Genomic DNA, 56,350 nt, shown 5'->3' with positions numbered 1-56,350 from the left:
GGGGCGGCGAACAGCAGGCCGTACCCGATGTGCTTGTGCAGGGAGACGCTGGTCTGGAGGTGGATCTGGTACGCGGGCGCGAGCAGCGCGGTGCCGGTGAGGACGGCACCCAGGACCAGGCGCCACCGCGTCCCCGGACCCGCCGGGGCCCGCCGGCCCGGCACCTCGCCGAGCCGCTCGCGGCGCGTGTAGAGCACGGTGCCGAGGCAGGCCAGGGCGAAGAGCAGGCCGCCCCAGCGGAAGCAGTCCCAGGCCATGGCCGGCACCGACGTGGTGCCGTGCGCCCGGTCGGTGGTGGTGCTGCGGATCGCCTGCAGGTAGTCGGTGGTGGCCAGGCCGATGCCGAGCAGGACCACCACACCGCCGGTGAACACCGCACCGAGCCGCAGCGCCTGACGCCCGCCCAGGCGCCGGTGGGCGGCCAGCACCAGCAGGATGGTGACGGTCGGGAGGTACAGCGCGGAGGCGTACTTCACCCCCACCGCGAGGGCCGCCACCGGCGCCGCGGCCAGCGGCAGCGCCCAGTGGCCGCGGGCGAGCCGGATGCCCCGGGTGACCTTGGCGCCCTGGACGCCCTGGACGCCCTGGACGACTCGGATGACCCGGACGACCCGGACGAGGATCCAGGCGCTCAGCGCGAGCAGCAGGATCGCCAGGGCGTCGTAGGTCGCGAAGTTGCCGAGGAACAGCGTCGACTGGCTGACGGCGAAGATCCCCGCGGCGCACAGCGCGGTCCGCTCGTTGAAGAGCATGCGGGTGAAGGAGTAGAGCAGCCCGGTGGCGGCCAGCATGAAGCCGAGGCTCATCAGCCGCACCGCGGTCAGTCCGCCGACGGAGTCCACCCACGCCGCGAGCACGGGGTAGAGGACGGGCGAGCCGGAGAAGTAGGTGCCGAAGCCGCCGTAGTCGGGGGTGCCGTGGAACAGGTGGTCGATCATGGCGTGCCCGGCGTAGACGTACAGCGCCTCGTCCTCGAAGGCGGTGTTGTGCAGGCGCAGGGACAGCATCGCCTGGACGAGCAGCAGACAGGCCAGCAGGGCACGGCTGACCCAGGTCCGGCGGGCACCGGGCGCCGCGGACCAGCCCGTGTCGGGGACCGGCCCGAGCGCCCAGTCGGCCCGGGTGATCTCGTCGAAGGTGTAACCGGGCGCGGGCTCGGGGCGGCCCCGGGCGGGCAGCACCCGCAGCCGCAGCGTCGACTCGGGGTCGTAGGGCCCGTCACCGCGGTACGCCCGCCCCCCGAAGCCGGCCACCGCACCCTCGGTACCCGGTCCCGGACCCTCGGCACCCGGTCCCGGACCCTCGGCGACCGCGCCCAGGCCCTCCGCGACCGGAACCAGTCCCTCGGCGGCCGTCACCGGACCATGGCCGCTCGTCATCGGACCCTCCGCGGTCGTCACGGATGCCTCACGTCGAAGCCGAAGTGCGGGTCGGCGACACCGCGGCGGAAGGCGGCCAGCGCCTCGGGGCTGCTGTCGATCCGCCAGTCCGTCTCCTTGTCGAGGTCGGACCAGACGAAACCGACGACATCCCGGCGGGTGGTCACCGCGCGCAGCAGGTCCCTGATCTCCGCGGGCTTGCGGGCCCCGGACGCCGCGGCGGTCCCGGCGACGAGCACCGGGTTCCGGGTGAAGGCCCTGGCCTTCCTGATGACGGGGGCGAAGAGGGTGTCGAACGTGTGCGGACCGGTCCCGGTGTAGTAGCCGACGAGACCCAGCCAGTCCACGTAGGCGTCACCCGGGTAGTACGACCGCAACCGCGCCGACGCGGCCGGGCCGGCCACCGTGGGGCTCCAGACCCAGATGACGTTCGACACCCCGGTGTCCTGGAAGAGGTCGTGGACGCGCCGCCACGCGCCGACGAACTCCTCCGGCGCCGTCTTGCGGACGCCCCACGGGTACCAGTCGCCGTTCATCTCCTGGGCGAAACTCACGGCGAGCGGCACATTGAGGTCGCGGACGGTCAGCGCGGTACGCCGGACGTAGGCGTCGGCACGGCCCTCGGCGATCGCCCGGAGCGTCGGCTTCCAGGGATCCCAGACGAGGTACGGCAGCATCCGCCGGCGCCACACCGCCAGGGTCTCCCCGGCCGGGAACCCGTCGCCCCAGGAGAGCCGGTAGGACAGCAGGTTGGGCGCCTTGCCGGCCTTCCCGGCCCAGGCGTCGAGGACGCCCGGTGTCACGCGCACCCCGGGAAGGGCGGCTCCCAGGTACTTCCGGCCGTGCGCGGGCCGGATCATCCAGGTGACGTCGAACGGCACGTACGGCGCGGTCCTGACGGAGGGCCCCTGCCCGCCGGCCCCGATCGGCGCCGTACGGCTCGGGGTGCAGCCCGCCGCCGACGTGGCCGCGGCGGCGAGCGCCCAGCCCAGCGCGGCCCTGCGCCCGACGCCGCTCATACGGCGGCCCGCCCGGCCGTGACGACGTCCGGCACGGCGGGACCGGGCTCGCCCGAGGGCTCCGCGGCCCGGGGCAGGACGAGGACCCGCACCACGGCCGCCGCGTAGAACAGCCCGGAGCCGAGCGGGAGGGCGAAGTCCTCCGGCACCATCGTGTCCATCCGCCACAGCGCGGCACCGATCCAGAGCGCGGTGACGGGTACGGTCCACCCCCAGATCCCGATCCACAGGCGCCGGACGTTGTTCCTCCGCGCGCCTCCGGAACCGGTGGGCTGCCAGCCCATGGCGCGGCGGCGCAGCACGTCCCAGACGGCGAAGACGTGCGACCAGCTGTACAGGACCCGCGTCGCCCACGCCTCCAGGCGGTACGGACTGCGGTGCCACAGCGGGTACACGACGACCAGGTAGGCCACACCGGGCAGCAGCAGCCACATGTCGGTGACCTTGACCTGTTCGGGGAAGAACAGCAGCAGCACCGACACGATCAGCGGGCCGGTGAAGATCATCAGGGCCGACTCGATGTAGTAGACGAACCCGGAGACGTAGCAGAGCCGGCTGACGAAGCGCATCCGCACCCGCCAGAAGTTCTCCAGGCTGCCCAGCATGCTCATGGAGGCCATGCACCAGCGGTACTGCTGGCTGTAGTAGGCGCCGACGGTGTCCGGGCACAGACCCGTGGCGAGCGCGAGCGGTACGTACCGCAGGTCCCAGCCGCGCGCCCGCAGGTCGAAGCCGGTGTGCATGTCCTCGGAGTGCTCGATCAGGCTGGTGCCGCCGACCTCGGCGAGGGCGGTGCGCCGGTAGACGGCGCAGGAGCCGACACAGATGGACCCGTCGCTGCGCTGCCGGGAGACCTGGACCGAGCGGTAGAACAACTCCTGTACGGCACCGGCGCCGCGCTCGATCCAGTTCTGCTGGTCGAGGACGCGGAAGAACTGCGGGGACTGCACGATCCCGGTGTCCGGGTCGGCGTCCATGTACGGCAGCAGTTCGTCGAGCAGATCGGCCCGGGGAGCGAAGTCGGCGTCCAGGATGAGGATGAACTCGCTGTCGGAGTGCGCGAAGCCGTAGCGCAGGTTGCCCGCCTTCTTGAACCAGCCGCGGTCGGGCCGCACCAGGTAGCGGAACCCGAAGTCGTCCGCCATGGCGGCGACCTCCGGACTGTCGGAGTCGTCCAGGACGAGCGGCGTGACCCGCCCGGGATAGGCCTCGACCAGCCGCTGCAGGTGCGTCCAGGTGTTGTGCAGCACCGCGATCGGCTCCCCGCACACCGGGAGGAAGACGTCGACCGACGGATACTCCCTCGGCGACCAGGACCGCACCAGCTCACGATGGGCCCGCACGTCGAAGTCAGGGGTGAACAGGTCCAGCCTGAGCGAGATCAGAAAGCCCAGCGCGGACAGCAGCAGCACGGGGGAGAAGAGCCAGATCCACGGCCCGTGCCGCGCCGAGTCGACCTGGCTGTAGAAGACGCAGACGAACCCGAGGAACGACGTGAGGCTCAGCAGCCAGGTGCGGCGCACGACGTAGGAGTACTTCTCGTGGTCGTCGGGAGGCGTGGGAAGCAGCCCCTCCGGCCGCGCCGCGGACAGCCGCGCGGACCCGGCGGACACAAGAACACGGTGGGCAGCCATGACGTCGGCTCCAGGGGCGGCTGGCGAGGATCAGGATGCTGTCCGGACGATCCGGGCCGGGCGACCGGCGCCGCTCGCCCGACAGCACGACGGCCAGGCTAGGAAGCCGTACGCGCGGACACCCTCCTGCGACCGGAAGAGGGGCTGTTGGGGCACGACTCCTGCACCAAGGAACGGAGCGAGGGGGATCGGAGGGCGGTACCCCCAGTAACAAGATCATCATCTCCTGGAGGCCACCGGCCACCACATCCCAGGCGCCCGCTCGGCACAGCAGCACACCCTCAGGCACTGGCTCGGCACCGCCCCACCCCCAGGAGCTCCACCCATGCAGTCAAGCAGCCACCCCACCCCCGCCGCCGCCCCCTCCCTGGACCAGGCCCGCGAGGACTACGAGACCCACCGCCGCTACTGCCGCCAGTGCGCGCTGAACGCCTCCCCGTGCCCGGCGGCGAAACACCTGAGACGCCTCTACAACAACGCGACGAGATCGGCGACCCGATGACCCGATGACCCGATGACGCCGTGCCCCGATGACGCTGCCCCGACGACCTGAGGCGCGAGCACCGGGTTCAGCCCTCCGGCCGCCTCACATTGCTGCCCGCGCCGCCGGGACGAAAGCTTGCAGCCGGACCGACCGATGGTCCGCTCACCCAGTCGGACAGGAGACTCTTCCATGGTGGACGACCCGATTCTGGTGCTGGCGGCGACGGGCGGGCAGGGCAGGGCCGTGACGGACGCGCTGCTGACCCGCGGAGCCCGGGTCCGGGCCCTGGTCCGCGACCCGGCCCGGCCGGCCGCACAGGAGCTGGCGGAACAAGGCGTCGACGTGGTGGCGGGCTCGCTGAACGACCGCGAGTCCCTCACCACGGCGATGCGCGGAGCGACCGCTGTCTTCGCGTTCACCACACCCTTCGAGGCCGGTGTGGAGGCCGAGGTCGAACAGGGCCGCGCGATCCTCGCCGCGGCGACCGGGGCACGCGTCCCGCACCTGGTCCTCAGCTCCGTGGCCGGCGCCGACCAGCACACCGGCGTACCCCACTTCGACAGCAAGGCGCGCATCGAGGCGGAGCTGACCTCGGGGGACGTGCCGTACACGATCCTGGGGCCGACCTACTTCTACGACAACGCGCTGGGCGGAGCGGACCGCATCCTCGCCGGCACCCTGGACCTCCCCCTGCCCCCCGACCGCCCACTCCAACAACTCGCCCGCCAGGACCTGGCCGCCTTCGCGGCGAAGATCCTGCTCGACCCCACCCCTCACACCGGCCACCGCATCGAACTGGCCAGCGACGCCCCCACCCCCACCCAGATGGCAACCGCCCTGACCGAGACCCTGGGCCACGAGGTCCACCACACCCAGGTCCCCCTGGAAACGATCACCAACCCCGACATGCACGCCATGTGGACCTTCCTGAACACCCGCGGCTACCAGGTCGACATCCCCACCCTCCACGCCACCCACCCGGACATCCCCTGGACCCCGTTCACGACGTGGGCCCGCCACACATGGGAAGACCGACGCCCGGGAACGCGCCCGTGAGCGATCCGCCGCTAGCGTCCCGCCCACCGCCACAACTCCCCGATGACCTGGTCCTTGTGGAGGCGAGTTGCCGAGACCTCGCCCGGGCTCGTCATGAACGCCGCGACAGGGGTCCATCGCTGGCCCCCGTTGCGAGCCGTCCATCTGACGGCGGGGAAGTCGGTGATCTCTGTGATGGACTCTCGCGCAATCACACGCGTACGCAGGTAGCCACGGACCGAGAGCCTCCCGCGCTCACACGTCACACCGAGCCGGTATCCCCGCACGGCGAGGACCACGAACCCGATCACAGCGCAACAGGCCACGAGCCGCGAGAAGCCGGAGCCGGCTTGCACCGCGTAGGCACCGGCACCGCCCGCGGGGACAACTCCGAGGCCGCTGTTCGCAAGACGGTTCACCATCGTCGGCGCTAGCTCCACGACGCTCCCCTTCCACGCGGCTGCCTGCCGACGGCAGCGTACTGGGACGCCCATTCCTGCAGTGTGGGTCACGCGCGGGCGGTTACTGGACTGACCGGCGGCGGAGCGGACGGGGGCCCTGAAGAATCGGCCGGCTGAGCAAGCCCGGCTCGTACCGATCCCGCCTCAGCTAGTCGGCATCCTTCGGCAACACCTCGACACGTTCTGCACCGCCGAGGACGGGCGGCTGTTCACCAATGAGCGTGGGGAGTGGTCGGCTCGTCCACGTATTACCGCGTCTGGCAGGAGGCCCGTGCGCTGGCGCTCCCGCCAGCCGCGGTCGCCTCCCTGCTCGCTGCGCGCTGTACGACCTCCGGCACCCGGCGCTGTCGACCTGGCTCAACTCAGGAGTCGACCCGACCGAAGTCGCCGAGCGCGCGGGCAACAGCGTCGAGATGGTGCTGAGCCGTTACGCCAAGTGCATTGACGGACGGCAGGAGATCGCCATCCGCAAGATTGAAGAGTTGCTGCGTACGAGTACGAGTGATCACGTACGGCATCTAGCTCAGGTCCCCGGCTCTGTCTGCGGGCTGAGCCATTGGTGCAGCTGATCTAGGAGAGATCCGAAGATTCCGTTTGGCCCCGCACTTCGCTCCGTGGGCACTACAGTCACTTGTGTGCGGCGTGTCACACTGCGTCGCTTGTCACGGCGACTGGGACCTGAACAACTTTGTGCCCGGTTTGCGTTGATTGGGGGGCATTGTGCAGGAAATGGTCAAGGGTTCGAATGTGACGCTGTCAGCCCTGAGTGACAACGTCGGTTCGGTGATCGTCAGTTTGGGCTGGGGGAGCGCGACCGGTGAAGGGGACGCAGACGTCTCGGTTCTGCTGCTGGACCTGAATGGCAAGGTTCGTAGCGACACCGACTTCTACTTCTACAACAATCCGGTTGCCGCCGACGGGAGCGTGCAGCTTCTGGGTAAAACGCCGACGGTAGACGGAAACGAGGACCGGATCAGCTTCGACCTGACTGCGGTACCCGCTCACGTCGACCGCATAGTTGTAGCTGCTAGCCGTTATAACGGCGCGCGTTTCGGTGAGCTTGAGGACGTGCGGCTGTCGCTGGCGGACGGAGCCGGTGAGGACCTTCTTCGCTTTGTCGTCGACGACGTTGACTCGATGAGTGCGATCATCTTCGGTGAGCTGTATCGGCGCGGAGACGAGTGGAAGTTCCGCGCTGTCGGTCAAGGCTACGACACCGGTCTCGCCGGTCTTGCAACGGACTTCGGCGTCGATATCGAGGACGACGCGGAAGCAGTAGAAGCGCAGGGCGATGAGGCAAGCGAAGATCAAGAGGGCATGACGGCCTCGGCTTCGGTTGATGAGCCGAGTCCACAACGAGCGCCCGCGGTCGTTCCGTCTCCTCGCCAGCCCGAAGGCAGCGAGTCACGGAAGCCGACGACTGCTCGACCTCGTACCGCGAAGAAGAAGGTCATCCTGCCCAAGGTGACCAAGAAGACCTTGGCGGAGAACGAGTCGTGGAGAGAGGCCCGGCTCTTTCCAGTGTCGGCGTTGAAGAGCGACCGGGACCGTGAAGTGCGGGCCACCTCGGTGCTGCTGTCGGTGATGGCGCAGGTGCCGGAGTTCGGCAGGAGGCTGACCGCGGCGTTTGGAGCGCCGGCAGGTCGGATGGAGACCTTCGCTGAGGTCACCCTGCCGCACGGCGACACACCGCGGCGCCCCGACGGGGTGATTCGCGTCGAGCGGGCCGGCAAGCTGTGGACGGCCCTGGTGGAGACGAAGACCAACGGCAACGCCCTCAAGGCTGATCAGGTACAGGCGTACATGGACATCGCCGCGCGCCGTGGCTACGAGGCCGTGATCACGCTGTCGAACGACGTAGCGTTGGAAGGCAGCCCGCTCGTCGATGTCAAGATCGACGGACGGCGCAAGCACAAGGTCGCCCTATGGCACCTGTCTTGGGCAGAAGTGACGCACCAGGCACAGATGCTGATCCGCCACGAGGGTGTTGGCAATGCGGCGCACGCCTGGCTGCTGCAGGAGCTGCTGTACTACCTGCAGCACGACAACTCCGGCTGCCACGGCTTCCAGAACATGGGACCGGCCTGGGTCCCCGTACGCAACGGAATCGACGACGAAACCCTGTGCCAGGGAGACTCGCGCGCACTGGAAGTCGTCGAGAGCTGGGAGCGGCTCATCCGGCAGGTATGTCTCGGTCTGGGCGGCGAACTGGGGCAGAGGGTACTGCCTGTTCAGCGCACAAGGCGGGGAGCGGATCCAGGGGTACGCCGGAGCGGCTTCGCCGATCAGCTCTGCCTCGATGGAAAACTGCAGGCGGAACTGCGCATCGAGGGAACGCCCGGCATTCTGGCGGTCAGCGCGGACCTCCGCACAGGCAAGCTGCGCACCTCTATCGAGATCCCTGCGCCAGAGCAGGGTTACCCCCTGTCCTGGGTGAAACGGCTCATCCGGAACTTGGAAGAAGCACCAGCGACTCTCCACATCGAAACCCTCGTCGACGGGGAGCAAGGTGGCCCGCGGGGTACCTTGGAACGGCTCCGCCCCGAGCCGGCCGACATGCTCCCGAAGGGCAGCGGCACCCGCATCACCGGCTTCCGCCTGTCTTTGGTCAAGAGCATGGGAAGCAGCCGCGGCAACGCTGAGTCCGGCTTCATCCGCAGCGTCGACGACGCGGTGCACCGCTTCTACTCCACCGTGGTGGTCCATTTGGATCGTGCGACACCCCGCCGAGCATCGTCCAAGGGAGGGGCGGCGACGGGCTGAGCCGCAGCAATCACGTTGGCCGGCAGGCTGCGTGTAGCTGCCGTTGGCAGTCGCGGGCTCCTGTCGGCGAAGGGCTACGATCATTGAGTCCGGTGCTGCCGCCTCTGACGCCGGCCGACGACCTGGCCATCAACCCTCCCGGGAAGTCCATACGTGATCTGCTCGATGAATCCGGCCCGGGGCTAATGGAGCGAGTCGTCTCACGGCTTCTGCGGCGGCCCTCGGAATGGGACCCCTGGCGAAAGGGACTGGCGGGGGAACGGCGAGTGGGAGCGGAGCTGAACCGCTTAGGGCGCCACGGTTGGCGCGCCCTGCACTCCATCCCCTTGGCCAACAAAGTGGATATCGATCACTTACTGATCGGGCCTGGTGGTGGTGTTCAGCATCAATACTAAGCACCACCACAGGCGGGCCGTATGGGTCGGGGACGATTCCGTGAAAGTCGATCACGGGAAGCCGGCGCCCTACGCACGCAAGAGCCGGGCAGAGGCCAAGCGGGTCGCCCGAGTGCTTGAGCGCTATTGCGACTTCCCGGTACCGGTGGAGCCGGTGCTCGTCTTCGTCGGTGTCACCGAGCTGAAGGTGGTCGCTACGCAGCTCGATGTCAGGGTGTACCAGGAGCGCCAGGTGTCGGCACTCGCTCCGCTCTCAGGCGTTCTCACGGCCGACCAGGTGGAGCAGGTTTACAGCGTTGCTCGCCACCGTCAGGCGTGGGCTCAGGCTTGAGTTGGTGGCCGCAGTGTGGTGTCGGCAGTCGTCCGGGGCGGCCGTCGGTAGCCCCTGCGGCCTGACGTTTCCATGCCCCACCTGCGGCGATGCTCCAAAACCCCGCCCCCGCCTCGCCCACAGACCCCGACATACACCCACTCCGAGCGGCACACGCCTGCACATACGCGAAGACTCCGGCCTCAGCGTTTCCGCTGTTGACGGGGTCTTTGGGCGCCTCAGCTGGGTGCCCCGGCAGCATTCGAACCTGCGCACACGGGCTCCGGAGTGATTGTGCCGATCACACCTGACAACCGTTTGACCTGCGGCGGGGCAGATTAGGTGGTGGTAGCGACGCAGGCTGTGTCGCAGGTATGGCGCATGCGCCTGGGGAGCGCGGCCAAGGTCTCTTGAGCTATGCACCTACGATGCGCCCACGTCCACCCTTCAACTCTGAGCGCGCATCGACTGACGTACCTGGAACCCATCACCGCCGATCTCATGACGCCGGCCCCAGCTGGACGGGAAGATGAGCCATGGAGACAGTCGTCAGGGTCATCGTGGGGTTGAAGGTCGCCGGCCTGGCGCTTTTCGCCGTCGTGTTGGTCACCAGCATTGCCTACACCATCGCCGTCGGTCCTGAGGAGCCCGAGTCGACCCACGGCTCTACGGCCGTCTGCGAGGACGGAACGGTCTTTCAACCGCCATGGAATGTCTGTGGCGAATCACATGGCTACCTTGATCACTGGACGACCGTGCCCCTGCTGCCCTCGGCAAACCACGTCTTCCCACCGAGTCACCAGCGGTCGCTCCGCTCGATACAGATGAGGACGACTGGCTCACGGCCTATCCCAACGGTTGCTCTGCTGGGGCACCGGTTGCCTCTCCCTGGAATCCTTGCGACTAGCGCTAAGCACCCGTACCCGCCGATAGGTGCATGCGTTAAGTGGACCAGTAACCCGGCTCCGGTGGCGGGCGGTGAGGTTCAACAGGCGTAGATGGGCGTAGCTGTAAAACGTCGCTGGTGCGCTCGGCGAGGGTTCGACCATGCCGGGGTGTATGGGCACTGTCTCCCCCATCGGTGCGATCTTCCCTCTATATGAGCCTGGGGGGCACATGAAGCGAGCTGGCCTTCTATCTGCGGGGGCGTTGGCGGCGCTGCTCGGTGCTGTCGCGTGCAGCGCTTCGTCGCCGCAAGACACCTACTGGGATGGGTACGCACAGGGCGAAATCACCGATACCGCCCTGGACCCGGACCCGGATTACGGCAAGGGAATCGATCCGAAGGATGTCGCGGAATACATAAACGCGTGTGCGTCATGACCAAAGGACTCCGATGCTGAGTACGGCGCGATGCTGCCCGATGACGTTGACTCGGTCCTGTGGATGGCCGGTTGTAACGACGGAGCTCAAGGCACGCCAAACCATTCGGTTCAGGCGCGGCGGCGCCGGTGTCGGCGACCGCCGTGCGGTGCGAGGTCTTGTAGGCGTCAGCGACGGCGTCGAACCCCATCGAGGTTGCCGACCGCGCCGGCAACAGCGTTGAGGTCTTGCTGACCCGATACGCGAAGCGCGCTTCCGTAAAACAGCTCACCGAGCGGGGAAGGTGAGTCGCAGAACGATCTCTCCGTCGTCGATCTCCCCGGTGGGCTCGAACCCGAACTTCTGGTAGAAGGGCCACGGCTCGCCGTCGCCGGGCTCGTAACTGGTCAGCAGCTCGGTGGCGCCGTCCGCGCGCACCAGGGTGGCGACCTGTGTGAGCGCCTCTCGGCCGATCCCTCGCCCCTGGTACTGCTTGTCGACGAGGAGGCGCCAGAGGAAGTGTCGCCCTTTGTAAGGACCGGCCGACGGTTTCCACGACAGCATCACGAAGCCGACTGGCTCATCGCCGTGGTACACGGCGCGGTACCAGGGATTGGCCTCCGGTTTCTTCGTCGCCTCCTTGAGGGAGTGGGACACGGAGGCGACGAATTGCTTCTGGTCGTGTCGGACGCGGAGGGCACGGACGGCATCCCGGTTGTCGTCGGTGATCTCCCGTAGGTGCACGCTCGGGGATCTCATGCCACACCCCTTCCGCATCCGGCAGCTGCGCCGTCCCGGCCCACGTGAAGAGCCGCTACCGGGCGGCATTCCCGCGCATCCGCGTTGTCGAGGCCGCCAGGTCGGACATCTTCGCAGCGTATTCGACCCGGGCGATCTGGAGCGGGACTGGCACGCCGGGCTGTGACCGCGCCCAAGGCAGCTCCTAGGAGAGCGACCTGGCTTGACGCGGTGATGCGCATGCGCAGGCTTCTTCGTCAGTTGGATGGGCTGACCTGGGTAATCGCTCGGCTGCGACCGGCCCCCGTCGACCCGCGGACGAGCCGGATGCCGCAGTCCAAGGTGATCGCGGAAGGTTTCCTTCGAAACTTATCGAAAAGCTATTGACTTATGACACCTGGCGCGCATCGTGATTAGTAGGCCATAACACCGAAAGAGTTGCTAAGTCGATCAGGACGTCTAGTCGGCGTAGTGACCTGGACAGGATGTGGTCCAGGCCCCCGGCAAGCCGGCGCGATACCGAGGCGACAGTGACGACTGAAGTTTCAGGACACGAGCAGTACTACCGGGGACTGTTTTTTTTGCCCTCAGGGCGCGGCCACTGCACTGTGCTCTACCGCGACGGTCAGCCGACCGAGATGAACCGACCCTCAGGGCCCTGGACTTGTCTGGGGGCCTTGCCGTCTGCCGGAGCTGACCTGGGCAGACGCCTCAAGATTCCGTCCACGCCTCGTCCACAGACCCCGGCATACGCCCGCTTCGGGCCGCACACGCCCGCACAAACGCGAAGACCCCGGCCTCAGCGTTTCCGCTGTTGACGGGGTCTTTAGGCACTTCCTGCGAAGTGCCCCCGGCAGGATTCGAACCTGCGCACACGGCTCCGGAGGCCGTTGCTCTATCCCCTGAGCTACGGGGGCGTTGTCGGCTGCGGAGCTTCTCGCTCGCGGCGACGTGTAGAACACTAGCAGGTCCGGAGGGGTGATCAAGAATCCGTTTCCCCGGACGGCGCGGGCGGGTCCCCTGTAGGGGGTGGAAGTGGGGAAAACCCGGACGCGGTGGCCGGTCCGGACCTACTCTCGACGTGTGCCAGGCGCTCCGGGCCGGGTGCTTGTTGTGGACGACAACAAGGTCATCCGGCAGCTGATCAGGGTCAACCTCGAACTGGAAGGGCTAGAGGTCGTGACCGCGGCCGATGGTGCCGAGTGTCTGGACGTGGTGCACCAGGTGCAGCCCGACGTCGTGACGCTCGACGTGGTCATGCCTCGGCTGGACGGGCTCCGCACCGCCGCCCGGCTCCGGGCCGATCCCCGTACGCGCCACCTGCCCCTCGCCATCATCAGTGCCTGCACCCAGTACGAGGTCGAGACCGGCCTCGATGTCGGTGTGGACGCCTTCCTCGCCAAGCCCTTCGAGCCCGCCGAGCTGGTACGGCTGGTGAAGCATCTCATCGAGCGGCGAACCGGGCCTGAGGGCCATGCGGGAGCGGCACTTGGGGCAGCGGCGCGTGGGGGAGATCTCGGTGGTGGAGACCGCGGAGAGGGAGATCACGGCAGAGGAGAGCGGAGCGGGGGAGACCCCGACCGCAGCGGGGGAGACCTGGGCGGGAGCGGAAGCGGCAATGGGGGCGGCAGTAGGGGCGGGGAGATCGACGGGGACGGTGAGTCCGCCGGCCCCAGCGCCCCCCACGACGACGGCGTCCCCGGCGGCATGCCCTTCAGCGGCTAAGCCGGCCTCCCCGGCGGCATGCCCTTCAGCGCCTTAAGCCGGCCTCCCCCTTCGCTGCCACCCCGGTGGCACACCAGCCTCCCCCGTCGCTCCACCTCGGTGGCGCACCAGCCTCCCCCGTCGCCCCACCCCGGTCGCACGCCGGCCCCATCCCAGCCGCCTCCCTGCCGGGCACACCGCACCGCCCCACCTCGCCCCCCCCGACAGCCACCCCACCCCCACCAACCCAAAACCGGCTGGCACCCCCACCCCACCCCCCAACCCATAACCGCCTACCACCCCCACCCCCCTCCTCCCCTACGCTTGTCCCGTGACCCCCGTCGAGCTGTCCCGCGCCGTGCTGCACGCGGTGCGTTGTGCTGTCGATGACGGGGAGCTGAGTGTGGCCGTGCCCGAGCGGGCCGTGGTGAGGGAGCCGGGGCCCGGGGGGTGTGGGGACTTCGCCACCACCATCGCCCTGCAGCTGGCCCGGCCGGCCGGGCAGCCGCCGCGGCGGGTCGCCGAGATCCTTCGGGGCCGTCTTGCCGGTGCCGAGGGGATCCGGGACGTCGTCGTCACGGGGGCGGGGTTCCTCAACATCAGTCTTGAGGAGCAGGTCGATCCCGTCGCGGGGCTGGTGCGGGAGGTCCGGGGGAAGGGCGTCCGGTACGGGCACGGGGACGCGCTCGCCGGGCAGGTCGTCGCGCTGCGGGTGCCGTACGAGGTGCGGGCCGAGGTGGTCGCCGACGCCGTCGTACGCCTGGTGGCGGTCCAGGGCGGGCGCGCCACCGTCGAGCACGGTGAGCCCGCCAACCTGCGGCCCGTGCCCGCGCCCGAGGATCCCGCGCCGCTCGGGGCCGATGCCGCCCGGTGGGCCCTGCTCCACCCCGCGCCGCACGACCGGCCCCGGATCACCGCCGATCACCTGGTCCAGCGGGAGGGCAATCCGCTGTTCCGGGTGCGGTACGCGCACGCCCGGGTCCGTTCCGTCAGCCGCAACGCCGGCCGGCTGGGGTTCGCCGCCGAGCCGGGGCCGCTGGGGGACACGAAGAGCTCCCTGCTCACCCCGCTCGCCGATCACCCTCGTATCCTCGCCGGGGCCGCCATCCACCGTGCCCCGGACCGGCTCGCCCGGCATCTCGTCACCGTCGCCGATGCCGTGCTGCCCCTGCTGCCCTCCGTGCTTCCCGTCGGTGAGGAGAAACCCTCGGCCGCCCACCGGGCCCGGCTGGCGCTTGCCGAAGCCGCCGGGACGGTGCTGGCCGGTGGCCTGTCCCTGCTCGGCATCGACGCACCCGAACATCTCTGAGGCGCCAGAGCAGATGCGCCCCGGAGAGAGACAGAGAGTCTGAGAGCTACGTCATGAGCCGTTCCGCCCATCCCGCCGGGCCCCGCCACGCCGACGTCCTGCCCGAGGGGCACTACTCCGCTCCGCCCGCCGACCTCAACGCCCTGGACCCGAAGGTGTGGGCGCAGACCGTCACGCGCGGCGACGACGGTGCGGTCACGGTCGGCGGGATCCCCGTCGGCCGGCTCGCCGAGGAGTACGGCACCCCCGCCTACATCCTCGACGAGACCGACTTCCGGGCCCGTGCGCGTGCCTGGCGTACCGCGTTCGGTCCGGACGCCGACGTCTTCTACGCCGGGAAGGCCTTCCTCTCCCGGGCCGTCGTGCGGTGGCTGAACGAGGAGGGGCTGAATCTGGACGTCTGCTCCGGCGGCGAGCTGGCCACCGCGCTGTCCGCCGGGATGCCCGCCGACCGCATCGCCTTCCACGGCAACAACAAGTCCGCCGAGGAGATCACCCGGGCCATCGAGGCCGGTGTCGGGCGGATCGTCCTCGACTCCTTCCAGGAGATCGTGCGGGTCGCCCACGCGGCGCAGTCGCTCGGGAAGCGGCAGCGGGTCCAGATCCGGGTCACCGTGGGTGTGGAGGCGCACACCCACGAGTTCATCGCCACCGCCCACGAGGACCAGAAGTTCGGCATCCCGCTGGCCGGCGGGCAGGCCGCCGAGGCCGTGCGGCGGGCCCTGCAGCTCGACGGGCTGGAGCTGATCGGGATCCATTCCCACATCGGGTCGCAGATCTTCGACATGTCCGGCTTCGAGGTGGCCGCCCACCGGGTCGTGGGGCTGCTGAAGGACATCCGTGACGAGCACGGGATCGAGCTGCCCGAGATCGATCTCGGGGGCGGGCTCGGTATCGCCTACACCAGCGACGACGATCCCCGTGAGCCGCACGAGATCGCCAAGGCGCTCACCGAGATCGTCACCCGCGAGTGCGAGGCCGCCCGGCTGCGGACGCCCCGGATCTCCGTCGAGCCCGGGCGCGCCATCGTCGGCCCGACCGCCTTCACGCTGTACGAGGTCGGCACCGTCAAGCCGCTCGACGGGCTGCGGACCTACGTCTCCGTCGACGGCGGCATGTCGGACAACATCCGCACCGCGCTGTACGACGCCGAGTACAGCGTCGCCCTGGTGTCCCGGACCTCCGACGCCGCGCCCATGCTCGCGCGGGTCGTCGGCAAGCACTGCGAGAGCGGGGACATCGTGGTCAAGGACGCGTTCCTGCCCGCGGACCTGGCACCGGGGGACCTCGTCGCCGTACCGGCCACGGGTGCCTACTGCCGGTCCATGGCCAGCAACTACAACCACGTGCTCCGGCCGCCCGTCGTCGCCGTGCGCGACGGTGAGGCCCGGGTGATCGTCCGGCGTGAGACGGAGGAGGATCTTCTGCGTCTCGACGTGGGATGACCCCCACCTGCTGAAACTCGGGCGGCGGAAGAGCAGAGTGGAAGATCTGCGGCTTCCGCCCCTGTGAAAATGAAATAGATGTCTCACGATCCGGACGTAGGGTAGAAACTCCCGTCCGGTGAGTGAGACTGGTCCAACCGTAGACGGTATGAGGAAACGAGGTCGGATGATGCGTACGCGTCCGCTGAAGGTGGCGCTGCTGGGCTGTGGGGTTGTCGGCTCAGAGGTGGCGCGCATCATGACGACGCACGCCGACGACCTCGCGGCCCGGATCGGCGCCCCGGTCGAGCTGGCCGGGGTCGCCGTGCGGCGGCCCGGCAAGGTGCGCGAGGGGATCGACCCGAGCCTGGTCACCACCGACGCCACCGCCCTCGTCAAACGGGGGGACATCGACGTGGTGGTCGAGGTCATCGGGGGGATCGAGCCGGCCCGGACGCTCATCACCACCGCCTTCGAGCACGGCGCCTCCGTCGTCTCCGCCAACAAGGCCCTGCTCGCCCAGGACGGGGCCGCCCTGCACGCCGCGGCGGAACGCAACGGCAAGGACCTCTACTACGAGGCCGCCGTCGCCGGTGCCATCCCGCTGATCCGGCCGCTGCGCGAGTCGCTCGCCGGCGACAAGGTCAACCGGGTGCTCGGCATCGTCAACGGCACCACCAACTTCATCCTCGACAAGATGGACTCCACCGGCGCCGGGTACCAGGAGGCCCTCGACGAGGCCACCGCCCTGGGGTACGCCGAGGCCGACCCGACCGCCGACGTCGAGGGCTTCGACGCCGCCGCCAAGGCCGCCATCCTCGCCGGGATCGCCTTCCACACGCGCGTGCGCCTCGACGACGTCTACCGCGAGGGCATGACCGAGGTCACCGCCGCCGACTTCCGCTCCGCCAAGGAGATGGGCTGCACCATCAAGCTGCTCGCCATCTGCGAGCGGTCGAAGGACGGGACGTCGGTCACCGCGCGCGTGCATCCCGCGATGATTCCGCTCAGCCACCCGCTCGCCTCCGTGCGCGGCGCGTACAACGCCGTCTTCGTGGAGAGCGACGCCGCCGGGCAGCTGATGTTCTACGGCCCCGGCGCCGGCGGTTCGCCCACCGCCTCCGCCGTCCTCGGTGACCTCGTCGCCGTCTGCCGCAACCGGCGGGGCGGTGCCACCGGGCCCGGCGAGTCGGCGTACGCCGACCTGACCGTCTCCCCGATGGGCGAGGTCGTCACCCGGTACCACATCAGCCTCGACGTCGCCGACAAACCGGGCGTGCTCGCCCAGGTCGCGACTGTCTTCGCCGAACACGGCGTGTCGATCGACACCGTTCGGCAGCAGGGCAAGGACGGCGAGGCCTCCCTCGTCGTCGTCACCCACCGGGCCTCGGACGCCTCCCTCTCCGGGACCGTCGAGGCACTGCGCAAGCTCGACACCGTGCGGGGTGTCGCCAGCATCATGCGGGTTGAAGGAGAGTAACCAGCAATGACCCACCAGTGGCGCGGAATCATCGAGGAGTACCGGGACAGGCTGCCGGTATCCGACACCACGCCGGTCGTGACGCTCCGCGAGGGCGGCACGCCCCTCGTGCCCGCGCAGGTGCTCTCCGAGCGCACGGGCTGCGAGGTCCACCTGAAGGTGGAGGGCGCCAACCCGACCGGGTCCTTCAAGGACCGCGGTATGACCATGGCCATCAGCAAGGCCAAGGAGGAGGGCGCGAAGGCTGTCATCTGCGCCTCCACCGGCAACACCTCCGCCTCCGCCGCCGCGTACGCGGTGCGCGCGGGCATGGTGTCGGCCGTCCTGGTGCCGCAGGGCAAGATCGCCCTCGGCAAGATGGGCCAGGCCCTCGTGCACGGCGCGAAGATCCTCCAGGTCGACGGCAACTTCGACGACTGCCTCACCCTGGCGCGGGGCCTGAGCGAGAACTACCCCGTCGCGCTGGTGAATTCGGTCAACCCGGTGCGGATCGAGGGCCAGAAGACGGCCGCCTTCGAGATCGTGGACATGCTCGGCGACGCGCCCGACATCCACGTCCTCCCGGTCGGCAACGCGGGCAACATCACGGCCTACTGGAAGGGCTACAAGGAGTACGCCGCCGACGGCGTCGCCGGTAGAACCCCTCGGATGTGGGGTTTCCAGGCGTCCGGCAGTGCTCCGATCGTGCGCGGCGAGGTCGTCAAGGACCCCTCCACCATCGCCACGGCCATCCGCATCGGCAACCCGGCCTCCTGGCAGTACGCCCTGCAGGCCCGTGACGAGTCCGGCGGCGCCATCGACGAGGTGACGGACCGTGAGATCCTGCGCGCCTACCGCCTGTTGGCCGCGCAGGAGGGCGTCTTCGTGGAGCCCGCCTCCGCCGCCTCCGTGGCCGGTCTGCTCAAGGCCGCCGAGCAGGGCAAGGTCGACCCGGGCCAGCGCATCGTGTGCACCGTCACCGGCAACGGCCTGAAGGACCCGGACTGGGCCGTGGCCGGTGCCCCGCAGCCGGTCACCGTGCCGGTCGACGCGGCCACCGCGGCCGAGCGCCTGGGCCTCGCCTGAGCGTCCGGCGCCGGGGTTCTCCCTGACAGGGAGCACAGGGGGCTTACGACACGCATCGTGCGCCTCCTGTGCGCCCTATGTCGCCACAGAACCTTCCTTCGATAGGCTGTATCCAAACCCGCCCGCTGCATATGCCCTCGCACACGGGCGGCACCGCGCCCTCTGCGCGGCCTGAGGGTCTTTCGTACGTATCGAGTGTCTTCGACAGTCACGCAGCTCAAGGAGAGTCAACGAGCGATGGCCGGTCCAGCGTTCCGAGCCGCCGCCGTCCGGGTGCGCGTTCCCGCCACCAGCGCCAACCTCGGTCCGGGTTTCGACGCCCTGGGCCTGGCCCTGGGGCTCTACGACGACGTGGTCGTCCGGGTGGCCGACTCCGGGCTGCACATCGACATCGCCGGCGAGGGCAGCGAGACCCTGCCGCGGGACGAGAGCCACCTCCTCGTCCGCTCCCTGCGCACGGCCTTCGACCTGCTGGGCGGGCAGCCCCGCGGCCTGGAGATCGTCTGCGCCAACCGCATTCCGCACGGCCGGGGCCTCGGCTCCTCCTCCGCCGCCATCTGCGCCGGCATCGTCGCCGCCCGCGCGGTGACCATAGGCGGCGAGGCCCGTCTGGACGACGCCGCCCTGCTGGAGCTGGCGACCGAGATCGAGGGCCACCCGGACAACGTGGCCGCCTGTCTGCTCGGCGGCTTCACCCTGTCCTGGATGGAGGGCGGCACCGCCCGGGCCATCAGGATGGAGCCGCACGATTCCATCGTTCCGGTGGTTTTCGTGCCCGGAAAGCCGGTTCTGACCGAGACCGCGCGCGGCCTGCTCCCGCGTACCGTCCCGCACGTCGACGCCGCCGCCAACGCGGGCCGCGCCGCCCTGCTCGTCGAGGCCCTGACCAGGCGCCCCGAGCTGCTGCTGCCCGCCACCGAGGACCGCCTGCACCAGGAGTACCGCGCCCCGGCCATGCCGGACAGCGCCGCGCTGGTGGAGCGGCTGCGGGCCGACGGCATCCCGGCCGTGATCTCGGGCGCCGGGCCCACCGTCATGGCCCTCGCCGACGCCGACAGCGCCGACAAGGTCTCCCACCTCGCGGGTGAGGGCTGGGCCGCCAACCGGCTGGACCTGGACGCCCAGGGAGCGAGCGTGCTGCCGCTCGCGACCTCCGGCGTTGATTAACTGCCCACGGTTGCCGGATTTGGAGAGGGGGAATGTTTGTTGGATCCGGTAGTGTTAACCTCAAGTCTGCACCCGACCCCACCATGGCGAGGTGCCTCGTGTCCCCGTCCGGGACAGACATTCTTCCGGGAGCCTCCCGCGCCACTCCGTGTTCCTTGCGTCGTACCTGGGCAGTACGTCGTATGCGAGCACTGAGCGGGCCGCCGGTGGGGGTACCCCCTCTGGGGGAGCTCCGGAATCGGTGCTACCACGCCACGTGACACTGGGTGCCACGGCTCGCGGAAGCGCCATCACCGCACATTTCCTCCGCCGCTTTGGCGGACCACCGCCCCGGCACGGTTCACAGAAGACAGGACCGTAGCCGGACAGCACAACCGGTCGCCGAGCCAGACAGGCCGACGTCCGCTCCAGGGAAGGACCCTTCGTGAGCGACACCACCGATCTGATGGGCGCACGTGTCGAGGAGACCGCTGCCGCGCCCGCCACGGACGCCTCCGCGCCTGCCACCGGTGCCGGCTCCCGGCGGCGCCGCGGTACCGGCCTCGAGGGCATGGTGCTGGCCGAGCTGCAGCAGGTTGCCTCGGGCCTCGGGATCAGGGGCACCGCGCGGATGCGCAAGAGCCAGCTGATCGAGGTCATCAAGGAGGCGCAGGCCGCCGGGGGCGCCCCCGCCGCCAAGGCCGACACCGCCACCGAGACCAAGCCGAAGCGCCGGGCCACCTCCAAGGCCCGCACCGGCGACGACGCCGGGAAGAAGGCGGAGAAGGCGGCCGAGGCCCCCGCCGAGAAGGCCGTGGCCCAGCAGCAGATCGAGATCCCCGGCCAGCCGGCGTCCGACGACGCCCCCACCGAGCGCCGCCGCCGCCGCGCCACCGCCGAGGCGGGCAGCCCGGCCGCGGGCGGCGCCGAGACGGTCGCCGCCGAGGCCAAGGCCGAGCCCAAGGCCGAGACGCCCGCGCAGCAGCAGGGCGAAGCCAAGGGCGACGCCGGTGACGGCGAGGGCCGTGGCCGCCGGGACCGCCGCGAGCGCGGCCGGGACCGCGACCGCCGCAACAAGGGCGACGACCAGCAGGGCCAGGGCGGCGGCCGCCAGGACCGGCAGCAGCAGGGCCAGCCGCAGGGCGGCGGCCGTCAGGACCGCAACGCCGGCCCGCAGGACGACGACGACTTCGAGGGCGGCCGTCGCGGCCGTCGCGGCCGTTACCGTGACCGCCGCGGCCGCCGTGGCCGTGACGAGATCGCCGAGCCGCAGGTCGCCGAGGACGACGTCCTGATCCCGGTCGCGGGCATCCTGGACATCCTCGACAACTACGCCTTCATCCGGACCTCCGGCTACCTGCCCGGCCCGAACGACGTGTACGTCTCCCTCGCCCAGGTCCGCAAGAACGGCCTGCGCAAGGGTGACCACGTCACCGGTGCGGTCCGCCAGCCGAAGGAGGGCGAGCGCCGCGAGAAGTTCAACGCGCTGGTCCGCCTCGACTCCGTCAACGGCATGGCGCCCGAACACGGCCGTGGCCGCCCGGAGTTCAACAAGCTGACCCCGCTCTACCCGCAGGACCGCCTCCGCCTGGAGACGGACCCGGGCGTCCTCACCACCCGCATCATCGACCTGGTGTCGCCGATCGGTAAGGGCCAGCGCGGTCTGATCGTGGCCCCGCCGAAGACCGGCAAGACCATGATCATGCAGGCGGTCGCCAACGCGATCACCCACAACAACCCCGAGTGCCACCTGATGGTCGTCCTCGTCGACGAGCGTCCGGAAGAGGTCACCGACATGCAGCGGTCGGTCAAGGGCGAGGTCATCTCCTCGACCTTCGACCGCCCGGCCGAGGACCACACGACCGTCGCCGAGCTGGCCATCGAGCGGGCCAAGCGACTGGTCGAGCTGGGCCACGACGTGGTCGTGCTGCTCGACTCGATCACGCGTCTGGGCCGCGCCTACAACCTGGCCGCCCCGGCCTCCGGCCGCATCCTGTCCGGTGGTGTCGACTCGACCGCGCTGTACCCGCCGAAGCGGTTCTTCGGCGCGGCGCGGAACATCGAGGACGGCGGCTCGCTGACCATCCTCGCCACCGCCCTGGTGGACACCGGGTCCCGCATGGACGAGGTGATCTTCGAGGAGTTCAAGGGCACCGGCAACATGGAGCTGAAGCTCGACCGGAAGCTCGCCGACAAGCGCATCTTCCCGGCGGTGGACGTGGACGCGTCCGGTACCCGCAAGGAGGAGATCCTGCTCGGTGCCGAGGAGCTGGGCATCGTCTGGAAGCTCCGCCGCGTCCTGCACGCGCTGGACCAGCAGCAGGCGATCGAGCTGCTTCTCGACAAGATGAAGCAGACCAAGTCGAACATCGAGTTCCTGATGCAGATCCAGAAGACGACGCCGACGCCCGGCAACGGCGACTGACGTCCGTCCCAGGCAGCGGAAGGCCGCCCCTCGTCCCCCCAGGGACGGGGGGCGGCCCTTTTTGCCGTGGTGGCCGCGGCAAGGCGGGTACAAGCGTGCCGTAAGGCCACAAGCGAGATCTTTGCCACAGGCGCCCCCGTCGGCATGGGCGTCCGGCAGTACCGGCCCGAGGCGCGAATCCGCAGGTGAGCGCGGCGTGCGCGGACCGGCCGATCACGCAGCGTGCCCGTCGCCGTACCCGGTGGGCACTGTGCGTTGTGCAACCCTTTCCCGAGTTTCTCCGTCTGACCAGGCGGAGCGACGATGGAGCGGTGACGACCGCCCGACCCTGACCGCAGGGGGTATCCGACCGCCGAGATCTAGGAGCGATGTGGCCGCCGAGAGTACTCAGCCCGCCATACCCGAGCCGGGCACGGCCCCGCGCCGCGGAGGCAAGGGCCGCCGACGCAAGGCCCCCAGCACCGGCCGCAAGGCGCTGCGCGCGACGGCCTGGACGGCCGCGGGCGTGGTCGTCCTCGGCGGAGCCGGCGCCGGGTTCCTGTACTTCAAGCTCAACGGCAACCTCCACAGCGTCGACATCAACCAGGCCCTCGGCACCGACCGGCCCACGAAGATCGACAACGGCTCCGAGAACATCCTGGTCCTCGGCTCGGACACCCGCTCCGGCAAGAACAAGAAGCTCGGCGGCGGCACGGACGACGGCAGCGCCCGCTCGGACACCGCGATGATCGTCCACGTGTACAAGGGCCACCAGCGGGCCAGCGTGGTCTCCATTCCCCGGGACACCCTGGTGGACCGCCCTCAGTGCACCGACACCAAGGGCACCGCCCACCCCGCCGCGTCCGGCGTGATGTTCAACGAGGCGTACTCCACCGGCGGCGCGGCCTGCGCGGTGAAGACCGTCGAGTCGATCACCGGCATCCGCATGGACCACTATCTGGAGGTCGACTTCGAGGGCTTCCAGAGGCTCATCGACGACCTCGGCGGGGTCGAGGTCACGACGACCAAGAGCATCAAGGACCCGCAGAGCCACCTCGACCTCAAGGCCGGCACCCACACGCTCGACGGCGAGCAGGCCCTCGGCCTGGTCCGCACCCGGCACGGCGTGGGCGACGGCTCCGACCTCGGCCGCATCCAGCTCCAGCAGGCCTTCGTCAAGGCGCTCATCGACCAGGTCAAGCACGTCGGCGTCCTCTCGAACCCGAAGAAGCTGTACGACCTCGCCGACACCGCCACCAAGGCCGTCACCACCGACTCCGACCTCGGCTCGGTCAACTCCCTGATCGACTTCGCCGGCGGCCTCAAGGGCATCAGCTCGTCCCACATGAAGATGGTCACGATGCCCGTCCAGTACGACCCGGCCAACCCCAACCGCGTCCTGCTGGAGAAGACCAAGGCCCAGCTGGTCTGGAACGCCCTGAAGAACGACAGGCCGATCCCGAAGTCGGCCACGAAGGGCACGGCCACGGGCGAGGCCAAGGGCGTCGTGACCGGCTGACCAGGCCTGCGGGGGCCTCCGCACCCCCGGCCGAGGGCACCCCCGCACCCGGGCTGAGGACGCCCCGCACCCCCGCTGACGGCGGCCCGGTACCGCCGGCTGAGGGCGCCCCGCGCCTCCACTGACGGCTGTCCGGCCCCCGGCTGAGGGCGCCCCGTCCCCCGCTGATGGCGGTCCGGCCCTCGGCTGAGGGCGTCCGGCACCCCCGCTGACGGCGGCCCGGTACTGTCGGCTGAGGGCGTCCCGCGCCTCCGCTGACGGCGGTCCGGCCCCTCCGGCTGAGGGCGTCCGGCACCCCCGCTGACGGCGGTCCCGCACCGCCGGCTGAGGGCGTCCCGCGCCTCCGCTGACGGCGGCCCGGTACCGTCGGCTGAGGGCGTCCCGCACCCCCCGCTGACGGCGGCCCCCCCGACTGACGGCGTCCCGTACCCCCGCCGACGGCTGTCCGGCCCCCCGGCTGAGGGCGCCCCCGCACCCCCCGCTGAGAGCGCCCCCGCGCCCCAGGAATAGAACGCCCGCACCCCCGGTTTGGGAGGATGGCGCCAGTCCTGGCAGACTGGTACGTCGGCTCCGGTTCACGCCCCCGCATCCCGCGATGGCGACCCGGCGCCCTCCCGGAACCTAGGAGACACCTTGAAGCGCGACATCCACCCCGAGTACGTCGAGACGCAGGTCAGCTGCACCTGTGGCGCGTCGTTCACCACCCGTAGCACCATCGAGTCCGGCACCATCCGGGCCGAGGTCTGCTCCGAGTGCCACCCGTTCTACACGGGCAAGCAGAAGATCCTCGACACCGGTGGCCGTGTGGCCCGCTTCGAGGCCCGCTTCGGCAAGGCTGCCGGCTCCAAGAAGTAGCGAGCCCCAATTCGCCGGTCCACGGTCACGCCCGCCACGGGGGTGCCCGGGACCGGCGTTTTTGGTCGCCCGCCCTTCCCCTCACCGCAGTACAGGAGCCGAAAGATGTTCGAGGCCGTCGAGGAACTCGTCGCCGAGCACGCCGATCTGGAGAAGAAGCTCGCCGATCCGTCGGTCCACGCCGACCAGGCGAACGCGCGCAAGCTGAACAAGCGCTACGCCGAGCTGACCCCGATCGTCGCCACCTTCCGCTCCTGGAAGCAGACCGGCGACGACATCGAGACCGCACGCGAGTTCGCCGCCGACGACCCGGACTTCGCCGCCGAGGTCAAGGTCCTGGAGAAGCAGCGCGAGGAGCTGACCGAGAAGCTCCGCCTCCTGCTGATCCCGCGCGACCCGAGTGACGACAAGGACGTCATCCTGGAGATCAAGGCGGGCGCGGGCGGCGACGAGTCGGCGCTGTTCGCCGGCGACCTGCTGCGCATGTACCTGCGCTACGCCGAGCGCGTCGGCTGGAAGACCGAGATCATCGACGCCACCGAGTCGGAGCTGGGCGGCTACAAGGACGTCCAGGTCGCGGTGAAGACCCGCGGGCAGACCGAGCCCGGCCAGGGCGTCTGGGCCCGGCTGAAGTACGAGGGCGGGGTGCACCGGGTGCAGCGCGTCCCGGCCACCGAGTCGCAGGGCCGTATCCACACCTCCGCCGCCGGTGTCCTCGTCACCCCCGAGGCCGAGGAGGTGGACGTGGAGATCAACCCCAACGACCTCCGCATCGACGTCTACCGGTCCTCCGGTCCGGGCGGCCAGTCCGTGAACACCACCGACTCCGCCGTGCGCATCACGCACATCCCGACCGGAGTCGTCGCCTCCTGCCAGAACGAGAAGAGCCAGCTCCAGAACAAGGAGCAGGCCCTGCGCATCCTGCGCTCCAGGCTGCTCGCCATGGCCCAGGAGGAGGCGGAGCGGGAGGCCGCCGACGCCCGCCGCAGCCAGGTCCGCACCGTCGACCGCTCCGAGAAGATCCGCACCTACAACTTCCCGGAGAACCGCATCTCGGACCACCGGGTCGGCTTCAAGGCGTACAACCTGGACCAGGTCCTGGACGGCGACCTCGACGCGGTCATCCAGGCCTGCGTCGACGCCGACTCGGCGGCGAAGCTCGCCGCCGCGTAAGACACGTACGCACGTACGGGCTCAAGCACGAGCACGAGTACGACACGGAGGACTCGCGTGAACCTGCTGCTCGCGGAGGTGGCCCAGGCCACCCAGCGGCTGGCCGACGCCGGCGTGCCCTCGCCGCGCACCGACGCGGAGGAGCTGGCCGCGTTCGTGCACGGCGTGAAGCGCGGCGAACTGCACTCCGTGAAGGACGCCGACTTCGACGCCCGGTACTGGGAGGTCATCGCCCGGCGCGAGCAGCGCGAGCCGCTGCAGCACATCACCGGGCGGGCCTACTTCCGGTACCTGGAACTCCAGGTCGGCCCCGGGGTGTTCGTGCCCCGGCCGGAGACCGAGTCCGTGGTGGGCTGGGCCATAGACGCCGTGCGCGCCATGGACGTGGTCGAGCCCTGCATCGTCGACCTGTGCACCGGCTCCGGCGCCATCGCGCTCGCCCTCGCCCAGGAGGTCCCGCGCTCCCGGGTGCACGCCGTGGAGCTGTCCGATGACGCCCTGGTGTGGACCCGCAAGAACGTGGCCGGCTCCCGTGTCGACCTGCGCCAGGGCGATGCGCTGACCGCCTTCCCGGACCTCGACGGCCAGGTCGACCTGGTCATCTCCAACCCGCCGTACATCCCGCTCACCGAGTGGGAGTACGTCGCCCCCGAGGCCCGCGACTACGACCCGGAGATGGCCCTGTTCTCCGGCGAGGACGGCCTCGACCTCATCCGGGGCATCGAACGCACCGCGCACCGGCTGCTGCGCCCGGGCGGCGTCGTCGTGATCGAGCACGCCGACACCCAGGGCGGCCAGGTGCCGTGGATCTTCACCGAGGAGCGGGGCTGGGCCGACGCGGCCGATCATCCGGACCTCAACAACCGTCCGCGGTTCGCCACCGCCCGCAAGGCGCTGCCGTGAGCATCCCGCAGACCCCCACCCCGCAGCACGTGTACGAGGAGGCCAGCTAGACATGGCACGGCGATACGACACCAACGACGCGACCGACCGCGTGACGGGTCTGCGCGAGGCCGCGTCCGCCGTCCGCCGGGGCGAGCTGGTGGTGCTGCCGACCGACACGGTGTACGGCATCGGCGCCGACGCGTTCTCCTCCGAGGCCGTCGCCGACCTGCTCGCCGCCAAGGGCCGGGGCCGCAACATGCCGACCCCCGTCCTCATCGGCTCCCCGAACACCCTGCACGGTCTCGTCACGGACTTCTCCGAGATGGCCTGGGAGCTGGTCGACGCGTTCTGGCCGGGCGCGCTGACGCTGGTCGCCAAGCACCAGCCGTCCCTCCAGTGGGACCTCGGCGACACCCGCGGCACGGTCGCCGTGCGCATGCCGCTGCACCCCGTCGCCATCGAGCTGCTCACCGAGGTCGGCCCGATGGCCGTCTCCTCGGCGAACCTCACCGGTCACCCGGCGCCCGAGGACTGCGACGCCGCGCAGGAGATGCTCGGCGACTCCGTCTCCGTCTACCTCGACGGCGGCCCCACCCCGGCCAACGTGCCGTCGTCCATCGTGGACGTCTCGCGCCGGGTGCCGGTGCTGCTGCGCGCCGGGGCGCTCTCCGCGGAGGAGCTGCGCAAGGTCGTACCCGACCTTGAGGTGGCGAATTGACGGCCCCTGAGTCCCCCAAGCTCTCGGCTCCGCTCGAGCAGGGGGTGCCCCCATGCGTGGCATAGGCGGCGGCGGGGGCTACAGCGCGGAGGAGACGACGACGTTCGGGTTCCCCCGCGACACCTTCCGCATCCTCCACGTCAGCACCGGCAATGTGTGCCGCTCGCCCATCACCGAGCGGCTGACCCGCCACTTCGTCGCGGAGCGGCTCGGCGTACTCGGCGGCGGGCTGATCGTGGAGAGCGCCGGCACCTGGGGCCACGAGGGGGCGCCCATGGAGTCCCACGCGGAGACCGTGCTGGCCGAGTTCGGCGCGGACCCCTCCGGGTTCACCGGCCGGGAGCTGCTGGACGAGCACGTGATCCGGGCCGACCTGGTGCTCACCGCGACCCGCGACCACCGCGCCCAGGTCATCTCCATGGGGCACTCGGCGGGCCTGCGCACGTTCACCCTGAAGGAGTTCACCCGGCTGGTCCGGGCGATAGATCCGGCCACCCTGCCGCCGCTGGAGGACGGCGTGGTCATGCGGGCCCGGGCGCTGGTGCGCGCGGCGGCGGCCCTGCGCGGCTGGCTGCTCGCCCCGACCGCCGAGGCGGACGAGGTGTACGACCCGTACGGCGCCCCGCTGACCTTCTTCCGGTCCATCGGTGACGAGATACGGGACGCGCTGGATCCGGTGGTGACGGCGCTGACAGGGGTTCCGGCGCGCATGTAGCGCGGACGTGATCCGGCATACGCGTACACAATTCGACATAAACGGGCGAAACAACCGCGCGTGCGCCGCAACCCGGGCCTACATTGGGGATACGTCACCGTCGACCGCCCGGGAGCCCGCCATGTCGGTCACCCCTACCCTCGAGACCGACGTCCTGCGGCGGCAGGACCCGGCGATGGCCGAGATCCTGCTCGGGGAGCTGACGCGGCAGTCGACCACGCTCCAGCTGATCGCCGCCGAGAACTTCTGCTCGCCGGCCGTGCTGGCGGCCCTCGGCTCCGCGCTCGCCAACAAGTACGCCGAGGGCTACCCCGGTGCCCGGCACCACGGCGGCTGCGAACTGGTCGACGTCGCCGAGCGCGCCGCCATCGACCGCGCCAGGGCCCTGTTCGGCGCCGAGCACGCCAACGTCCAGGCCCACTCCGGCTCCTCCGCGGTCCTGGCCGCCTACGCCGCCCTGCTGCGCCCCGGGGACACCGTCCTCGCCCTCGGCCTGCCCTACGGCGGCCACCTCACGCACGGCTCCCCGGCGAACTTCTCCGGCCGCTGGTTCGACTTCGTCGGCTACGGCGTGGACGCGGAGACCGGGCTCATCGACCACGACCAGGTCCGTCACCTGGCGCGCAACCACCGGCCGAAAGCCATCGTGTGCGGCTCGATCGCCTACCCCCGCCACATCGACTACGCCTTCTTCCGCGAGGTCGCCGACGAGGTCGGGGCCTATCTGATCGCGGACGCGGCGCACCCGATCGGGCTGGTCGCCGGGGGTGCGGCCCCGAACCCGGTGCCGTACGCCGACATCGTGTGCGCGACCACCCACAAGGTGCTGCGCGGCCCGCGCGGCGGGATGATCCTGTGCGGGGCCGAGCTGGCCGAGCGTGTCGACCGGGCCGTCTTCCCCTTCACCCAGGGCGGCGCCCAGATGCACACCATCGCCGCCAAGGCCGTCGCGTTCGGCGAGGCGGCAACACCGGCGTTCACCGTGTACGCCCATCAGGTGGTCGCCAACGCCCGGGTGCTCGCCGGTCACCTGGCCGCCGAGGGGCTGGCCGTGACCACCGGCGGCACGGACACCCACCTGATCACCGCGGACCCGGCCCCGCTCGGGGTGGAGGGCCGTACCGCGCGCGGCCGGCTCCTCGCGGCCGGCCTGGTGCTGGACTGCTGCGCGCTGCCGCACGGCGACGGCCGCGGCCTGCGCCTGGGCACGGCCGCGGTCACCACCCAGGGCATGGGCGAGCCGGAGATGGTGCGGATCGCGGCGCTGCTGGCGGCCGTGCTGCGCGGCGAGAGGGAGCCGGCCGCGGCGCGGGAGGAGGTGCGCGCGCTGACCGGCCAGTTTCCGCCGTATCCCGGCTGAACGGGGGTAGCCGACCGGGGTGCACAGCCACGCGTGCAACCATCGTCGCTACCCGGCAGTCCTCATCCATATGCATCCGTCGCTAGGGTGTGGGGCTGTGATGGCCAGCGAGACCTGTGGGGAAGCCCGTGCGTGAATACCTCCTGACGCTCTGCATCACGGCCGCGGTGACGTATCTGCTGACAGGGCCGGTACGCAAGTTCGCGATCGTGGCCGGGGCGATGCCGGAGATCCGGGCCCGGGACGTGCACCGGGAGCCGACTCCGCGCCTCGGCGGTATCGCGATGTTCTTCGGCCTGTGCGCGGGTCTGCTGGTCGCCGACCACCTGACCAACCTCAACGAGGTCTTCGCGAAGTCCAACGAGCCGCGGGCGCTGCTCTCCGGGGCCGCCCTGATCTGGCTGATCGGCGTCCTGGACGACAAGTTCGAGATCGACGCGCTGATCAAGCTGGGCGGTCAGATGATCGCCGCGGGCGTGATGGTCATGCAGGGTCTGACGATCCTGTGGCTGCCCATCCCGGGCGTCGGCAACGTCGCCCTGACCCAGTGGCAGGGCACGCTCCTGACGGTCGCCCTGGTGGTCATCACGATCAACGCGGTGAACTTCGTGGACGGCCTGGACGGTCTCGCGGCCGGCATGGTGTGCATCGCGGCGGGCGCGTTCTTCCTGTACGCCTACCGGATCTGGTACTCGTACGGCATCGAGGCCGCCGCCCCCGGCACGCTGTTCGCGGCCATCCTGATGGGCATGTGCCTGGGCTTCCTGCCGCACAACATGCACCCCGCGCGGATCTTCATGGGCGACTCGGGCTCGATGCTGATCGGCCTGGTGCTGTCGGCCGGCGCGATCTCGATCACCGGCCAGGTGGACCCGGACGCGCTGGCGCTGTTCACGGGTTCGGAGAAGGCGGCGGTCCACCAGACGGTGCCCGTCTACATCCCCCTGCTGCTCCCGCTGACGATCATCGCCGTACCGGCCGCCGACCTGGTCCTGGCGATCGTCCGCCGCACGTGGCGCGGCCAGTCCCCGTTCGCCGCCGACCGCGGCCATCTGCACCACCGGCTGCTGGAGATCGGCCACTCGCACAGCCGGGCCGTGCTGATCATGTACTTCTGGTCGGCGCTGATCGGCTTCGGGGCGCTGGCGTACTCGGTGAACTCGGCGTCGATGTGGATCGTGCTGGGCGTGGTCTTCCTGAGCGCGGTCGGCCTGGTCCTGCTGCTGCTCCCGCGCTTCACCCCGCGTGTGCCGCTGTGGGCCCAGCGGTTCGTGCCGCCGCGGTACCGCAGGCGCGGCCTGGGCGCGGGGACCGCCGTGGCGGCCGAGGCGGCGCAGGACGCGCAGAGCCAGGACGCGCAGAGCCCGCAGGCCCCGCGGAGTTCGGAGCCGGGCGAGCGCACGCCCGTCCCGGCGGGCGCTCGGAACGTCAACGGGGCGACTGCGATCAGCGCTCGTTCGCGTCTGATCGACCGCCGCTGAGACGCTTCAAGGTAAGAATCTGACTAGAGCATTGCCAAGTCGTGGGGGAGCGTATGCCCCCAATACCAGACAAGACGGCTCGGTTTTTGCACAGACGCGCACTGTCACTCTCATGTGTGACAGCAAGCACACCTAGCAGGTAAAGACCTCATCAAATAGTTTGTGATACGGTTCACGAGAACCCCGGATAGGACCGAAGGACCTGAGTGCGACGGTCCGTAGGTGTGAGGTCTCGATCACTCAGCCCGGGACTACGCTCGTCCATGACGACACCCTGCCCCCTTGTGAAAGCGGAGTTGCCGCCATGCCGTCCAATGACGCCCGGATCCTGGCCCAGGCCGCCGTGCCCACGGCTGCCGTCGGCGTGATCGCCGCCGTTGTCAGCGGGGTGGTCGCCGGGGGCAAGGGAGCCATCGGGGCCGTCGTCGGGACGCTGGTGGTGATCGCGTTCATGGGTCTCGGTCTCTACGTGCTCCAGCGCACCGCCAAATCCTTTCCCCAGCTGTTCCAGATGATGGGCCTGATGCTCTACGCGGCCCAGCTGTTGCTGCTGGTCATCTTCGTCGCCCTGTTCAAGAACACGACGCTGTTCAACCCGCGTGCCTTCGCCATCGCGCTCGTGGTCGCCACCCTGACGTGGATCGCCGCGCAGGCGCGTGCGCACATGAAGGCCAAGATCCTCTACGTCGATCCCGAAGCCTCGTCGAAGGGCGACAAGCCCGAGAAGACAGGGCACTCGTCGTGAGGGGTAGGGCCGGGATAAAGGCGCACGAGAGATGCTGCTATCGTCCGGTGCCAACTGCGGCATCGCTGGCGCGGGCATCTGAGCTGACGCCTGCTCAATCGCGAGGCGAGATGCCCCACAGCCGCCCCCACATCCGTAACACCAGTCCCGTGCCGAACCGCGGCCGCACGCCGCGCCGACACAACGAGGTTGCCGTACCTATGCGCCACGATGAAGGAGCCCGCGGTGAGTGCTGACCCGACGCAGACGCTCGCTTTCGACACGAGCTGTCACCTGTTCGACGGGTGCGGCTTCGACACCGTCGCTCCGGGCCTCCACTCGTTCCTCTTCGAGCCGCTCTGGGGCAACGCGGACAGCAACGCGTACTTCAACAAGACCATGCTGCTGGCGCTGCTCGGTTCCGTCATCGTCGTGGGCTTCTTCTGGGCCGCCTTCGCCAAGCCGAAGGTCGTCCCGGGCAAGCTCCAGCTGGTGGCCGAGAGCGGCTACGACTTCATCCGCCGTGGCGTCGTCTACGAGACGATCGGTAAGAAGGAAGGCGAGAAGTACGTCCCGCTGGTCGTCTCGCTGTTCTTCTTCATCTGGATGATGAACCTCTGGTCGATCATCCCGGTCGCCCAGTTCCCGGTCACGGCGATCATCTCGTACCCCGCCGTCCTGGCCGGCATCGTCTACATCCTCTGGGTCTCCCTGACCTTCAAGCGCCACGGCTTCGTCGGTGCCTTCAAGAACTTCACCGGCTACGACAAGTCGCTGGGCGGGGTGCTCCCGCTCTCGATGACGATCGAGCTGTTCTCGAACCTGCTCGTGCGGCCCTTCACCCACGCCGTGCGACTCTTCGCGAACATGTTCGCGGGCCACACCCTGCTGCTGCTCTTCACGGTCGCCAGCTGGTACATGCTCAACGGCATCGGCATCGCCTACTCCGGCGTGTCGTTCGTGATGGTCATCGTCATGACGGCCTTCGAGCTCTTCATCCAGGCTGTTCAGGCCTACGTCTTCGTACTGCTGACCTGCAGCTTCATCCAGGGCGCGCTCGCCGAGCACCACTGAGCCCCCCCACCACCCACCCAGACATCCGGTGGCCAACCCCCACCGGTCATTGAAAGAGAAGGAAGAACCGGCATGTCCGCTCTCGAAACCCTTGCCGCCGGCGTCCAGATCAAGGGCAACCTCGGCTCCATCGGTTACGGTCTCGCCGCCATCGGCCCGGGCGTCGGCGTCGGCATCATCTTCGGTAACGGCACGCAGGCTCTCGCCCGCCAGCCCGAGGCGGCCGGTCTGATCCGCGCCAACCAGATCCTCGGCTTCGCCTTCTGTGAGGCGCTCGCCCTGATCGGTCTGGTCATGCCGTTCGTCTACCCGGCCTCCTGACCCGACCGCCGCGCACCAATAGACGAAAGGCACTGATATGAGCCCCCTGGTTCAGCTGGCGGCTGAGGAGGCCGAGAACCCCCTCATCCCGCCGATCCCAGAGCTCGTCATCGGCCTGATCGCCTTCGTCATCGTCTTCGGCTTCCTCGCCAAGAAGCTCCTCCCGAACATCAACAGGGTTCTGGAAGAGCGCCGCGAAGCCATCGAGGGCGGTATCGAAAAGGCCGAGGCCGCGCAGACCGAGGCCCGTAGCGTCCTTGAGCAGTACAAGGCCCAGCTCGCCGAGGCCCGGCACGAGGCCGCGCGTCTGCGCCAGGAGGCGCAGGAGCAGGGTGCCGCGCTCATCGCCGAGATGCGGGCCGAGGGCCAGCGTCAGCGCGAGGAGATCGTCGCCGCCGGTCACGCCCAGATCGAGGCCGACCGCAAGGCCGCCGCGTCGGCGCTGCGTCAGGACGTCGGCAAGCTCGCCACCGACCTGGCCGGCAAGCTCGTCGGCGAGTCCCTCGAGGACCACGCCCGCCAGAGCCGTGTGATCGACCGTTTCCTCGACGAGCTTGAGGAGAAGGCCGAGGCCACGCGATGAACGGAGCGAGCCGCGAGGCCCTGGCAGCCGCACGTGAGCGTCTCGACGCGCTGACGGACTCCACGTCCGTGGACGCCGCGCAGCTCGCCGACGAGCTGGCGGCCGTCACCGCGCTGCTCGACCGCGAGGCCGGCCTGCGCCGGGTCCTCACCGACCCGGCGCAGCCCGGAGAGGCGAAGGCCCAGCTGGTGCAGCGCCTGATCGGTGGCCAGGTCAGCGGGACCACCGCCGACCTGGTGTCCGGGCTGGCCCGGTCCCGCTGGTCGCAGTCCCGCGACCTGGTGGACGCGCTGGAGGAGCTGGCGGACATCGCCGACCTGACGGCGGCGGAGAAGACCGGCACCCTGGACGACGTCGAGGACGAGCTGTTCCGGTTCGGCCGGATCGTCTCCTCCAGCACCGAGCTGCGCGCCGCGCTCACCGACCGTGCCGCCGGCACCTCGGCCAAGACCGAGCTGCTGCACCGGCTCCTCGGCGGGCGGGCCAAGCCGGCCACCGAGCGTCTGGTGACGCGCCTCGTCACCGCGCCGCGGGGACGTAGCCTGGAGACGGGACTGGAGTCCCTGTCCAAGCTCGCCGCGGAGCGCCGGGACCGCATGGTCGCCGTCGTCACCTCGGCGGTGCCGCTGAGCGACGGGCAGAAGCAGCGCCTCGGCGCCGCCCTGACCAAGCTCTACGGGCGTCGGATGCACCTCAACCTCGACGTCGACCCCGAGGTCGTCGGCGGCATCCGGGTGCAGGTCGGTGACGAGGTCATCAACGGCTCCATCGCGGACCGGCTGGACGAGGCCGCCCGCCGCATGGCGAGCTAGCAGCAACTCGATAGATCGGTCTTTCGGGAAAACCCGACAGACGCAGTACGTACTTACGGCCCTGGTTGGGCCGTGCAGAGGATTCCTGGGGGTCGCCCCCAGACCCCCAAAGTGAAACTTCGGGCCCAACAAGGAGAGCAGGGAACCCAGATGGCGGAGCTCACGATCCGGCCGGAGGAGATCCGGGACGCGCTGGAGAACTTCGTCCAGTCGTACAAGCCGGACGCGGCCTCGCGCGAGGAGGTCGGTACGGTCACCCTTGCCGGCGACGGCATCGCGAAGGTCGAGGGCCTGCCCTCGGCCATGGCCAACGAACTGCTGAAGTTCGAGGACGGCACCCTCGGCCTCGCGCTGAACCTGGAAGAGCGCGAGATCGGTGCCATCGTCCTCGGTGAGTTCAGCGGCATCGAGGAGGGTCAGCCGGTCACCCGCACCGGTGAGGTCCTCTCCGTCGCGGTCGGCGAGGGCTACCTCGGCCGTGTCGTCGACCCGCTCGGCAACCCGATCGACGGCCTCGGCGAGATCGAGACCGACGGCCGCCGCGCCCTTGAGCTGCAGGCCCCCACGGTCATGCAGCGCAAGTCGGTGCACGAGCCGATGGAGACGGGCTACAAGGCCGTCGACGCGATGACCCCGATCGGCCGTGGTCAGCGTCAGCTGATCATCGGTGACCGCCAGACCGGCAAGACCGCCCTGGCCGTCGACACGATCATCAACCAGCGCGACAACTGGCGCTCGGGCGACCCGAAGAAGCAGGTCCGCTGCATCTACGTCGCCATCGGCCAGAAGGGCTCCACCATCGCCGGCGTGCGCCGCGCGCTGGAGGAGAACGGCGCGCTGGAGTACACGACCATCGTCGCCGCCCCGGCGTCCGACCCGGCCGGCTTCAAGTACCTGGCGCCGTACACCGGTTCGGCCATCGGCCAGCACTGGATGTACCAGGGTAAGCACGTCCTGATCATCTTCGACGACCTGTCGAAGCAGGCCGACGCCTACCGCGCCGTGTCGCTGCTGCTGCGCCGCCCGCCGGGCCGTGAGGCCTACCCGGGTGACGTCTTCTACCTGCACTCCCGGCTGCTGGAGCGTTGCGCCAAGCTCTCCGACGACATGGGTGCCGGCTCGATGACCGGTCTCCCGATCGTCGAGACCAAGGCCAACGACGTCTCGGCGTTCATCCCGACCAACGTCATCTCCATCACCGACGGCCAGTGCTTCCTGGAGTCGGACCTGTTCAACGCCGGTCAGCGTCCCGCGCTGAACGTCGGTATCTCCGTCTCCCGAGTCGGTGGTTCCGCCCAGCACAAGGCGATGCGCCAGGTCTCCGGCCGCCTCCGTGTGGACCTCGCCCAGTTCCGTGAGCTGGAGGCGTTCGCCGCCTTCGGTTCCGACCTGGACGCGGCCTCCAAGGCCCAGCTGGAGCGCGGTCAGCGCATGGTCGAGCTGCTGAAGCAGGACCAGTACCAGCCGATGGCCACCGAGGACCAGGTCGTCTCCGTCTGGGCCGGCACCAACGGCCGCATGGACGACGTCCCGGTCGCCGACATCCGCCGCTTCGAGAAGGAGCTGCTGGACTACCTGCACCGCAAGGAGCAGGGTCTGATGACCTCCATCCGCGAGGGCGCCAAGATGTCGGACGACACGATCCAGGCGATCGACGACGCGGTGGCGGAGTTCAAGAAGCAGTTCGAGACCTCGGACGGCAAGCTGCTCGGCGAGGACACTCCTGCCGCTGCTTCCAAGTGACGTAAGGAAGGGACCTGACTCATGGGAGCCCAGCTCCGGGTCTACAAGCGTCGCATCCGATCCGTCACCGCGACCAAGAAGATCACCAAGGCGATGGAGATGATCGCCGCCTCGCGCGTCGTCAAGGCGCAGCGCAAGGTGGCGGCCTCCACGCCCTACGCGACCGAGCTGACGCGCGCGGTCACGGCGGTGGGCACGGGTTCGAACACCAAGCACCCGCTCACCACCGAGGCGGAGAACCCGACCCGTGCCGCGGTCCTGCTCCTCACGAGCGACCGCGGTCTGGCCGGCGCCTTCAACTCCAACGCCATCAAGGCCGCGGAGCAGCTGACCGAGCGCCTGGAGCGCGAGGGCAAGCGGGTCGACACGTACATCGTCGGCCGGCGCGGTGTCGCCCACTACAACTTCCGTGAGCGCACGATCGCTCAGTCGTGGACGGGCTTCACCGACGAGCCGTCGTACGCGGACGCCAAGAAGGTGGCTGCGCCGCTGATCGAGGCGATCGAGAAGGACGCGGCCGACGGTGGTGTGGACGAGCTGCACATCGTCTTCACCGAGTTCGTCTCGATGATGACGCAGACGGCGCTCGACGCCCGGCTGCTGCCGCTGCGGCTCGAAGAGGTCGCCGAGGAGGCTCACCCGAAGGGCGAGATCCTCCCGCTGTACGACTTCGAGCCCTCGGCGGAGGACGTCCTCGACGCCCTGCTGCCGCGGTACGTGGAGAGCCGCATCTACAACGCGCTGCTCCAGTCGGCCGCTTCGAAGCACGCCGCCACGCGGCGCGCGATGAAGTCGGCCACCGACAACGCGGGCGAGCTGATCAACACGCTCTCCCGTCTTGCCAACGCGGCCCGCCAGGCCGAAATCACCCAGGAAATCAGCGAGATCGTCGGTGGCGCGAGCGCCCTGGCCGACGCGACCGCGGGGAGTGACCGATAAATGACCACCACTGTTGAGACCGCGACGGCTACGGGCCGCGTCGCCCGGGTCATCGGCCCGGTCGTCGACGTGGAGTTCCCCGTCGACGCGATGCCGGAGATCTACAACGCCCTCCACGTCGAGGTCGCCGACCCGGCCAACGCGGGCGAGAAGAAGACGCTGACCCTGGAGGTCGCCCAGCACCTGGGTGACGGCCTGGTCCGCACCATCTCCATGCAGCCCACCGACGGCCTGGTCCGCCAGGCCCCGGTCGTCGACACCGGCGACGGCATCACCGTCCCGGTCGGCGACTTCACCAAGGGCAAGGTGTTCAACACCCTCGGTGAGGTGCTGAACGTCGACGAGTCCTACGAGGGCGAGCGCTGGTCCATCCACCGCAAGGCCCCGAACTTCGACGAGCTCGAGTCGAAGACCGAGATGTTCGAGACCGGCGTCAAGGTCATCGACCTGCTGACCCCGTACGTCAAGGGCGGCAAGATCGGTCTGTTCGGCGGCGCCGGCGTCGGCAAGACGGTGCTCATCCAGGAGATGATCTACCGTGTCGCCAACAACCACGACGGTGTCTCCGTGTTCGCCGGTGTCGGTGAGCGCACCCGTGAGGGCAACGACCTGATCGAGGAGATGTCCGACTCGGGCGTCATCGACAAGACCGCGCTGGTCTTCGGTCAGATGGACGAGCCCCCGGGCACCCGTCTGCGCGTCGCGCTGGCCGGCCTGACCATGGCCGAGTACTTCCGTGACGTCCAGAAGCAGGACGTGCTGTTCTTCATCGACAACATCTTCCGCTTCACGCAGGCCGGTTCCGAGGTCTCCACCCTGCTCGGCCGTATGCCGTCCGCGGTGGGTTACCAGCCGAACCTGGCCGACGAGATGGGTCTCCTCCAGGAGCGCATCACCTCGACCCGCGGTCACTCGATCACCTCGATGCAGGCGATCTACGTCCCCGCCGACGACCTGACCGACCCGGCCCCGGCCACCACCTTCGCCCACCTCGACGCGACGACGGTTCTGTCCCGTCCGATCTCCGAGAAGGGCATCTACCCGGCCGTGGACCCGCTGGACTCCACGTCCCGGATCCTGGACCCGCGCTACATCACGCAGGACCACTACAACGCGGCCATGCGCGTGAAGACGATCCTGCAGAAGTACAAGGACCTCCAGGACATCATCGCGATCCTCGGTATCGACGAGCTGGGCGAGGAGGACAAGCTCGTCGTCCACCGTGCCCGTCGTGTGGAGCGCTTCCTGTCCCAGAACACCCACGTCGCCAAGCAGTTCACCGGCGTGGACGGTTCGGACGTGCCCCTGGACGAGTCGATCGCCGCGTTCAACGCGATCTGCGACGGCGAGTACGACCACTTCCCGGAGCAGGCGTTCTTCATGTGCGGTGGTCTCGAGGACCTCAAGAAGAACGCGAAGGAGCTGGGCGTCTCCTGAGCCCCGTGCTCGTGTGAGGGGGCGGGTGCGTCCCGCCCCCTCACTCACGCCCACTAGAATTGACCCCAACACCCGGCACCCCCGCCGGGTGGTGACCCGAGGAGCCACCCTTGGCTGCTGAGCTGCACGTCGAGCTGGTCGCCGCCGACCGCCAGGTCTGGTCCGGCGAGGCCACCCTGGTCGTCGCGCGCACCACGTCCGGCGACATCGGCGTCATGCCCGGTCACCAGCCGCTGCTCGGTGTGCTGGAGTCGGGCCCGGTGACCATCCGTACGAGTGAAGGTGGAACGGTCGTCGCCGCGGTGCACGGCGGTTTCATCTCGTTCGCGGACAACAAGCTCTCGCTGCTGGCCGAGATCGCCGAGCTGTCGGACGAGATCGATGTCCAGCGCACGGAGCGGGAGCTGGAGCGCGCGAAGGCGGAGGGCGACGCCGCCGCCGAGCGTCGCGCGGACGTTCGACTGCGTGCCGCGGCGGCGCGCTAGACGCAGCACGCCGTGCGTTGACGATCCTCAGCCGCGGCTGGGACCGGAGTCATCCGGACCCAGCCGCGGCTGAGGCAAATGTGGGTGTTTTTTACGTTCCGTTACCTAGGAGACGAGGAGGTCGGTGCCGATGGTCCTCGCTCTGACTGTGTGCGGGATCGTAGTGGCGCTCGTGGTGGTGGGGCTGTTCCTGTTCGGTCTGCGCCGCAGGCTGATCCAGCGTTCGGGCGGCACCTTCGACTGTTCCCTGCGCTGGGACGTGCCCGAGAAACCGGACGCGGGCGGCAAGGGCTGGTCCTACGGCGTCGCCCGCTACAACGGCGACCGCATCGAGTGGTACCGGGTCTTCTCCTACGCCTTCCGCCCCCGCCGCACCCTGGAGCGGGCGCAGATCGAGGTGGCCGGCCGCCGGCTGCCCGAGGGCGAGGAGGAGCTGGCGCTGCTGTCCGACGCGGTGATCCTCGCCTGTACCCATCGGGGTATCCGCCTCGAACTCGCCATGAGCGAAGACGCGCTGACCGGATTCCTCGCGTGGCTGGAGGCAGCCCCGCCCGGACAACGAGTGAACGTGGCGTAGCCACGTTCACTCGTTGGTTGGGGGTCCCCCCGGACGAAGTCTGGGGGAGCGTCAATGTCGCTTAGGCGCTCTTACAGGTAGTGCTTCTTACAGGTTGCTGCTGATGGCGTTCACCAGTTCACCGTCGCCGGTGTCGCCGCTGAACTCCCAGAAGAAGGCGCCGCCGAGGCCCTGGGTGTTGGCCCAGGCCATCTTCGACTTGATGGTGGCGGGAGTGTCGTACGACCACCAGTTGCTGCCGCAGTGCGCGTACGCCGTGCCCGCGACGGTGCCGGTGGCCGGGCAGGACGACTTCAGGACCTTGTAGTCCTCGATGCCCTGCTCGTAGGTGCCGGCCGCCGGTCCCGTGGCCGTGCCGCCCGGCGCGTCCTGGGTGACGCCGGTCCAGCCGCGGCCGTAGAAGCCGATGCCGATGAGGAGCTTCTTCGCGGGTACGCCGACCGCCTTGAACTTGGCCATCGCGTCGGCGGTGGTGAAGCCCGCCTTCGGGATGCCGTCGTACGAGGTGAGCGGGGAGTGCGGGGCGGTGGGGCCCTTGGCGTCCCAGGCGCCGAAGAAGTCGTACGTCATCACGTTGTACCAGTCGACGTACTGGGCGGCGCCCGCGTAGTCCGCGGCCTCGATCTTGCCGCCGGCCGAGCCGTCGGCGGTGGTGGCCGCGGTGACCAGGTTGTTCGAGCCGAACTTGGCGCGCAGCGCGGACATCAGGTTCTTGAAGGCCGCGGCACCGGAGGTGTCACAGGTCAGACCGCAGGCGTTCGGGTACTCCCAGTCGATGTCGATGCCGTCGAAGACGTCGGCCCAGCGCGGGTCCTCGACCAGGTCGTAGCAGGACTGGGCGAAGGCGGCCGGGTTCTTCGCCGCGTCCGCGAAGCCGCCGGACCAGGTCCAGCCGCCGAAGGACCACAGCACCTTGATGTTCGGGTACTTGGCCTTCAGCTGGCGCAGCTGGTTGAAGTTGCCGCGCAGCGGCTGGTCCCAGGTGTCGGCGACGCCGCTGACCGACTGGTCGGCGGTGAAGGCCTTGTCGTAGTCGGCGTAGGAGTCGCCGATCGCGCACTTGCCGCCGGTGACGTTGCCGAAGGCGTAGTTGATGTGCGTGATCTTGGCGGCGGAGCCGGACGTCACCAGGTTCTTGACGTTGTAGTTCCGGCCGTAGATGCCCCACTCGGTGAAGTAGCCGAGCTTGACCTTGTCGCCGGTGGGCGGGGGAGTGGTGCCGCCGCCGGTGGTGTGGACCTTGACCGCGCCGCTGACCGGTCCGGTCTGGTCGGCGGTGTCGCGGGCCCGCACGGTGTAGGAGTAGTCGGTGCCGGCGGTCAGCCCGGTGTCGGTGTACGACGTGGTGGTGACCGTGGCGACCTTGGTGCCGTCGCGCAGCACGTCGTAGTTCTTGATGCCCTTGTCGTCGGTGGCCGCGCTCCAGGCGAGCTTCACCGAGGTGTCGGTGACCGAGGAGGCGGTGGGGGTGCCGGGGGCGGAGGGGGCCGCGTCGCCGGGGACCGTCGTGCCGTCGCAGCTGTCGCCGTTGAGCTTGCAGTTGGACGGGGAGCCGGAGCCCGAGCCGTTGAAGCCGAAGGAGACGGAGGCGCCGGGGGCGATGGTGCCGTTCCAGCCGACGTTCTTGGCGGTCCAGTGGTCACCGGAGTTGGTGACCGTGGCGTCCCAGGCCGAGGTGACCTTGGTGCCGGAGGGGAAGTCCCACTCGACGGTCCAGGAGCTGATGGTGCTGGTGCCGGTGTTCTTGACGGTCCACTGACCGCCGAAACCGCTGCCCCAGTCGCTGGTCTTGGTGAAGGTGGCCGTGGCGTTGGCTGCGGCCTGGGCGGGGCTCGCGAGGCCGACCGCGCCGGCCATGGGGAGCAACAGGGTCGCGAATGCCGCCGCGGCTCTGTGTCTGAAGCGCATGCTGCGCCTCCCTCGTCGTCGGGGGTGTCAGGGGCATGACTGAGCCTTCATGCCCACGGTGCTGCGAGGGTAGAAAGGTCTGGACCACAGGTCAATAGGTCTGGACCACTTCGGGGCAAGCGGGACTAGAGACCCAACTCCCGTGCGAGAACCGCCGCTTGCACCCGGCTGCGCAGCTCCAGCTTGGCCAGCAACCGGCTGACGTGCGTCTTCACCGTGCCCTCCGCCATCTCCAGCCGGGCCGCGATCTGCGCGTTGGACAGGCCCTCGCCGATGCAGCCCAGCACCTCCCGCTCCCGCCGGGTCAGCCCCTCCAGCACGGCCGGATCGGCCTCCCCGCCCCGCGCCGGGGCCGAGGCGAACTCGGCGATCAGCCGCCGGGTCACGGCCGGCGCGACGATGCCCTCCCCGCGCGCCACCGTCTTCACCGCCTCCAGCAGGTCCCGCGCCTCGGTGTTCTTGAGCAGGAACCCGGCCGCGCCCGCCCGCAGCGCCCCGAAGACGTACTCGTCGAGGTCGAAGGTGGTCAGCACGAGCACGTCGGCGAGCCGCTCCCCGACGATCCGCCGGGTCGCGGACACCCCGTCCAGCAGGGGCATCTGCACATCCATCAGCACCACGTCGGGCCGCAGCTCCCGGGCCAGCTCCACCGCCCGCTGCCCGTCCGCCGCCTCCCCGGCCACCTCGATGTCGGGCGCGCTGCCCAGGATCAGCACCAGTCCGGCGCGGACGGCGGACTGGTCCTCGGCGACCAGGACCCGGATCATGCTCTCAGTCTCCTTGTGCGAGCGGAAGTTCGGCGCGTACGGCCCACAGGCCCGCCTCGGGACCGGCCTCGAACCGCCCCCCGAGCAGCGCGGCCCGCTCCCGCATGCCGGCGAGCCCGGCACCCGAGCCCGGGACGCGCGGCCGGTCACCGGGCCGGTACGGGCTCGTCACCCGCACCCGCAGCGAGCCGTCGGACTGCCGCAGGCTGACCCGGACGGGTCCGTCCGCCCCGTGTTTGAGCGCGTTGGTCAGCGACTCCTGCACGATCCGGTACGCGGCCAGCTCGACCGGCGCGGGCACGCGGCCGTGGTCGGCGTCCAGCGCGACGTCCAGGCCGTTGACGCGGGCGCCCTCGACCAGGGCGGTGAGCCCCTCCAGGGTGGGCGTGGCGGAGGGTTCCCGGTCGCCGCCGCTGCTGCGCAGGATCCCGATCAGCCGGCGCATCTCGGCCAGCCCCTCGACGCTGTTCTCCCGGATGACGGCCAGCGCGTCCCGGGACGTCTTCGGATCGTCCAGGGAGAGCGCGGCCGTGGAGTGGATGGCGATCGCGGACAGGTGGTTGGCGACCATGTCGTGCAACTCCCTTGCCACCCGCGCCCGTTCCGCCGTCACCGCCTGGGTGCGGTCCATCTCGGCCAGCAGCGCGGTCTGTTCGGCACGCAGCCGGGCGGCCTCGGCGGCGTCACGGTGGTCCCGGACCAGGGCGCCCGTGGCGGCGGGGGCCAGCGCCACCACACCGACGCCGACCCCGATCAGCAGACCGCGTGGATCCCGCCACAGCGCCGCCGGTACGACCCCGCCGAGCACGGTCAGGAACCCGGCGATCCAGGGGATGCGGCGAGCCGAGGCGGGGGTGCCGTACAGCACCGCCGCGTACACCAGGTCGGTGTACAGCACGACGGTGGCCAGGCTGCCGAGCGTCACCGTGTCCAGGGTCAGCGCGGCGGTGCCGACCAGCAGGCCGAGGCGGGGCCGGATCCGGCGCAGCGGCTCACAGGCCGCGATCACCACGAGGGGCACCAGCGGCGCCCAGACCGCGTGCCACAGCACCAGTTCGTCCGTCGACACGCGTGCGTGGATGCCGGGCACCCACAGCAGCACCCCGCCGAGCAGCCCGCCCACGGCGATGTACCAGTCGTCGCGGTGCGGGCGGGGCGGCGTGCGGGCCGTGCCCCCTGTCGTGCGGGCCATGCCCCCTATCCAACACGGCGCCGGGGCGGCTTTCCTGCACCGCGGGGAGGGTGCCGTACTGCGACTTTCGCTTACGCCGGATTCCTCTGCGCCGACGACGACACGTCCGGCCCGGGCCGGGAGCCTGGAGGGGTGGACGAGGGGAGCGAAGTGTGATCGTCGGACTGATCATCGCCTGTGAGGTGGCGTTCTGGGTGCTGCTGGCGGCCGGGCTGGCCTTCCGGTACGCGTTCCGGATGCCGCGCACCGGCCTGGCCCTGCTGCTGTGCGAGCCGCTCCTGGAGGTCGTGCTGTTCGCCGTCACCGCGGTCGACCTGAGGAACGGCGCGGAACCGGACTGGCGGCACGGCCTGGCCGCGGTCTACATCGGTTTCACCGTCGGCCTCGGCCACTCCACCATCAGGTGGGCGGACGCCCGGGTGGCGCACCGCTTCGCCGGCGGCCCGCCTCCCGTGAAGCCGCCCAGGTACGGCACCGCCCGCGCCGTGCACGAGTGGAAGGTCGCCGGCCGCTGGGTCCTGGCCTCGGTGGTCTCCCTCGCGCTGCTCCAGGGCGCGGTCTGGTACGTCGGCGACGCGGGGGACACCGGCTCGCTGCGGGCGTGGCAGGTGCGCATGCTGTGGGTGATCGGCATCAACGTGGTGATCGCCGCGAGCTACACCCTGTTCCCGAAGCGGGAACCGCGGTCCGGCGCGGAGCCGGCCGGGACACCGGTCGAAAAGTCTGTCGACAGCGGGGCGGGTGCGGGGACATCATCACGGCGATGACACGTACCGACACGCCTCCCGCCTGGGACGAGCGCACCCAGCTGACCACGTTCCTCCGCTACGTCCGCGCCACCGCGCGCGCCAAGTGCGAGGAACTCTCCGACGAGGACGCCGTGAAGGCGATCCTTCCCGGCTCGCCGCTGATGACCCTGAGCGGGCTGATCAGCCATCTGCGCTGGGTCGAGTACTACTGGTTCCGGGTCGTCTTCCTGGGGGAGCCGGACGAGGGCCCCTGGACCGAGGAGGACCCCGACCGCGAGATGCGGATCGCCGTCGACATCCCGCTGTCCCGGCTGCTCGACGAGTACGCCGCGGACAGCGCCCGGCACGACGAACTCGTCGCCGCGCACGACCTGGACACCAAGGCGCAGGTGAAGCGGGGCGACGGCGACCCGGTGGACCTGCGCTGGATCCTGCTCCACCTCATCGAGGAGACGGCCCGGCACAATGGCCACCTCGACATCCTGCGCGAGCTGATCGACGGCCGGACCGGCGACTAGGGGATCTCCTCCGGATCAGGCCGGACCCCGCCTGATCCGGAGGAGAGGCCCTAGCGCTCCCCGCCCGGCACCCACAGCACGTCACCGGTCTCCCGGTTGGCGCTGCGGGCCAGGATGAACAGCAGGTCGGAGAGGCGGTTGAGGTAGGTCGCGGTGAGCGGGTTCATCGTCTCGCCGTGCACCTCCAGTGCCGCCCAGGTGGAGCGCTCGGCCCGGCGTACGACCGTGCACGCCTGGTGCAGGAGGGCGGCGCCCGGGGTGCCGCCCGGCAGGATGAAGGAACGCAGTTTCTCCAGCCGCTCGTTGAAGCGGTCGCAGTCCGCCTCCAGCCGGTCGACGTAGAACTGCTCGACCCTGAGGGGCGGGAACTGCGGGTTCTCCACCACCGGTGTCGACAGGTCCGCACCCACGTCGAACAGGTCGTTCTGGACGCGGGTGAGGACCGCGACGATCTCCTCGTCCAGACCGCCCAGCGCGATGGCGGTGCCGATCACCGCGTTCGCCTCGTTGGCGTCCGCGTAGGCGGAGATCCTGAGGTCCGTCTTGGGCACCCGGCTCATGTCACCGAGGCTCGTGGTGCCCTGGTCGCCGGTCCTGGTGTAGATACGCGTCAGATTGACCATACGGCCAGCGTAGTTACGCCCCGGCGGTCCGGAACACCCGTGTGCCCACCGTCACGGACAGCGCGGTGAAGCCGAGGGCGACCAGGGTGCCGTAGAGCATGTGCGGAGTCGTGTAGTGGCCGACGTACGCGTCCCGGACGGCGTCCACCAGGTAGCGGAACGGGACGAAGTGGGACAGCACGTCCAGCCAGGCGGGCGCGAGGGTCATCGGGAGCATCAGGCCGGACAGCAGCATGGAGGGCATCGAGACCGCGTTGATCAGCGGGCCGAACTCCTGCGGGGTGCGGACCTTCATGCCGAGCGCGTACGACACCGAGGCCAGCGACAGCGTGAGCAGTGCGACGAAGGCGAAGCCGATCAGGACGCCCGCCAGCGGTGCGCGCAGGCCCATCACCAGCGCGGCCAGCACCAGCAGCACCGCCTGGAAGACGAACACCGTGGTGTCCCGCAGGGCCCGGCCGAGCAGCAGGGCGAGCCGGCTGACCGGCGTCACCCGCATCCGCTCCACCACCCCCTGCCCCTTTTCGATGATGACCGAGAACCCGGCGAACAGCGCACCGAACAGGCCGAGCTGCAACAGCAGCCCGGGCACCAGCACCTGCCAGGAGCTGCCCTGCCCGCCCAGCGGCAGTTCCGTGAGCAGCGGGCCGAAGAAGAGCAGGTAGAGCAGGGGAGTCAGCACCCCGAAGAGCAGGGCGAAGCGGGAGCGCAGGGACTGGCGGAGGTAGCGGCCGTAGATGAGGGCCGTGTCGTGAAGCAGCATCGTGCGGATCCTGAACCTTGGTCGGGCGTCATACGGCGACGGGGGCGGGGTCGGCCGACGGGGAGGGCCCGCGGCCGGTGATGGCGAGGAAGGTGTCCTGGAGGGTCGCGTCGAGCGAGCCGCCGTGGCGGAGCCTGAGCGCGCTCGGGGTGCCCTCGGCGGCGACCGTGCCCCGGTCCACGATCACCAGCCGGTCGGCGAGGGCGTCGGCCTCGTCCAGGTAGTGGGTGGTCAGGAAGACGGTCGTACCGTGCTCGTCGCGCAGCCGGCGGACCAGCGTCCACAGGTCGGCGCGGCTGGCGGGGTCCAGGCCGGTCGTCGGCTCGTCCAGGAACAGCACCTTGGGACGGTGGGTGAGCGCCATCGCGATGTCCAGGCGCCGGCGCTGGCCCCCGGAGAGCGCGCCGGTCCTCCGGTCCAGGAACGCGGTGAGGTCCAGCTCCTCGGCCAGTTCCGCGGCGCGCGCGACCGCCTCCGCCTTCGGCAGGCGGTACAGCCGGCCCTGGGTGACCAGCTCCTCCCGCACGGTGATCTGTGAGTCGACGCCGCCGGACTGGGCGACGTAGCCGATGGCCCGGCGCACCCCGGCCGGATCGGTGGCGAGGTCGCACCCGGCGACGGTGGCCGCTCCGCCGGTCGGCTTCAGCAGGGTGGTGAGCATCCGCAGGGTGGTCGTCTTGCCGGCGCCGTTGGGGCCGAGGAAGCCGAGGATCTCCCCCTCGCGGACGGTGAGGTCGACGCACCGGACGGCGTCCACGGGGCCGGCCTTGGTCTGGAAGGTGCGGGCGAGGCCCGCCGTACTGATGACTGCTGCCATGCCCCCACAAAAACAGAGTCCCTGAAATTTTGCAACAACTCCAAATTTTTAGGAGGCCCAGCGAAGTTAGGATGCGGGCATGGCTGAGGGGCTCAGGGAGCGGAAGAAGAGGCAGACCCGGCAGTACATCTCCGATGTCGCCACGGGACTGTTCCTGGAGCGCGGCTTCGAGGCGGTGACGGTCGCGGAGATCGCCGAGGCGGCGAACGTCTCGGTCAACACCGTCTACAACTACTTCCCCGCCAAGGAGGACCTCTTCTTCGACCGCTCGGCCGGCGTGGCCGACCGGCTCGCCCGGTGGGTCCGGGGCCGGGACGCGGGGGAGTCCGCCGCGCGCGCCGTCCTGCGCGAACTGCGCGCCGAGGTCGAGGCCGTCTCGCCCCGTGTCGGCCTGTTCGAGGGCTACGACCGCTTCATGCGGGTCATCCACGAGGCGCCGGCGCTGCGCTCCCGGCTGTGGAGCCTCCAGCAGGAGATCCACGACACCCTGGAGGCGGCCCTGCGCGAGGAGACCGGCGCGGCCGACGGCGATCCGCTGCCCGACCTGATGGCCGGTCAGATCTGCTGGGTCCACCAGGCCGTCTTCGTCACCATCGGCCGTGAGATGCTCGCCGGGCGCAAACCGGCCGAAGTGTCACGAGAAGCCCTCGTCCTCCTGGACGACATCGAGGACCTGTTGAGCGAAAAGGTGCTCAACTACGCCGTCCGAGGCGCGGCGTGACCCCAGCCGGTGTGATGTCCGTCAAATGAGACGTGACGCGCGTTACTTACCGGTCACACAGCGGCGCCGGAGCGCTATGGTCCGCCGAGAGGCAGACCTTTCACCGCGTTCATAGGGAGTCGGAGTGGCACGGAAGCTCGCCGTCATCGGGGCCGGTCTCATGGGATCCGGTATCGCTCAGGTCGCCGCGCAGGCGGGCTGGGACGTCGTCCTGCGGGACGTCACCGACGAGGCACTGAAGCGCGGCACCGACGGCATCAAGGCCTCGTACGACAAGTTCGTCGGCAAGGGCAAGCTGGCGGCCGAGGACGCGGAGGCCGCGCTCGCGCGCATCACGGCGACCACCGACCTGGACGCCGCCGCCGACGCGGACATCGTGGTGGAGGCGGTCTTCGAGAAGCTGGAGGTCAAGCACGAGATCTTCCGCGCGCTCGACAAGCTCGTGCGCGAGGACACCGTGCTCGCCTCCAACACCTCCGCCATCCCGATCACCAAGATCGCGGCCGCCACCGAGCGCCCCGAGCGTGTCGTCGGCGTGCACTTCTTCTCGCCGGTGCCGATGATGCAGCTCGTCGAGCTGGTCCGCGGTTACAAGACCAGCGACGAAGCCCTCGCCACCGCCCGGGAGTTCGCCGAGTCCGTCGGCAAGACCTGCATCGTCGTCAACCGTGACGTCGCCGGCTTCGTCACCACCCGGCTCATCTCCGCCCTCGTGGTCGAGGCGACCAAGCTCTACGAGTCCGGAGTGGCGACCGCCGAGGACATCGACCTCGCCTGCAAGCTGGGCTTCGGCCACGCCATGGGCCCGCTCGCCACCGCCGACCTGACCGGCGTGGACATCCTGCTGCACGCCACGAGCAACATCTACACCGAGTCCCAGGACGAGAAGTTCGCCCCGCCGGAGCTGATGCGCCGGATGGTGGACGCCGGTGACATCGGCCGCAAGAGCGGGCAGGGCTTCTACACGTACTGAGTCACCCTCTCCAGGCACGCACACCCCGGGAGTATCACTCCCGGGGGTGAATTCGGTATCGGTTCGCTTACAAGCAGCAACCGGACCGCCACCCGCACAGTCAGACGTTGCACAGCACCGTCACCGAGACGCCAACCGCACTCAACGGGGAGCGCATATGCACATCAGGGGCGACCACGCCGAGCTGGTCGTCGGGGGCCGCCTCGACGTCCGCAGCGCGGCGGACGCCCGTACGGTCCTCCACTCGGCCGTCGACACCGGAGTCGGCGACCTGGTGCTCGACCTGTCCGAACTGGACTCCTGGGACGCCACCGGACTCGGGGTGATCATGGGCGCCCACCGGCGGGCCGGCCGCTGCGGGCGCCGCCTGGTGCTGCGGGGAGTCCCCCCGCAGATGCAGCGCCTGCTGGTCGCCACCCGGCTGCACCGCATCCTCGCCATCGAGGGCGGCATCGGGGTGGAGTCGCTGCCCCGGGTGTGAGGCACCCCTGCCGGGCGGGACCGGGCGCAATCCTCACGAGACCGTGACGTCTCGGACCGTACGGCACCCCGCCCTGTCGGAGATACTGAGCCACGGTTTAGGGTGCGGTCGCCCGCTGCCTCGCAACCCTCGACCCGGCGGGCCCGGACCAGAAGCGACAGCGCGGTGTGCGACAAGGCCGGGAGGGGCCGGAACACGGGCACACGACGCTTTTGGGGGGCTTGAACCCATGGACCCGATCGAGCCGATCGACCCGATCCACACGGGACCCGAGGAACACGGCACGGCGCACGGCCGCCGCCCGCCCCGGGACTCCCTCACCTCCGACTTCGCCCCGGGCACGGCAGCGCCCGCCCGCATGGCCCAGCTCGTCGTGGGCGACCTCCAGCTGACCGTCAACCCCGTCGACGGCAGCGAGATAGAACCCTGCCCGCCGGCCGAGCGCCCCGGCAGGCCCCGCAAGCGCACCCCCGCCGAGCGCGCCGAGGCCGAACGCGCCGCCCGGCCGCCCGTGCCGCCCGGCCCCGCCCGGCCGGCACTGTCCCTGCTGGAACGCCAGGACGAACGCGAACGCCTGGTCCGCCTCCTCGCCCAGGGCCGCTCGGTCCGCCTCACCGGCCCCGCGGGCTCCGGCCGTACCGCCCTGCTCGACCTGGTCGCCGAGGACTGCCTGGACCTCGCCCCCGACGGCGTGGTCCGCCTCAGCGGCCACCACCGCACGGCCGGCGACCTCCTGCACGACCTGTTCCACGCCGTCCACGACGCCCCCCACCACCGCCCCGACCGGGACGAACTGCTCGCCTCGGTCCGGGAGATCGGCGCGGTCGTCGTCCTGGACGACCTGGAGTTCGGCGGCGCCGCCCTGGACGAACTGCGCGACGCCACCCCCGAGTGCGCGTTCCTGTTCGCCGCCACCCCCGACGTGCCCGCGCCCTCCGCCGCGGCCGAGGTGGAGGAGGTCTTCCTGGCCGGCCTCGACCGCAACGCCGGCGTGGAGATCCTCGAGCGCACCGTCGGCCGGGTGCTCACCGAGGAGGAGGCCAACTGGGCCGGCGACCTCTGGTTCGAGTCCGAGGGACTGCCCCTGCGGTTCGTCCAGGCCGGCGCCCTGCTCCGGCAGCGCGACGAACTGCGGGCCAGCACGGGCGCGGTGGACGAGTACGGCGTCTTCGAGGACGTACGCCGGCCGGCGGACCCGCCCGCGGAGCCGGCGGACGACGTTCCGCTGCCCTCCCTCGGCGAGGCCGCGGCCCCCGCGCCGCTGCTCGCCTCCCGGCTCGGCGCCTCCGCCCGGGCCGCCCTCCGCTTCGCGGTCGCCCTCGGCGGCGAGCTGCCCCACCAGGCGCACCTGCCCGCACTGGTCGGCGACACCCACGCGGACGCCGCCCTCGGCGAGCTGGCCGGCTGCGGCCTGGTCTCCCCGGTCGGCTCCCGCTACCGGCTCGCGGCCGGGGTGCAGACCCAGCTGGAGGCGGCCGGATACGCCGACGACGCCGACGACCACGCCCGCACCGCCGCCCAGCACTACGCCTGGTGGGCCGGCCATCCCTCGGTCACCCCCGAGCGGGTGTGCGCGGAGGCCGACGCGGTCCTGGCCGCGCTCGGCGCCGTCGTGCCGCGGACGGCCCCGGCCGCCGACGGCGAGGAGAGCAGCGCCGTACGGCTCGCCCGCACGGCCGCGCCCGCCTTCGCCGCGGGACTCCACTGGAGCGCCTGGGAACGGGCCCTTCGGTACGGTGCGGAAGCCTCGCGGCTGGCCGGCGATGTGCCTGAACAAGCCTATTTCCATCACGAGCTGGGGATACTCGCGCTCTGCACCGGACAGCTCGACCGGGCCCGTGCCGAACTGGAGGCCTCGGGCGGGCTGCGCGGTGCCCTCGCCGACAAGCGCGGTGCGGTCGCCGGCCGCCGCGCGCTGGCCCTGCTCGCCGACCGGGCGGGCGAGGCGCCGGGGCTGCCGGTGCCGGGGGAGGCACGGCACGAGGATCCGGCGCCGCGCCCGGCGCCGGCGCCGGAGCCGTACGAGGGCACGCTGGTCACGCGGCAGCTTCCGCGGCCGGCGGGGCGCGGCGCCGGCATCCGGCGGGTGGCCCGGCGCAACCTGGTGGCGGCCGGTTCCGGGGCGCTGCTCGCCGCGGTGCTCGGCACGGTCGTCACGCTCGGCATGACCTCCGACCCGGACGGCGACCGCAACCCGGCGGGCAAGGTGGAGGTGAACCCGTCGGCGACCCAGGGTCTGGAGGACGGCGGTCCGGCCTCGGACCCGGCCGACACCGGTGACACCGGATCGGCCGGCGGCCGTCCCACCTCGCCGGGCCCCGACGGCAGGTACGGCACGGCGGACGACCCGGTACCGCCCGCCGCCCCCTCCCGCCCGTCGGAGAGCGTCAAGCCCTCCGACCCCGCCGGCCCCTCCGGCTCCCCGTCGAAGTCCCCGACACCGGGCGGCTCGACGAGCGGCGGCACGGGCGGTACGACGGGGGGCTCGACCGGAGGCAGCACCACCGGCGGCTCCACCACCGGTGGTTCCACCACCGGCGGCTCGACGAGCGGCGGCACGGGCGGTACGACGGGGGGCTCCACCGGGAGCACCACCACCGGCGGCTCCACGGACGGCTCGACGACCGGCGGCTCCACGGGCAGCACCACGGGCAGCACCACGAGCGGAGGCGCGACCGGCGGTACGAGCGGCGGCACGAGCGGCGGTACGAGCGGCGGCACGTCCGGCGGAACCACCGGCGGTACCACCGACGGCACGACGACCGGCACCACGAACGGCGGCTCCGCCGGGGGGACGTCGAGCAGCGCGTCGGCGTGATGTGCGGCGGTGCCGACGGGCCCCGGGCCGGTTCGGCACCGCCGGTCCGGCCCGGGCCCGTCGGCTAGAACAGGCGGAGCTTGTCGTCCTCGATGCCGCGCAGGGCGTCGTAGTCCAGGATCTGGCAGTTGATGCCGCGGTCGGTGGCGAGGACGCGCGCCTGGGGCTTGATCTCCTGGGCGGCGAAGATGCCGCGGACCGGCGCCAGATGGGGGTCGCGGTTCAGCAGTTCGAGGTAGCGCGTGAGCTGCTCGACGCCGTCGATCTCGCCCCGGCGCTTGATCTCCACCGCCACCGTCCGGCCCTCGGCGTCCCGGCAGAGGATGTCCACGGGGCCGATCGCGGTCATGTACTCGCGGCGGATGAGGGTGTACCCCTCGCCCAGGGTCTCGATGCGGTCGGCGAGGAGCTCCTGGAGGTGTGCTTCCACGCCGTCCTTGATCAGACCCGGGTCCACACCCAGTTCGTGCGAGGAGTCGTGGAGGATCTCCTCCATCGTGATGATCAGTTTCTCGCCCGCTTTGTTGACGACGGTCCAGACCCCCTCGTCCTCGCCCGTCCCCTCCTTCAGCGTGCAGGGCGGCGACATCCAGTTGAGCGGCTTGTAGGCCCGGTCGTCGGCGTGGATGGAGACGCTGCCGTCCGCCTTGACCAGGATCAGTCGCGGCGCCGAGGGCAGGTGGGCGGTGAGCCGGCCGGCGTAGTCGACCGAGCAGCGGGCAATGACGAGACGCATGGTCGGCAACGCTACTCGACACCCCCCGGTGCTCGCGATCCGCCCGCCCCGCTCCCTGTGGATCGCCCCATTTGTCCCTTGAAACTCTTGTTCATCCCTGGCCGATTGTGGGCGTAACGGGACCGTTCCATATACGCATTCTGCTGGTGTGGTCACCGACCGTTGCCTACCGTAGGGAACGGGAGGTTGCGGCCCCTGTACCGAGCGTGTTCGAAATCGCGAACTCCCTGACCTGTCCGGCAACCCCTGTGCCTCGGGGGTGCGAGAGGAGAACCCATGTCGCTCGACGTCTCACCGGCCCTACTCGAACAGGCCGAGCGAGGCGAGGTCGACGAAGCAGACTTCGTCGACTGCGTCCGGACCTCCCTGCCCTACGCATGGGAGATGATCAGCTCCCTGGTGGCCCAGCTGAAGGTGGACGGCGGCTCCTTCGCCGACAACCAGACGCCCCCGCCGGACGAGCAGGCGCGCGGCCAGCTGCTGCGTGCGCTCGCGAGTGACGCCATCCGCGGCGCCCTCCAGCGGCACTTCGGTGTACGGCTGGCCTTCCAGAACTGCCACCGCGTGGCGGTGTTCCCGCTGGACGCCTCGGTGGACGAGACGCTGGCCCGCTTCACGTCGGTGCGCAGCCAGCTGCTGAACCAGTCGCCGGAGCTGCGGGACTGCTGACGCGGTTCCGGCACGGCCGGGACGGGACAGACGTCGGCTTGCCGCTCCACCGTGGGGGAGGTGCATGCAGGACCGGGGCGGCAAGCCCCCCAGGTGGCTTGCGCGGCGGGCCGGTCAGTGCAGCTGGGGCAGCACCTCGGCGCCCAGGCGCCGCAGGTTCTCCTCCGTGGTCGCGAGGTCGCCCGAGCCCTCCGTCAGGAGGGCGAAGCGGGAGATGCCGGTGCGCTCCGAGGTGGCCGCGAGCCGGTCGGCGGCCAGCCGCGGGGTGCCCACCGGGTGCAGCCCGCAGAGCAGTTCGGTGTAGGCGTACGGGTCGCGCATCGAGCGCGCCCGTCCGTCCACCGTCACATGGGCCCCGAGTCCCTGCCGCAGCCAGCCCGGCATCGCCTTCGTCAGTGTCTCCACCGCGTCCGTGCGCCGGTCGGCGAGCTGGCAGACCCCGGCCGAGACATGGGCGGCGCCCTCGATCTCCTCGGCCGGCCGGCCCGCCGCCCGGGCGCAGCGCCGCCACATGGCGACCATCTCGGCCTTCTCCTCGTCCCCGACGTGCATGCCGAGCAGCATCGGCAGCCCGCGCTCGGCGGCCAGCCGTACGCTCGCCGGTGAGGTGCAGGCGAGGACGACCTCCGGGCCGGGGCTCTCCGCCAGGGCCTCCGAGGGGCGGGGGACGACCGGTACCTCGCGGAAGGAGAACCGCTCTCCGGAGGCCGCCACCGACGGCTCGCCGAGCCAGCGCAGCAGCAGATCGAGCGACTCCGGGAACCCGTGTTCGTACGCCTCCAGGCCCGTGCCGAACACCTCCAGGTCGACCCAGGGGCCGCCCCGCCCGACACCCAGGGTGAACCGGCCGCCGCTGGTGATGTGGAGCAGCGCGGCCTGCTCGCCGAGGGCCACCGGGTGGGCCGTGGGCAGTACGCTGACCGCCGTACCGACCCGGATGCGGCGGGTGCGGCCGAGCAGCAGCGCGGCCAGGGTCACCGCGGACGGGCATGTGCCGTACGGCACGAAGTGGTGCTCGGCGAGCCAGACGGCGTCCAGCCCGGACTGCTCGGCGACCTCCGCCGAGCGGACCGCCCGGTGCAGGGCTTCCCCGGGGCCCTGGCCCGGGAACTGGGCCGCCAGCACAAAACTACCTACGTGCATCGCATTTCCTGCTTCCTTGGCTCCGACCCGGAGCTCCCCCACCCGGCATAACCGTCTGACACGTGCCCAGGACACGGCCTGCCCGGAAGGATTTGCGGATTGTCTGCAGAATGGGTCTCCCTGGAGGGGGACTTGGGTGGGTTGGTTCCTTACGCGTATCCGACGCGTACCCCGCACGGCGGCGCGTAGGCTGGATGGAGCCCGTGCTCCCCGTACAGCCCCGAGAGGTGTCCCGTGTCCCCGCGCCGCAACCGACCGAAGGCAGCCGGATCACCGGGCCGGAGCGCCGAGGACGACCGCACCGGCCGGTACGGCGGCTGGCAGTCCACGGAGAGCTGGCAGGGCGAGGAGTGGAGCGTGCGGCATGTCGCCGGGGCCGGCGCGGAGGGCAAGACCTACCGCTGCCCGGGCTGCGACCAGCTGATCCCGTCCGGTGTCCCGCACGTGGTGGCGTGGCCGGAGCACACGGGCGTCGACGAGCGCCGGCACTGGCACAAGGCCTGCTGGAACGCGAAGGACCGCCGCACCACGCGGGTGCAGCGGTCCCGTAACGCGCCGAGGTTCTGAAGCCGGGGTCCTCCGGGTCGTACGGCTACACGTCCCGGCTCTGCAGCAGCGCGTACGCGCCCGCGTACACCGCCGCCGTCACACCGAGCATGATCCACAGCGGGTCCCAGCCGGACGGCCCGGACTCGGTCAGGGAGTTGGCGTAGAAGACGCTGAGCTGGTTCGGGATCGAGTACTCGAACAGCCACTCACGGAGCTTGTTCAGCGACTCCGAGACCATGAAGAGGGCCAGCACCAGCGGGGCGAGCACCACGCCGATCATGATGGTGATGGCGCCCGCGGAGTGCCGGATGACCGAGCCGATGAGCAGCGACAGCAGGCCGAGCAGCGCGATGTAGAGGCTGATGCCGACGGTGGCCTTCAGCCAGTCCTCGCCGCTGGGCGTGCGGGCGCCGGTGCCGTCCAGCATCGACGCCTGCACCATGGCCACGAAGCCGGACGTCACCAGGGTGAAGGCGAAGGCGACGGCGAAGAACACGATCGACTTGGCGGCGAGCACCCGGGCCCGGCTGGGGCACGCGGTCATCGTCGTACGGATCATGCCGGTGCCGTACTCCGAGGCCGTGGTCAGCACGCCGAGCGTGATGATGCAGATGCTGCCGAGCAGCAGGCCGAAGAAGCCGAAGGACAGCGGGTTCTCGCCGGACAGGCTGGCGGAGTCGGAGTTGGCCTCGACCAGGGCGCCGGCCATCAGGCCGATGCCGACGACGAGCAGCACGAACACGCCGAGCGTCCACATCGTGGAGCGCACCGACTTGATCTTCGTCCACTCGGAGGCCAGCGCGTGCCCGAGGTGGGTGCGCACGACCGGGATCGGCGAGGTGTAGCCGGGGTACGAGCCGCCGGGCGCCGCCTGCCAGTCGGGCGCGGCGGCCGGGGCCTGCGGCATCGGGGGCTGGTGGGTGCTCATCGGGCGTCCTCGGGCTGGGTCGGGTCGGCGGGGGCGGGAGCCGCGCTGGCGGCGGGGGCGGCCGGGGCCGTGGCGGGGGCCGGGGGAGCGCCGGCGGGCGCGGGCGCGGCCGGCGCCTCCTTCGTCAGGGCCGGCGGCTGCGCCTGCGGCGCCGGAGCGGCGGCGGGGGCGGGGGCGGGGGCCTGCGCGGGCGGCTGCGCCTGCGGGGCCTGCGGGGCCTGCGCCGGCTGCTGAGCCGGGGCCGTCGGCTGGGCGTACGGGTTGGCCGTCCCCGCCGGTCCGCCGGGCGCCGTACCCGGTGCCGTGCCCGGGGCACCGCCGTACGGTCCGCCGGGCGGCGTGAACGGCTGGCCGCCCTGCTGGGGCGGCGGCGGGGCGTACCAGCCGGGCTGGCCCTGGCCGGGGACCGGCATGGGCGGCTGGGCGCCGGCCGGCAGCGGCTGCTGGAGGCCCGCCTTCTGGTCGATGGTCGAGCGGTAGTCCACGGCGCCCTGCGTCATCCGCATGTACGCCTCCTCCAGCGAGGCCTGGTGCGGGGACAG

At 70.5% G+C, this 56,350-nt stretch carries 52 protein-coding genes, 1 tRNA gene and 2 pseudogenes (2 of these 55 running past the window's edge); 40 read left to right on the top strand and 15 right to left on the bottom strand.

The features are described 5' to 3' along the window. The 3 genes in view from IEZ20_RS34905 to IEZ20_RS34895 are tightly spaced (at most 17 nt apart) and all read right to left on the bottom strand, a layout consistent with a single transcriptional unit that may run on beyond the window. Positions 1–1,379: the 5' portion of an ArnT family glycosyltransferase gene (locus IEZ20_RS34905; RefSeq protein ID WP_189306241.1), read on the bottom strand. Its footprint begins 523 nt before the window's first position; the window shows 1,379 of its 1,902 coding nt (coding positions 1–1,379); it begins with the start codon at positions 1,377–1,379; its stop codon lies beyond the left edge, outside the window. 17 nt (positions 1,380–1,396) lie between these two features. Next, complete coding sequence (locus tag IEZ20_RS34900; RefSeq protein ID WP_189306239.1) at positions 1,397–2,398, bottom strand: glycoside hydrolase family 26 protein; 1,002 nt, start codon at positions 2,396–2,398, stop codon at positions 1,397–1,399. Further along, complete coding sequence (locus IEZ20_RS34895) at positions 2,395–4,032, bottom strand: glycosyltransferase family 2 protein (RefSeq protein ID WP_189306237.1); 1,638 nt, start codon at positions 4,030–4,032, stop codon at positions 2,395–2,397. Before IEZ20_RS34895 ends, IEZ20_RS34900 begins: the two co-directional genes overlap by 4 nt. A gap of 325 nt (positions 4,033–4,357) precedes the next feature. Here IEZ20_RS34895 and IEZ20_RS34890 point away from each other — a divergent pair, with 325 nt between their 5' ends. From IEZ20_RS34890 to IEZ20_RS34865, 7 genes and pseudogenes are all read left to right on the top strand, one after another. Then, entirely contained in the window at positions 4,358–4,534 is a 177-nt protein-coding gene (locus IEZ20_RS34890; RefSeq protein ID WP_189306235.1) for a hypothetical protein, read from the top strand. Positions 4,535–4,705: 171 nt separating this feature from the next. Continuing rightward, a complete protein-coding gene (locus tag IEZ20_RS34885; protein ID WP_189306233.1) occupies positions 4,706–5,572 on the top strand; it encodes an NmrA/HSCARG family protein in 867 nt (288 codons plus the stop codon). A gap of 537 nt (positions 5,573–6,109) precedes the next feature. Further along, a pseudogene (locus tag IEZ20_RS40160) lies at positions 6,110–6,581 on the top strand (site-specific integrase); the annotation flags it as partial. Positions 6,582–6,741: 160 nt separating this feature from the next. Next, a complete protein-coding gene (locus IEZ20_RS34875) occupies positions 6,742–8,775 on the top strand; it encodes a TerD family protein (RefSeq protein WP_189306229.1) in 2,034 nt (677 codons plus the stop codon). A gap of 185 nt (positions 8,776–8,960) precedes the next feature. Continuing rightward, positions 8,961–9,170, top strand: a complete 210-nt coding sequence (locus IEZ20_RS40155; protein WP_229896421.1) for a nuclease-related domain-containing protein — start codon at positions 8,961–8,963, stop codon at positions 9,168–9,170. 40 nt (positions 9,171–9,210) lie between these two features. Further along, positions 9,211–9,501 carry a hypothetical protein gene (locus IEZ20_RS40150; RefSeq protein ID WP_229896419.1) on the top strand — a complete coding sequence of 97 codons (291 nt, stop codon included), beginning with the start codon at positions 9,211–9,213 and terminating at the stop codon, positions 9,499–9,501. 1,038 nt (positions 9,502–10,539) lie between these two features. After that, positions 10,540–10,803 (top strand): hypothetical protein, encoded by a 264-nt coding sequence (locus IEZ20_RS34865; protein WP_189306227.1) that lies wholly within the window; start codon positions 10,540–10,542, stop codon positions 10,801–10,803. 267 nt (positions 10,804–11,070) lie between these two features. Here the strand turns inward: IEZ20_RS34865 and IEZ20_RS34860 are convergent, their stop codons facing one another. Next, positions 11,071–11,541: a GNAT family N-acetyltransferase gene (locus tag IEZ20_RS34860; protein WP_229896418.1), complete on the bottom strand. Its 471-nt coding sequence runs from the start codon at positions 11,539–11,541 to the stop codon at positions 11,071–11,073. A gap of 824 nt (positions 11,542–12,365) precedes the next feature. Beyond that, a tRNA-Arg gene (locus IEZ20_RS34855) sits at positions 12,366–12,437 on the bottom strand. 166 nt (positions 12,438–12,603) lie between these two features. Between IEZ20_RS34855 and IEZ20_RS34850 the strand changes: the two are divergent. The 25 genes and pseudogenes from IEZ20_RS34850 to IEZ20_RS34730 all read left to right on the top strand — a co-directional run. Continuing rightward, a pseudogene (locus IEZ20_RS34850) lies at positions 12,604–13,113 on the top strand (response regulator); the annotation flags it as partial. 442 nt (positions 13,114–13,555) lie between these two features. Further along, positions 13,556–14,533, top strand: a complete 978-nt coding sequence (gene nrtL / locus IEZ20_RS34845; RefSeq protein ID WP_189306225.1) for an ArgS-related anticodon-binding protein NrtL — start codon at positions 13,556–13,558, stop codon at positions 14,531–14,533. A gap of 53 nt (positions 14,534–14,586) precedes the next feature. Continuing rightward, complete coding sequence (lysA, locus tag IEZ20_RS34840; protein WP_189306223.1) at positions 14,587–15,978, top strand: diaminopimelate decarboxylase; 1,392 nt, start codon at positions 14,587–14,589, stop codon at positions 15,976–15,978. Between the two features lie 169 nt (positions 15,979–16,147). Continuing rightward, on the top strand, positions 16,148–17,437 hold the full coding sequence (locus tag IEZ20_RS34835) for a homoserine dehydrogenase (protein ID WP_189306259.1): 1,290 nt from the start codon (positions 16,148–16,150) through the stop codon (positions 17,435–17,437). Between the two features lie 6 nt (positions 17,438–17,443). Then, complete coding sequence (thrC, locus tag IEZ20_RS34830) at positions 17,444–18,502, top strand: threonine synthase (RefSeq protein ID WP_189306221.1); 1,059 nt, start codon at positions 17,444–17,446, stop codon at positions 18,500–18,502. Positions 18,503–18,739: 237 nt separating this feature from the next. Further along, the gene (gene thrB, locus IEZ20_RS34825) at positions 18,740–19,669 is read left to right on the top strand and encodes a homoserine kinase (RefSeq protein ID WP_189306219.1); all 930 of its coding nucleotides are present in this window, start codon (positions 18,740–18,742) and stop codon (positions 19,667–19,669) included. Positions 19,670–20,093: 424 nt separating this feature from the next. Next, the gene (rho, locus tag IEZ20_RS34820; protein WP_189306218.1) at positions 20,094–22,073 is read left to right on the top strand and encodes a transcription termination factor Rho; all 1,980 of its coding nucleotides are present in this window, start codon (positions 20,094–20,096) and stop codon (positions 22,071–22,073) included. Between the two features lie 370 nt (positions 22,074–22,443). After that, positions 22,444–23,571, top strand: a complete 1,128-nt coding sequence (locus IEZ20_RS34815) for an LCP family protein (RefSeq protein WP_189306215.1) — start codon at positions 22,444–22,446, stop codon at positions 23,569–23,571. 633 nt (positions 23,572–24,204) lie between these two features. Continuing rightward, a complete protein-coding gene (gene rpmE / locus IEZ20_RS34810) occupies positions 24,205–24,426 on the top strand; it encodes a 50S ribosomal protein L31 (RefSeq protein ID WP_015657814.1) in 222 nt (73 codons plus the stop codon). Between the two features lie 105 nt (positions 24,427–24,531). Next, the gene (gene prfA, locus IEZ20_RS34805) at positions 24,532–25,599 is read left to right on the top strand and encodes a peptide chain release factor 1 (protein ID WP_189306213.1); all 1,068 of its coding nucleotides are present in this window, start codon (positions 24,532–24,534) and stop codon (positions 25,597–25,599) included. A gap of 57 nt (positions 25,600–25,656) precedes the next feature. After that, entirely contained in the window at positions 25,657–26,502 is an 846-nt protein-coding gene (prmC, locus tag IEZ20_RS34800) for a peptide chain release factor N(5)-glutamine methyltransferase (RefSeq protein WP_189306211.1), read from the top strand. A 52-nt stretch (positions 26,503–26,554) separates the two neighbouring features. After that, a complete protein-coding gene (locus IEZ20_RS34795) occupies positions 26,555–27,202 on the top strand; it encodes an L-threonylcarbamoyladenylate synthase (RefSeq protein ID WP_189306209.1) in 648 nt (215 codons plus the stop codon). Positions 27,203–27,254: 52 nt separating this feature from the next. Further along, on the top strand, positions 27,255–27,917 hold the full coding sequence (locus IEZ20_RS34790; RefSeq protein ID WP_189306207.1) for an arsenate reductase/protein-tyrosine-phosphatase family protein: 663 nt from the start codon (positions 27,255–27,257) through the stop codon (positions 27,915–27,917). 121 nt (positions 27,918–28,038) lie between these two features. After that, positions 28,039–29,277 carry a serine hydroxymethyltransferase gene (glyA, locus tag IEZ20_RS34785; RefSeq protein WP_189306205.1) on the top strand — a complete coding sequence of 413 codons (1,239 nt, stop codon included), beginning with the start codon at positions 28,039–28,041 and terminating at the stop codon, positions 29,275–29,277. A gap of 128 nt (positions 29,278–29,405) precedes the next feature. After that, positions 29,406–30,758, top strand: a complete 1,353-nt coding sequence (locus IEZ20_RS34780; protein WP_189306202.1) for an MraY family glycosyltransferase — start codon at positions 29,406–29,408, stop codon at positions 30,756–30,758. 304 nt (positions 30,759–31,062) lie between these two features. After that, positions 31,063–31,503 carry a Cg1360 family ATP-synthase-associated protein gene (locus IEZ20_RS34775; RefSeq protein WP_189306200.1) on the top strand — a complete coding sequence of 147 codons (441 nt, stop codon included), beginning with the start codon at positions 31,063–31,065 and terminating at the stop codon, positions 31,501–31,503. A 210-nt stretch (positions 31,504–31,713) separates the two neighbouring features. Then, positions 31,714–32,556, top strand: a complete 843-nt coding sequence (gene atpB / locus IEZ20_RS34770) for a F0F1 ATP synthase subunit A (protein ID WP_189306198.1) — start codon at positions 31,714–31,716, stop codon at positions 32,554–32,556. 72 nt (positions 32,557–32,628) lie between these two features. Next, on the top strand, positions 32,629–32,877 hold the full coding sequence (locus IEZ20_RS34765; protein ID WP_018544514.1) for an ATP synthase subunit C-like protein: 249 nt from the start codon (positions 32,629–32,631) through the stop codon (positions 32,875–32,877). Between the two features lie 37 nt (positions 32,878–32,914). Next, complete coding sequence (locus tag IEZ20_RS34760) at positions 32,915–33,460, top strand: F0F1 ATP synthase subunit B (RefSeq protein WP_189306196.1); 546 nt, start codon at positions 32,915–32,917, stop codon at positions 33,458–33,460. Continuing rightward, entirely contained in the window at positions 33,457–34,272 is an 816-nt protein-coding gene (locus IEZ20_RS34755) for a F0F1 ATP synthase subunit delta (protein WP_189306194.1), read from the top strand. The genes IEZ20_RS34760 and IEZ20_RS34755 overlap by 4 nt, the downstream gene beginning before the upstream one ends. 150 nt (positions 34,273–34,422) lie before the next feature. Beyond that, positions 34,423–36,015: a F0F1 ATP synthase subunit alpha gene (gene atpA, locus IEZ20_RS34750; RefSeq protein WP_189306192.1), complete on the top strand. Its 1,593-nt coding sequence runs from the start codon at positions 34,423–34,425 to the stop codon at positions 36,013–36,015. Between the two features lie 21 nt (positions 36,016–36,036). After that, entirely contained in the window at positions 36,037–36,954 is a 918-nt protein-coding gene (locus IEZ20_RS34745; protein WP_189306189.1) for a F0F1 ATP synthase subunit gamma, read from the top strand. Then, positions 36,955–38,391, top strand: a complete 1,437-nt coding sequence (gene atpD / locus IEZ20_RS34740) for a F0F1 ATP synthase subunit beta (RefSeq protein ID WP_189306187.1) — start codon at positions 36,955–36,957, stop codon at positions 38,389–38,391. Between the two features lie 110 nt (positions 38,392–38,501). Then, the gene (locus IEZ20_RS34735; RefSeq protein WP_023546729.1) at positions 38,502–38,876 is read left to right on the top strand and encodes a F0F1 ATP synthase subunit epsilon; all 375 of its coding nucleotides are present in this window, start codon (positions 38,502–38,504) and stop codon (positions 38,874–38,876) included. A 130-nt stretch (positions 38,877–39,006) separates the two neighbouring features. After that, positions 39,007–39,453 carry a DUF2550 domain-containing protein gene (locus IEZ20_RS34730; RefSeq protein WP_189306185.1) on the top strand — a complete coding sequence of 149 codons (447 nt, stop codon included), beginning with the start codon at positions 39,007–39,009 and terminating at the stop codon, positions 39,451–39,453. A gap of 87 nt (positions 39,454–39,540) precedes the next feature. Here IEZ20_RS34730 and IEZ20_RS34725 read toward each other — a convergent pair whose 3' ends face one another. The 3 genes from IEZ20_RS34725 to IEZ20_RS34715 all read right to left on the bottom strand — a co-directional run bounded on the left by IEZ20_RS34725 (position 39,541) and on the right by IEZ20_RS34715 (position 43,320). After that, positions 39,541–41,361, bottom strand: coding sequence for a glycoside hydrolase family 18 chitinase (locus IEZ20_RS34725; RefSeq protein WP_189306183.1), 1,821 nt, complete (start codon positions 41,359–41,361; stop codon positions 39,541–39,543). Between the two features lie 125 nt (positions 41,362–41,486). Then, positions 41,487–42,128, bottom strand: coding sequence for a response regulator (locus IEZ20_RS34720; protein ID WP_189306181.1), 642 nt, complete (start codon positions 42,126–42,128; stop codon positions 41,487–41,489). Between the two features lie 4 nt (positions 42,129–42,132). Then, positions 42,133–43,320, bottom strand: coding sequence for a sensor histidine kinase (locus tag IEZ20_RS34715; protein ID WP_189306179.1), 1,188 nt, complete (start codon positions 43,318–43,320; stop codon positions 42,133–42,135). Between the two features lie 152 nt (positions 43,321–43,472). Between IEZ20_RS34715 and IEZ20_RS34710 the strand changes: the two genes are divergently transcribed. Together IEZ20_RS34710 and IEZ20_RS34705 are read left to right on the top strand one after the other, a co-directional pair. Further along, positions 43,473–44,087, top strand: a complete 615-nt coding sequence (locus IEZ20_RS34710; protein ID WP_189306177.1) for a hypothetical protein — start codon at positions 43,473–43,475, stop codon at positions 44,085–44,087. Further along, positions 44,084–44,587 (top strand): DinB family protein, encoded by a 504-nt coding sequence (locus tag IEZ20_RS34705; protein WP_189306176.1) that lies wholly within the window; start codon positions 44,084–44,086, stop codon positions 44,585–44,587. The genes IEZ20_RS34710 and IEZ20_RS34705 overlap by 4 nt, the downstream gene beginning before the upstream one ends. Positions 44,588–44,637: 50 nt before the next feature. Here the strand turns inward: IEZ20_RS34705 and IEZ20_RS34700 are convergent, their stop codons facing one another. The 3 genes from IEZ20_RS34700 to IEZ20_RS34690 are packed head-to-tail and all read right to left on the bottom strand — an operon-like array spanning position 44,638 to position 46,790. Next, positions 44,638–45,210, bottom strand: a complete 573-nt coding sequence (locus tag IEZ20_RS34700) for a cob(I)yrinic acid a,c-diamide adenosyltransferase (RefSeq protein WP_189306173.1) — start codon at positions 45,208–45,210, stop codon at positions 44,638–44,640. Between the two features lie 13 nt (positions 45,211–45,223). Next, positions 45,224–45,973, bottom strand: coding sequence for an ABC transporter permease (locus tag IEZ20_RS34695; RefSeq protein WP_189306171.1), 750 nt, complete (start codon positions 45,971–45,973; stop codon positions 45,224–45,226). A 28-nt stretch (positions 45,974–46,001) separates the two neighbouring features. Then, positions 46,002–46,790, bottom strand: a complete 789-nt coding sequence (locus tag IEZ20_RS34690) for an ABC transporter ATP-binding protein (RefSeq protein ID WP_189306169.1) — start codon at positions 46,788–46,790, stop codon at positions 46,002–46,004. 79 nt (positions 46,791–46,869) lie between these two features. Between IEZ20_RS34690 and IEZ20_RS34685 the strand changes: the two genes are divergently transcribed. The 4 genes from IEZ20_RS34685 to IEZ20_RS34670 all read left to right on the top strand — a co-directional run bounded on the left by IEZ20_RS34685 (position 46,870) and on the right by IEZ20_RS34670 (position 51,783). Continuing rightward, positions 46,870–47,511, top strand: coding sequence for a TetR/AcrR family transcriptional regulator (locus IEZ20_RS34685; RefSeq protein WP_189306168.1), 642 nt, complete (start codon positions 46,870–46,872; stop codon positions 47,509–47,511). A 124-nt stretch (positions 47,512–47,635) separates the two neighbouring features. Next, positions 47,636–48,484 carry a 3-hydroxyacyl-CoA dehydrogenase family protein gene (locus tag IEZ20_RS34680; protein ID WP_189306166.1) on the top strand — a complete coding sequence of 283 codons (849 nt, stop codon included), beginning with the start codon at positions 47,636–47,638 and terminating at the stop codon, positions 48,482–48,484. 157 nt (positions 48,485–48,641) lie between these two features. Then, complete coding sequence (locus IEZ20_RS34675) at positions 48,642–48,965, top strand: STAS domain-containing protein (protein ID WP_189306164.1); 324 nt, start codon at positions 48,642–48,644, stop codon at positions 48,963–48,965. Positions 48,966–49,194: 229 nt separating this feature from the next. Next, positions 49,195–51,783, top strand: coding sequence for an ATP-binding protein (locus tag IEZ20_RS34670; protein WP_189306161.1), 2,589 nt, complete (start codon positions 49,195–49,197; stop codon positions 51,781–51,783). 64 nt (positions 51,784–51,847) lie between these two features. Here IEZ20_RS34670 and nucS read toward each other — a convergent pair whose 3' ends face one another. Then, on the bottom strand, positions 51,848–52,519 hold the full coding sequence (gene nucS, locus IEZ20_RS34665) for an endonuclease NucS (protein WP_189306159.1): 672 nt from the start codon (positions 52,517–52,519) through the stop codon (positions 51,848–51,850). A gap of 276 nt (positions 52,520–52,795) precedes the next feature. Here nucS and IEZ20_RS34660 point away from each other — a divergent pair, with 276 nt between their 5' ends. Beyond that, positions 52,796–53,188 carry an SCO5389 family protein gene (locus IEZ20_RS34660; protein WP_189306157.1) on the top strand — a complete coding sequence of 131 codons (393 nt, stop codon included), beginning with the start codon at positions 52,796–52,798 and terminating at the stop codon, positions 53,186–53,188. Between the two features lie 114 nt (positions 53,189–53,302). Here the strand turns inward: IEZ20_RS34660 and IEZ20_RS34655 are convergent, their stop codons facing one another. Beyond that, positions 53,303–54,331 carry an LLM class flavin-dependent oxidoreductase gene (locus IEZ20_RS34655; protein WP_189306155.1) on the bottom strand — a complete coding sequence of 343 codons (1,029 nt, stop codon included), beginning with the start codon at positions 54,329–54,331 and terminating at the stop codon, positions 53,303–53,305. Between the two features lie 234 nt (positions 54,332–54,565). Between IEZ20_RS34655 and IEZ20_RS34650 the strand changes: the two genes are divergently transcribed. Next, positions 54,566–54,898 (top strand): Rv1322 family protein, encoded by a 333-nt coding sequence (locus IEZ20_RS34650; RefSeq protein ID WP_189306153.1) that lies wholly within the window; start codon positions 54,566–54,568, stop codon positions 54,896–54,898. 25 nt (positions 54,899–54,923) lie between these two features. Here the strand turns inward: IEZ20_RS34650 and IEZ20_RS34645 are convergent, their stop codons facing one another. Next, complete coding sequence (locus tag IEZ20_RS34645) at positions 54,924–55,808, bottom strand: ABC transporter permease (RefSeq protein WP_189306151.1); 885 nt, start codon at positions 55,806–55,808, stop codon at positions 54,924–54,926. Continuing rightward, positions 55,805–56,350 carry the 3' portion of an ABC transporter ATP-binding protein gene (locus IEZ20_RS34640; RefSeq protein ID WP_189306149.1) on the bottom strand. 840 nt of this gene lie beyond the right edge of the window, so the window shows 546 of its 1,386 coding nt (coding positions 841–1,386); its start codon lies beyond the right edge, outside the window — the gene reads right to left on this strand; it ends in the stop codon at positions 55,805–55,807. Before IEZ20_RS34640 ends, IEZ20_RS34645 begins: the two co-directional genes overlap by 4 nt.

The sequence above is a fragment of the Streptomyces cinerochromogenes genome, from assembly GCF_014648635.1.
Lineage (GTDB): Bacteria > Actinomycetota > Actinomycetes > Streptomycetales > Streptomycetaceae > Streptomyces > Streptomyces cinerochromogenes.
Note: the sequence above shows the minus strand (reverse complement) of the source record. Positions and strands in the feature narration are given on the sequence as shown.

What these genes read in the sequence shown, in the direction of transcription:
- IEZ20_RS34900 (WP_189306239.1), bottom strand. Translation starts at nt 2,398, where the DNA reads ATGAGCGGCGTCGGGCGCAGGGCCGCGCTGGGCTGGGCGCTCGCCGCC.
- IEZ20_RS34895 (WP_189306237.1), bottom strand. Translation starts at nt 4,032, where the DNA reads ATGGCTGCCCACCGTGTTCTTGTGTCCGCCGGGTCCGCGCGGCTGTCC.
- IEZ20_RS34890 (WP_189306235.1), top strand. Translation starts at nt 4,358, where the DNA reads ATGCAGTCAAGCAGCCACCCCACCCCCGCCGCCGCCCCCTCCCTGGAC.
- IEZ20_RS34885 (WP_189306233.1), top strand. Translation starts at nt 4,706, where the DNA reads ATGGTGGACGACCCGATTCTGGTGCTGGCGGCGACGGGCGGGCAGGGC.
- IEZ20_RS34875 (WP_189306229.1), top strand. Translation starts at nt 6,742, where the DNA reads ATGGTCAAGGGTTCGAATGTGACGCTGTCAGCCCTGAGTGACAACGTC.
- IEZ20_RS40155 (WP_229896421.1), top strand. Translation starts at nt 8,961, where the DNA reads ATGGAGCGAGTCGTCTCACGGCTTCTGCGGCGGCCCTCGGAATGGGAC.
- IEZ20_RS34865 (WP_189306227.1), top strand. Translation starts at nt 10,540, where the DNA reads ATGGGCACTGTCTCCCCCATCGGTGCGATCTTCCCTCTATATGAGCCT.
- IEZ20_RS34860 (WP_229896418.1), bottom strand. Translation starts at nt 11,541, where the DNA reads ATGAGATCCCCGAGCGTGCACCTACGGGAGATCACCGACGACAACCGG.
- lysA (WP_189306223.1), top strand. Translation starts at nt 14,587, where the DNA reads ATGAGCCGTTCCGCCCATCCCGCCGGGCCCCGCCACGCCGACGTCCTG.
- IEZ20_RS34835 (WP_189306259.1), top strand. Translation starts at nt 16,148, where the DNA reads ATGCGTACGCGTCCGCTGAAGGTGGCGCTGCTGGGCTGTGGGGTTGTC.
- thrC (WP_189306221.1), top strand. Translation starts at nt 17,444, where the DNA reads ATGACCCACCAGTGGCGCGGAATCATCGAGGAGTACCGGGACAGGCTG.
- thrB (WP_189306219.1), top strand. Translation starts at nt 18,740, where the DNA reads ATGGCCGGTCCAGCGTTCCGAGCCGCCGCCGTCCGGGTGCGCGTTCCC.
- prfA (WP_189306213.1), top strand. Translation starts at nt 24,532, where the DNA reads ATGTTCGAGGCCGTCGAGGAACTCGTCGCCGAGCACGCCGATCTGGAG.
- IEZ20_RS34795 (WP_189306209.1), top strand. Translation starts at nt 26,555, where the DNA reads ATGGCACGGCGATACGACACCAACGACGCGACCGACCGCGTGACGGGT.
- IEZ20_RS34790 (WP_189306207.1), top strand. Translation starts at nt 27,255, where the DNA reads ATGCGTGGCATAGGCGGCGGCGGGGGCTACAGCGCGGAGGAGACGACG.
- glyA (WP_189306205.1), top strand. Translation starts at nt 28,039, where the DNA reads ATGTCGGTCACCCCTACCCTCGAGACCGACGTCCTGCGGCGGCAGGAC.
- IEZ20_RS34775 (WP_189306200.1), top strand. Translation starts at nt 31,063, where the DNA reads ATGCCGTCCAATGACGCCCGGATCCTGGCCCAGGCCGCCGTGCCCACG.
- atpB (WP_189306198.1), top strand. Translation starts at nt 31,714, where the DNA reads ATGAAGGAGCCCGCGGTGAGTGCTGACCCGACGCAGACGCTCGCTTTC.
- IEZ20_RS34765 (WP_018544514.1), top strand. Translation starts at nt 32,629, where the DNA reads ATGTCCGCTCTCGAAACCCTTGCCGCCGGCGTCCAGATCAAGGGCAAC.
- IEZ20_RS34760 (WP_189306196.1), top strand. Translation starts at nt 32,915, where the DNA reads ATGAGCCCCCTGGTTCAGCTGGCGGCTGAGGAGGCCGAGAACCCCCTC.
- IEZ20_RS34755 (WP_189306194.1), top strand. Translation starts at nt 33,457, where the DNA reads ATGAACGGAGCGAGCCGCGAGGCCCTGGCAGCCGCACGTGAGCGTCTC.
- atpA (WP_189306192.1), top strand. Translation starts at nt 34,423, where the DNA reads ATGGCGGAGCTCACGATCCGGCCGGAGGAGATCCGGGACGCGCTGGAG.
- IEZ20_RS34745 (WP_189306189.1), top strand. Translation starts at nt 36,037, where the DNA reads ATGGGAGCCCAGCTCCGGGTCTACAAGCGTCGCATCCGATCCGTCACC.
- atpD (WP_189306187.1), top strand. Translation starts at nt 36,955, where the DNA reads ATGACCACCACTGTTGAGACCGCGACGGCTACGGGCCGCGTCGCCCGG.
- IEZ20_RS34730 (WP_189306185.1), top strand. Translation starts at nt 39,007, where the DNA reads ATGGTCCTCGCTCTGACTGTGTGCGGGATCGTAGTGGCGCTCGTGGTG.
- IEZ20_RS34725 (WP_189306183.1), bottom strand. Translation starts at nt 41,361, where the DNA reads ATGCGCTTCAGACACAGAGCCGCGGCGGCATTCGCGACCCTGTTGCTC.
- IEZ20_RS34720 (WP_189306181.1), bottom strand. Translation starts at nt 42,128, where the DNA reads ATGATCCGGGTCCTGGTCGCCGAGGACCAGTCCGCCGTCCGCGCCGGA.
- IEZ20_RS34715 (WP_189306179.1), bottom strand. Translation starts at nt 43,320, where the DNA reads ATGGCCCGCACGACAGGGGGCACGGCCCGCACGCCGCCCCGCCCGCAC.
- IEZ20_RS34705 (WP_189306176.1), top strand. Translation starts at nt 44,084, where the DNA reads ATGACACGTACCGACACGCCTCCCGCCTGGGACGAGCGCACCCAGCTG.
- IEZ20_RS34700 (WP_189306173.1), bottom strand. Translation starts at nt 45,210, where the DNA reads ATGGTCAATCTGACGCGTATCTACACCAGGACCGGCGACCAGGGCACC.
- IEZ20_RS34695 (WP_189306171.1), bottom strand. Translation starts at nt 45,973, where the DNA reads ATGCTGCTTCACGACACGGCCCTCATCTACGGCCGCTACCTCCGCCAG.
- IEZ20_RS34690 (WP_189306169.1), bottom strand. Translation starts at nt 46,790, where the DNA reads ATGGCAGCAGTCATCAGTACGGCGGGCCTCGCCCGCACCTTCCAGACC.
- IEZ20_RS34685 (WP_189306168.1), top strand. Translation starts at nt 46,870, where the DNA reads ATGGCTGAGGGGCTCAGGGAGCGGAAGAAGAGGCAGACCCGGCAGTAC.
- IEZ20_RS34675 (WP_189306164.1), top strand. Translation starts at nt 48,642, where the DNA reads ATGCACATCAGGGGCGACCACGCCGAGCTGGTCGTCGGGGGCCGCCTC.
- IEZ20_RS34670 (WP_189306161.1), top strand. Translation starts at nt 49,195, where the DNA reads ATGGACCCGATCGAGCCGATCGACCCGATCCACACGGGACCCGAGGAA.
- nucS (WP_189306159.1), bottom strand. Translation starts at nt 52,519, where the DNA reads ATGCGTCTCGTCATTGCCCGCTGCTCGGTCGACTACGCCGGCCGGCTC.
- IEZ20_RS34660 (WP_189306157.1), top strand. Translation starts at nt 52,796, where the DNA reads ATGTCGCTCGACGTCTCACCGGCCCTACTCGAACAGGCCGAGCGAGGC.
- IEZ20_RS34655 (WP_189306155.1), bottom strand. Translation starts at nt 54,331, where the DNA reads ATGCACGTAGGTAGTTTTGTGCTGGCGGCCCAGTTCCCGGGCCAGGGC.
- IEZ20_RS34645 (WP_189306151.1), bottom strand. Translation starts at nt 55,808, where the DNA reads ATGAGCACCCACCAGCCCCCGATGCCGCAGGCCCCGGCCGCCGCGCCC.